This is a genomic window from Streptomyces sp. DH41 (assembly GCF_029813785.1).
Taxonomy (GTDB): domain Bacteria; phylum Actinomycetota; class Actinomycetes; order Streptomycetales; family Streptomycetaceae; genus Streptomyces.
In genome coordinates, this window is record NZ_JARVKY010000019.1 from 55,962 (window position 1) to 111,684 (window position 55,723).

Annotated in this window: 54 protein-coding genes and 1 tRNA gene (2 of these 55 only partly in view); 14 read left to right on the plus strand and 41 right to left on the minus strand. The window is 72.6% G+C overall.

Features of this window, described 5'->3' with window-relative positions:
* Both QC283_RS27335 and QC283_RS27340 read right to left on the minus strand, forming a co-directional pair.
* A protein-coding gene (locus QC283_RS27335) for an MFS transporter (protein WP_279564364.1) crosses the window boundary here: on the minus strand, positions 1 to 56 show its 5' end (the start). 1,273 nt of this gene lie to the left of the window's left edge; 56 of the gene's 1,329 nt are visible here — the first part of the coding sequence; it begins with the start codon at positions 54 to 56; its stop codon lies beyond the left edge, outside the window.
* Complete coding sequence (locus QC283_RS27340) at positions 53 to 703, minus strand: GntR family transcriptional regulator (RefSeq protein WP_279564365.1); 651 nt, start codon at positions 701 to 703, stop codon at positions 53 to 55. The genes QC283_RS27335 and QC283_RS27340 overlap by 4 nt, the downstream gene beginning before the upstream one ends.
* Before the next feature lie 207 nt (positions 704 to 910).
* Between QC283_RS27340 and QC283_RS27345 the strand changes: the two genes are divergently transcribed.
* From QC283_RS27345 to QC283_RS27355, 3 genes are all read left to right on the plus strand, one after another.
* Positions 911 to 1,846 (plus strand): D-alanyl-D-alanine carboxypeptidase family protein, encoded by a 936-nt coding sequence (locus QC283_RS27345; protein ID WP_279564366.1) that lies wholly within the window; start codon positions 911 to 913, stop codon positions 1,844 to 1,846.
* Positions 1,847 to 1,940: 94 nt separating this feature from the next.
* A complete protein-coding gene (locus QC283_RS27350; RefSeq protein ID WP_279564367.1) occupies positions 1,941 to 2,288 on the plus strand; it encodes a GntR family transcriptional regulator in 348 nt (115 codons plus the stop codon).
* On the plus strand, positions 2,285 to 3,271 hold the full coding sequence (locus tag QC283_RS27355) for a DUF1648 domain-containing protein (protein WP_279564368.1): 987 nt from the start codon (positions 2,285 to 2,287) through the stop codon (positions 3,269 to 3,271). The genes QC283_RS27350 and QC283_RS27355 overlap by 4 nt, the downstream gene beginning before the upstream one ends.
* 127 nt (positions 3,272 to 3,398) lie before the next feature.
* Here the strand turns inward: QC283_RS27355 and QC283_RS27360 are convergent, their stop codons facing one another.
* From QC283_RS27360 to pdhA (QC283_RS27370), 3 genes are read right to left on the minus strand one after another with little or no spacing between them, the layout of a single operon-like run.
* The gene (locus QC283_RS27360) at positions 3,399 to 4,850 is read right to left on the minus strand and encodes a dihydrolipoamide acetyltransferase family protein (RefSeq protein WP_279564369.1); all 1,452 of its coding nucleotides are present in this window, start codon (positions 4,848 to 4,850) and stop codon (positions 3,399 to 3,401) included.
* A 10-nt stretch (positions 4,851 to 4,860) separates the two neighbouring features.
* The gene (locus tag QC283_RS27365; RefSeq protein ID WP_279564370.1) at positions 4,861 to 5,841 is read right to left on the minus strand and encodes an alpha-ketoacid dehydrogenase subunit beta; all 981 of its coding nucleotides are present in this window, start codon (positions 5,839 to 5,841) and stop codon (positions 4,861 to 4,863) included.
* 1 nt (position 5,842) lies between these two features.
* Entirely contained in the window at positions 5,843 to 7,150 is a 1,308-nt protein-coding gene (gene pdhA / locus QC283_RS27370; protein WP_279564371.1) for a pyruvate dehydrogenase (acetyl-transferring) E1 component subunit alpha, read from the minus strand.
* A 323-nt stretch (positions 7,151 to 7,473) separates the two neighbouring features.
* On the opposite strand from pdhA (QC283_RS27370), the gene QC283_RS27375 reads away from it, so the two are divergent.
* Both QC283_RS27375 and QC283_RS27380 read left to right on the plus strand, forming a co-directional pair.
* Positions 7,474 to 8,130, plus strand: a complete 657-nt coding sequence (locus QC283_RS27375) for a response regulator transcription factor (protein ID WP_279564372.1) — start codon at positions 7,474 to 7,476, stop codon at positions 8,128 to 8,130.
* Between the two features lie 109 nt (positions 8,131 to 8,239).
* Complete coding sequence (locus QC283_RS27380) at positions 8,240 to 8,647, plus strand: pyridoxamine 5'-phosphate oxidase family protein (RefSeq protein ID WP_279564373.1); 408 nt, start codon at positions 8,240 to 8,242, stop codon at positions 8,645 to 8,647.
* 96 nt (positions 8,648 to 8,743) lie between these two features.
* On the opposite strand, the gene QC283_RS27385 is transcribed toward QC283_RS27380, so the two are convergent.
* Positions 8,744 to 10,369 (minus strand): protein kinase domain-containing protein, encoded by a 1,626-nt coding sequence (locus QC283_RS27385; protein WP_279564374.1) that lies wholly within the window; start codon positions 10,367 to 10,369, stop codon positions 8,744 to 8,746.
* Positions 10,370 to 10,729: 360 nt separating this feature from the next.
* Between QC283_RS27385 and QC283_RS27390 the strand changes: the two genes are divergently transcribed.
* On the plus strand, positions 10,730 to 12,397 hold the full coding sequence (locus QC283_RS27390) for a Stk1 family PASTA domain-containing Ser/Thr kinase (RefSeq protein ID WP_279564375.1): 1,668 nt from the start codon (positions 10,730 to 10,732) through the stop codon (positions 12,395 to 12,397).
* Between the two features lie 93 nt (positions 12,398 to 12,490).
* On the opposite strand, the gene QC283_RS27395 is transcribed toward QC283_RS27390, so the two are convergent.
* Positions 12,491 to 13,030 (minus strand): bacterial proteasome activator family protein, encoded by a 540-nt coding sequence (locus tag QC283_RS27395; RefSeq protein WP_279564376.1) that lies wholly within the window; start codon positions 13,028 to 13,030, stop codon positions 12,491 to 12,493.
* A gap of 331 nt (positions 13,031 to 13,361) precedes the next feature.
* On the opposite strand from QC283_RS27395, the gene QC283_RS27400 reads away from it, so the two are divergent.
* Positions 13,362 to 13,973, plus strand: a complete 612-nt coding sequence (locus tag QC283_RS27400; protein ID WP_279564377.1) for a hypothetical protein — start codon at positions 13,362 to 13,364, stop codon at positions 13,971 to 13,973.
* Between the two features lie 10 nt (positions 13,974 to 13,983).
* Here the strand turns inward: QC283_RS27400 and QC283_RS27405 are convergent, their stop codons facing one another.
* Positions 13,984 to 14,964 (minus strand): NAD(P)H-quinone oxidoreductase, encoded by a 981-nt coding sequence (locus QC283_RS27405; RefSeq protein WP_279564378.1) that lies wholly within the window; start codon positions 14,962 to 14,964, stop codon positions 13,984 to 13,986.
* A 280-nt stretch (positions 14,965 to 15,244) separates the two neighbouring features.
* On the opposite strand from QC283_RS27405, the gene QC283_RS27410 reads away from it, so the two are divergent.
* Both QC283_RS27410 and QC283_RS27415 read left to right on the plus strand, forming a co-directional pair.
* The gene (locus QC283_RS27410) at positions 15,245 to 16,267 is read left to right on the plus strand and encodes an ATP-binding cassette domain-containing protein (RefSeq protein ID WP_279564379.1); all 1,023 of its coding nucleotides are present in this window, start codon (positions 15,245 to 15,247) and stop codon (positions 16,265 to 16,267) included.
* Entirely contained in the window at positions 16,264 to 17,112 is an 849-nt protein-coding gene (locus tag QC283_RS27415) for an ABC transporter permease (protein ID WP_279564380.1), read from the plus strand. The genes QC283_RS27410 and QC283_RS27415 overlap by 4 nt, the downstream gene beginning before the upstream one ends.
* A gap of 48 nt (positions 17,113 to 17,160) precedes the next feature.
* Here the strand turns inward: QC283_RS27415 and QC283_RS27420 are convergent, their stop codons facing one another.
* From QC283_RS27420 to pdhA (QC283_RS27445), 6 genes are all read right to left on the minus strand, one after another.
* Entirely contained in the window at positions 17,161 to 18,258 is a 1,098-nt protein-coding gene (locus QC283_RS27420) for a potassium channel family protein (protein WP_279564381.1), read from the minus strand.
* Entirely contained in the window at positions 18,255 to 19,763 is a 1,509-nt protein-coding gene (locus QC283_RS27425) for a molybdopterin molybdotransferase MoeA (protein ID WP_279564382.1), read from the minus strand. Before QC283_RS27425 ends, QC283_RS27420 begins: the two co-directional genes overlap by 4 nt.
* On the minus strand, positions 19,763 to 20,788 hold the full coding sequence (locus tag QC283_RS27430) for an NTP transferase domain-containing protein (RefSeq protein WP_443032700.1): 1,026 nt from the start codon (positions 20,786 to 20,788) through the stop codon (positions 19,763 to 19,765). Before QC283_RS27430 ends, QC283_RS27425 begins: the two co-directional genes overlap by 1 nt.
* Before the next feature lie 162 nt (positions 20,789 to 20,950).
* A complete protein-coding gene (locus QC283_RS27435; protein ID WP_279564383.1) occupies positions 20,951 to 22,483 on the minus strand; it encodes a dihydrolipoamide acetyltransferase family protein in 1,533 nt (510 codons plus the stop codon).
* Positions 22,483 to 23,487 (minus strand): alpha-ketoacid dehydrogenase subunit beta, encoded by a 1,005-nt coding sequence (locus QC283_RS27440; protein ID WP_279564384.1) that lies wholly within the window; start codon positions 23,485 to 23,487, stop codon positions 22,483 to 22,485. Before QC283_RS27440 ends, QC283_RS27435 begins: the two co-directional genes overlap by 1 nt.
* Complete coding sequence (gene pdhA / locus QC283_RS27445) at positions 23,484 to 24,665, minus strand: pyruvate dehydrogenase (acetyl-transferring) E1 component subunit alpha (RefSeq protein ID WP_279564385.1); 1,182 nt, start codon at positions 24,663 to 24,665, stop codon at positions 23,484 to 23,486. The genes QC283_RS27440 and pdhA (QC283_RS27445) overlap by 4 nt, the downstream gene beginning before the upstream one ends.
* A gap of 174 nt (positions 24,666 to 24,839) precedes the next feature.
* Here pdhA (QC283_RS27445) and QC283_RS27450 point away from each other — a divergent pair, with 174 nt between their 5' ends.
* Positions 24,840 to 25,358, plus strand: coding sequence for an Lrp/AsnC family transcriptional regulator (locus QC283_RS27450; protein ID WP_279564386.1), 519 nt, complete (start codon positions 24,840 to 24,842; stop codon positions 25,356 to 25,358).
* A 122-nt stretch (positions 25,359 to 25,480) separates the two neighbouring features.
* Here QC283_RS27450 and QC283_RS27455 read toward each other — a convergent pair whose 3' ends face one another.
* Both QC283_RS27455 and QC283_RS27460 read right to left on the minus strand, forming a co-directional pair.
* Entirely contained in the window at positions 25,481 to 26,083 is a 603-nt protein-coding gene (locus tag QC283_RS27455; protein WP_279564387.1) for a TetR/AcrR family transcriptional regulator, read from the minus strand.
* On the minus strand, positions 26,080 to 27,594 hold the full coding sequence (locus QC283_RS27460) for a 3-hydroxyacyl-CoA dehydrogenase (RefSeq protein WP_279564388.1): 1,515 nt from the start codon (positions 27,592 to 27,594) through the stop codon (positions 26,080 to 26,082). Before QC283_RS27460 ends, QC283_RS27455 begins: the two co-directional genes overlap by 4 nt.
* A gap of 182 nt (positions 27,595 to 27,776) precedes the next feature.
* On the opposite strand from QC283_RS27460, the gene paaN reads away from it, so the two are divergent.
* On the plus strand, positions 27,777 to 29,468 hold the full coding sequence (paaN, locus tag QC283_RS27465; protein WP_279564389.1) for a phenylacetic acid degradation protein PaaN: 1,692 nt from the start codon (positions 27,777 to 27,779) through the stop codon (positions 29,466 to 29,468).
* On the opposite strand, the gene QC283_RS27470 is transcribed toward paaN, so the two are convergent.
* From QC283_RS27470 to QC283_RS27575, 22 genes are all read right to left on the minus strand, one after another.
* Complete coding sequence (locus tag QC283_RS27470) at positions 29,465 to 30,265, minus strand: TrmH family RNA methyltransferase (protein ID WP_279564390.1); 801 nt, start codon at positions 30,263 to 30,265, stop codon at positions 29,465 to 29,467. The two genes, paaN and QC283_RS27470, sit on opposite strands and share 4 nt — an antisense overlap.
* Entirely contained in the window at positions 30,262 to 31,557 is a 1,296-nt protein-coding gene (locus QC283_RS27475; RefSeq protein ID WP_279564391.1) for an HTTM domain-containing protein, read from the minus strand. The genes QC283_RS27470 and QC283_RS27475 overlap by 4 nt, the downstream gene beginning before the upstream one ends.
* A complete protein-coding gene (locus QC283_RS27480) occupies positions 31,554 to 32,270 on the minus strand; it encodes a DUF5819 family protein (RefSeq protein WP_443032701.1) in 717 nt (238 codons plus the stop codon). The genes QC283_RS27475 and QC283_RS27480 overlap by 4 nt, the downstream gene beginning before the upstream one ends.
* Before the next feature lie 584 nt (positions 32,271 to 32,854).
* Positions 32,855 to 33,184, minus strand: coding sequence for a rhodanese-like domain-containing protein (locus QC283_RS27485; protein ID WP_279564470.1), 330 nt, complete (start codon positions 33,182 to 33,184; stop codon positions 32,855 to 32,857).
* A 95-nt stretch (positions 33,185 to 33,279) separates the two neighbouring features.
* The gene (locus QC283_RS27490; RefSeq protein WP_279564393.1) at positions 33,280 to 33,516 is read right to left on the minus strand and encodes a hypothetical protein; all 237 of its coding nucleotides are present in this window, start codon (positions 33,514 to 33,516) and stop codon (positions 33,280 to 33,282) included.
* 84 nt (positions 33,517 to 33,600) lie between these two features.
* Positions 33,601 to 33,789 (minus strand): hypothetical protein, encoded by a 189-nt coding sequence (locus tag QC283_RS27495; protein WP_279564394.1) that lies wholly within the window; start codon positions 33,787 to 33,789, stop codon positions 33,601 to 33,603.
* 175 nt (positions 33,790 to 33,964) lie between these two features.
* Complete coding sequence (locus QC283_RS27500) at positions 33,965 to 35,275, minus strand: ABC transporter permease (protein ID WP_279564395.1); 1,311 nt, start codon at positions 35,273 to 35,275, stop codon at positions 33,965 to 33,967.
* Complete coding sequence (locus QC283_RS27505) at positions 35,272 to 36,156, minus strand: ABC transporter ATP-binding protein (RefSeq protein ID WP_279564396.1); 885 nt, start codon at positions 36,154 to 36,156, stop codon at positions 35,272 to 35,274. The genes QC283_RS27500 and QC283_RS27505 overlap by 4 nt, the downstream gene beginning before the upstream one ends.
* 55 nt (positions 36,157 to 36,211) lie before the next feature.
* Positions 36,212 to 37,486 carry a YcaO-like family protein gene (locus QC283_RS27510; protein ID WP_279564397.1) on the minus strand — a complete coding sequence of 425 codons (1,275 nt, stop codon included), beginning with the start codon at positions 37,484 to 37,486 and terminating at the stop codon, positions 36,212 to 36,214.
* A complete protein-coding gene (lanKC, locus tag QC283_RS27515; RefSeq protein ID WP_279564398.1) occupies positions 37,486 to 40,011 on the minus strand; it encodes a class III lanthionine synthetase LanKC in 2,526 nt (841 codons plus the stop codon). Before lanKC ends, QC283_RS27510 begins: the two co-directional genes overlap by 1 nt.
* Positions 40,012 to 40,144: 133 nt before the next feature.
* Entirely contained in the window at positions 40,145 to 41,779 is a 1,635-nt protein-coding gene (gene mpaP / locus QC283_RS27520) for a daptide biosynthesis intramembrane metalloprotease (RefSeq protein WP_279564399.1), read from the minus strand.
* A gap of 168 nt (positions 41,780 to 41,947) precedes the next feature.
* Positions 41,948 to 42,112, minus strand: coding sequence for a daptide-type RiPP (locus QC283_RS27525; protein ID WP_279564400.1), 165 nt, complete (start codon positions 42,110 to 42,112; stop codon positions 41,948 to 41,950).
* A 97-nt stretch (positions 42,113 to 42,209) separates the two neighbouring features.
* A complete protein-coding gene (locus QC283_RS27530) occupies positions 42,210 to 42,374 on the minus strand; it encodes a daptide-type RiPP (RefSeq protein ID WP_279564400.1) in 165 nt (54 codons plus the stop codon).
* 97 nt (positions 42,375 to 42,471) lie between these two features.
* On the minus strand, positions 42,472 to 42,633 hold the full coding sequence (locus QC283_RS27535; protein WP_279564401.1) for a daptide-type RiPP: 162 nt from the start codon (positions 42,631 to 42,633) through the stop codon (positions 42,472 to 42,474).
* 82 nt (positions 42,634 to 42,715) lie between these two features.
* Positions 42,716 to 42,874: a daptide-type RiPP gene (locus tag QC283_RS27540; RefSeq protein ID WP_279564402.1), complete on the minus strand. Its 159-nt coding sequence runs from the start codon at positions 42,872 to 42,874 to the stop codon at positions 42,716 to 42,718.
* Positions 42,875 to 42,975: 101 nt separating this feature from the next.
* Entirely contained in the window at positions 42,976 to 44,313 is a 1,338-nt protein-coding gene (gene mpaC / locus QC283_RS27545; RefSeq protein ID WP_279564403.1) for a daptide-type RiPP biosynthesis dehydogenase, read from the minus strand.
* Between the two features lie 189 nt (positions 44,314 to 44,502).
* The gene (locus QC283_RS27550; protein WP_225634761.1) at positions 44,503 to 44,652 is read right to left on the minus strand and encodes a daptide-type RiPP; all 150 of its coding nucleotides are present in this window, start codon (positions 44,650 to 44,652) and stop codon (positions 44,503 to 44,505) included.
* Positions 44,653 to 44,734: 82 nt separating this feature from the next.
* The gene (gene mpaD, locus QC283_RS27555; protein ID WP_279564404.1) at positions 44,735 to 46,000 is read right to left on the minus strand and encodes a daptide-type RiPP biosynthesis aminotransferase; all 1,266 of its coding nucleotides are present in this window, start codon (positions 45,998 to 46,000) and stop codon (positions 44,735 to 44,737) included.
* Positions 45,997 to 46,818 (minus strand): daptide-type RiPP biosynthesis methyltransferase, encoded by an 822-nt coding sequence (mpaM, locus tag QC283_RS27560; RefSeq protein ID WP_279564405.1) that lies wholly within the window; start codon positions 46,816 to 46,818, stop codon positions 45,997 to 45,999. The genes mpaD and mpaM overlap by 4 nt, the downstream gene beginning before the upstream one ends.
* Positions 46,815 to 47,855, minus strand: coding sequence for a daptide biosynthesis RiPP recognition protein (mpaB, locus tag QC283_RS27565; RefSeq protein ID WP_336620668.1), 1,041 nt, complete (start codon positions 47,853 to 47,855; stop codon positions 46,815 to 46,817). Before mpaB ends, mpaM begins: the two co-directional genes overlap by 4 nt.
* A 109-nt stretch (positions 47,856 to 47,964) precedes the next feature.
* The gene (locus tag QC283_RS27570) at positions 47,965 to 48,927 is read right to left on the minus strand and encodes an LLM class flavin-dependent oxidoreductase (RefSeq protein WP_279564407.1); all 963 of its coding nucleotides are present in this window, start codon (positions 48,925 to 48,927) and stop codon (positions 47,965 to 47,967) included.
* A gap of 129 nt (positions 48,928 to 49,056) precedes the next feature.
* Positions 49,057 to 49,446 (minus strand): hypothetical protein, encoded by a 390-nt coding sequence (locus QC283_RS27575; protein WP_279564408.1) that lies wholly within the window; start codon positions 49,444 to 49,446, stop codon positions 49,057 to 49,059.
* Between the two features lie 312 nt (positions 49,447 to 49,758).
* On the opposite strand from QC283_RS27575, the gene QC283_RS27580 reads away from it, so the two are divergent.
* Positions 49,759 to 50,787 (plus strand): LuxR C-terminal-related transcriptional regulator, encoded by a 1,029-nt coding sequence (locus QC283_RS27580; protein ID WP_279564409.1) that lies wholly within the window; start codon positions 49,759 to 49,761, stop codon positions 50,785 to 50,787.
* A gap of 55 nt (positions 50,788 to 50,842) precedes the next feature.
* Here QC283_RS27580 and QC283_RS27585 read toward each other — a convergent pair whose 3' ends face one another.
* On the minus strand, positions 50,843 to 51,655 hold the full coding sequence (locus QC283_RS27585; protein ID WP_279564410.1) for a hypothetical protein: 813 nt from the start codon (positions 51,653 to 51,655) through the stop codon (positions 50,843 to 50,845).
* Between the two features lie 51 nt (positions 51,656 to 51,706).
* Entirely contained in the window at positions 51,707 to 53,149 is a 1,443-nt protein-coding gene (locus tag QC283_RS27590) for a DUF2252 domain-containing protein (RefSeq protein WP_279564471.1), read from the minus strand.
* A gap of 484 nt (positions 53,150 to 53,633) precedes the next feature.
* Here QC283_RS27590 and QC283_RS27595 point away from each other — a divergent pair, with 484 nt between their 5' ends.
* A complete protein-coding gene (locus tag QC283_RS27595; protein ID WP_279564411.1) occupies positions 53,634 to 54,524 on the plus strand; it encodes a dioxygenase family protein in 891 nt (296 codons plus the stop codon).
* Between the two features lie 99 nt (positions 54,525 to 54,623).
* Here the strand turns inward: QC283_RS27595 and QC283_RS27600 are convergent.
* Positions 54,624 to 54,710, minus strand: a tRNA-Leu gene (locus tag QC283_RS27600).
* Positions 54,711 to 55,218: 508 nt separating this feature from the next.
* On the opposite strand from QC283_RS27600, the gene QC283_RS27605 reads away from it, so the two are divergent.
* Positions 55,219 to 55,723, plus strand: the 5' portion of a protein-coding gene (locus QC283_RS27605; RefSeq protein ID WP_279564412.1) for a DUF3662 and FHA domain-containing protein. Its footprint extends 389 nt past the window's final position; the window shows 505 of its 894 coding nt (coding positions 1-505); its start codon is at positions 55,219 to 55,221; the stop codon falls past the right edge of the window.

The following is a 55,723-nucleotide window of genomic DNA, read 5'->3' on the forward strand; positions in this document are numbered from 1 at the left end:
CCCTTGGAGGGAGGATCTCCGGGCAGCGTCTTCCCGGCCGACGTGTCCGAACTCATCGGACCTCCCCCCGGGCCAGGTGCGAGAACCAGCCCACGTGCCGGTGGACCACACCGACGGCCGCCTCCGCGTCCCCGGCGCGCAGCGCTTCGAGGATCTCCTCGTGCTCGGCGAGGGTCTTGGCGATCCGGTCGGGGTGGGAGTGCATGACGGCGACGCCCATGCGCAGCTGGCGGTCGCGGAGCTGGTCGTAGAGGCGGGAGAGGATCTCGTTGCCGCCACTGCGGACGATCTCGGCGTGGAAGCAGCGGTCGGTGACGGAGGCAGCGGCGAAGTCGCCGGCGGCGGCCTGCTCCTTCTGCCGGTCCAGCAGCTCCGCCAGCCGCTCCACGAGAGCGGGCGGGGCGGGTACGGCCTTGCGCGCCGCGTGCTCCTCGACCAGCAGCCGGGTCTCCACCACGTCCGCGATCTCCTGCGCGGAGACGGGCAGGACCAGCGCGCCCTTCTTCGGGTAGAGCCGGATCAGCCCCTCGGCCTCCAGCCGGAGCAGCGCCTCGCGCACCGGTGTGCGGGAGACACCCACGGCCTCGGCGAGCTCGCCCTCGGTGAGCAGCGTCCCGCCCTCGTAGTGGCGCTCGAGGACGCCCTGCTTGACGTGGGTGTAGACGCGGTCCGCCGCTGGGGGTTGCCTCACTGCCGTGGTCATGCCGACAGGATAGATACAACAGGGACGCAAGAAGATCCCGGTCCAGCATGCGGACGTGCCGCCACTCATCAGGGGGACGCGGTGTTCCGCCCCCGGCCACCGTGCCACCGCCCGTGCTATTCACAAGGCGCACGGGCACGGCCGGCCCCGCATCGACCACAAGTCGGCCGCGCCGCAGGGGAATTCACCGAAACCGGGGTACTCGACTTGATAGACGTCATTCAGGGCGCCCGGCTCCGCCGAGCCGTCGTCGCCGCGCTGACCGGCGGCGCCGTACTCGCGACCGGGGCCCTCGCCACCGCACCCGCGCAGGCCGCCGCACCCGTACGGGCCGCCGCTCCCGCGCGGGCCGCCGCACCCTCGATCGTCGCCAAGGGCGGCTTCGTGATGGACAACGCGAACGGCAGGTCGCTCTACACCAAAGCCGCGGACACCAAGCGCGCCACCGGCTCCACCACCAAGATCATGACCGCCAAGGTCGTGCTCTCCCAGCCAAAACTGAACCTGGACGCCAAGGTCACGATCCAGATGGCGTACAGCGACTACATCGTGTCGAAGAACGCCTCCTCCGCGCGCCTGATCGTCGGCGACAAGGTGACGGTCCGCCAACTGCTGTACGGGCTGATGCTCCCGTCGGGCTGCGACGCCGCGTACGCGCTGGCCGACAGGTTCGGCACCGGCAGGACGCGCGCGGCCCGGGTCAAGTCCTTCATCGGCAAGATGAACTCCACCGCCAAGAGCCTCGGCATGAAGAACACGCGCTTCGACTCCTTCGACGGCATCGGCAACGGAAAGAACCACTCCACGCCGCGTGACCTCACGAAACTCGCGAGCAGCGCGATGAAGAGCTCCACCTTCCGCACGATCGTGAAGACGAGGAAGTACACGGCGAGGACGACCACCAAGAAGGGCGGCACCCGCACCATGGCGCCCTGGACCAACACCAACACGCTGCTCGGCAGTTACAGCGGCGCGATCGGCGTGAAGACCGGGTCGGGCCCGGAGGCCAAGTACTGCCTGGTCTTCGCCGCGACCCGAAAGGGCCGGACCGTCATCGGCACCGTGCTGACCTCCTCGTCCTCGGCCCAGCGCGCCAAGGACGCGACGAAGCTCATGAACCACGGCTTCGCCGGGCTGAGCTGAGCCCGCCCCTCCCGCCTCCCCACGGGCCCGTCGCCGCCGCGACGGGCCCGTTCGTTGTTCCGATGAGCCTAATGGTGATAGCTTCATTAGCACCATGCTGCTGAGTCTGGACAAGAACGACACCCGCCCCCTGCACGAGCAGGTCGCCGGCGCCATCCGACGTGCCATCGCCGAGGGGGAGTGCGCCCCCGGGGACCGCCTCCCCTCGGCGCGCGACCTCTCCGAGGCCCTGGACGTCAACGTCAACACCGTGCTGCGCGGCCTGCGCGGCCTGCGGGACGAGGGCCTGCTGGAGTTCCGCCGGGGCCGGGGAGTCACCGTGGCCGAGGGCGCCCGACCGCACTCCGGATTGCAGATCCGCGTACGGGAGCTGGTCGCCGAGGCCGCACGGCTGGGCTACAGCAGGACCGATGTCATCGACATGATCAGGGGGATGCCGTGAAAGACAGGACTGTGGCGGTTCGGACGACGGCCGCGGTGTGGACGGTCGGTGTCACGGCCGTACTCGCCGGGCTGCCGTTCGTGGCGCGGGAGCGGCTGCCCGACCGGCTGGCGACCCACTGGAACCTGGACGGAAGCACCCCGGACGGCTCGATGCCCCTGTGGGCGGCCTCCGTCTTCCCGGCACTGATCTGGCTGGTGACGGCGGTGGCGGTCACCGTCCCGCTGATGCGGGCCGGCCCGGCGGTACGTCCGTGGATCACCGTCACGCTGCTCCCCACCGGCATCGTGCTGGCCGGCGCGCAGGCCGCCGTCGTCCGGGCCAACCTGGACCGCGCGGACTGGCACCAGGCCAGTCAGCCGACCGCGTGGGTCGTCGCGATCCTCGTGCTGGCCGCGGTCGCGGGAGTGGCCGGGTGGCTGGTCGTCACCCGGCGGCCGAGCGCCTCGGCCGACGACACGACGCCCGGCGGCGACACCCCCGCGCTGAACCTCCCGAAGGGCCGGCGACTGGCGTGGTTCTCCCGGACCGCCAATATCTGGCTCCAGCTCCTGGCGGCCGTGACCGGCCTGGTGGCCGTGGCCGCGCTCGTCGCCCTGGTCGTCGGCCTGGCGTCCCCGGGCACGCTGTGGTCGCTGTTCGCCGCCTGCGCCGCCGTCTCCCTCGCCTGCGCCCTGTGCTCCTCGGTGCAGGCGCGCGTCTCGGAGCGGGGCCTGGAGGTGTCCTTCGGCCCCTTCGGCTGGCCCGCTCGGCGCTGGGCACCCGGCGACATCGAGACCGCGCGCGCCGAGGACCGCCTGCCCACCCAGGTCGGCGGCTGGGGCTACCGCGTCAGCGGACTCGGCACGACGGTGATGCTGCGCGCCGGGGAGTGCCTGGTCATACGCGGTCGAGGCAGCCGTACGGACTTCGCGGTGAGCGTCGACGACGCGGAACGCGGCGCGGCCCTGCTCAACGCGCTGCGCACGGACCGGGTTTCCTGATGCCGGGCGGGGAACAGCCCCCGTAGGAGCTGTTCTCCGGGAAGACCGTGCGCCCCGCCCCGGGGAACGACGGAGCCGCGCGTCCCCGGGCGGGACGCGCGGCTCCGTCTCTCGTACTCCCGGTGCCTTACGCCCAGGTGAGCAGTCGCTTCGGCTGCTCCAGGACCGCCGCCACGTCGGCGAGGACCTTGGAGCCCAGCTCGCCGTCGACCAGGCGGTGGTCGAAGCTCAGCGCGAGGGTGGTCACCTGACGCGGCTTCACCTTGCCCTTGTGCACCCACGGCTGGAGCTTGATCGCACCGACCGCGAGGATCGCGGACTCGCCGGGGTTGAGGATCGGCGTGCCGGTGTCGACGCCGAAGACGCCGACGTTGGTGATGGTCACCGTGCCGGCCTGCATCGCGCCCGGGGAGGTCTTGCCCTCCCGGGCCGTCGACACCAGCTCGCCCAGGGACCCCGCCAGCTGCGGCAGCGTCTTGGCGTGGGCGTCCTTGATGTTCGGGACGATCAGGCCTCGCGGGGTCGCCGCGGCGATGCCCAGGTTGACGTAGTGCTTGACCACGATCTCCTGCGCCGCCTCGTCCCAGGACGCGTTGACGTCCGGGTTGCGCTTGATCGCGACCAGCAGGGCCTTGGCGATCAGCAGGAGCGGGTTCACCCGCAGACCCGTGAACTCCTTGTCCTGCTTCAGCTCCTCGACCAGCTTCATCGTGCGCGTCACGTCGACCGTGACGAACTCGGTGACGTGCGGCGCCGTGAACGCCGAGCCGACCATCGCCGCCGCCGTCGCCTTGCGGACGCCCTTGACCGGGATACGGGTCTCACGCGCCGTGTCGTACGCCACCGGGGCGGGGGCCGGGGCCGCGGAGGCCGCGGCGGCGGGTGCCGGCTCGGACTCCGGGGTCTGCCGCGCCGGGGCCACCGCCGCGTGCACGTCCTCGCGCGTGATGATGCCGTCCGGGCCGGTCGGGGTGACCGTGGCCAGGTCGACGCCGAGGTCCTTGGCCAGCTTGCGCACCGGCGGCTTGGCGAGCGGGCGCGACCCCTTCGTCACCGGTGCCGGACCGTGACCGTTCATCTCGGACTGGATCGCGGCCGGGGCCGCCGACGCCTCCTGGGCCGGAACCTGGGTCTCCGCGCCCTTGCGCGGGCGCCGGCGGGTCGCGGAGGTGGACACCCCGTACCCGACCAGGACCGGCTGCCGGGCCTCCGGCTTCTTCTCCTCCGGCGCCTTCTTCGGCGCCTCGGCCACGGCCTGCGCGCCCGCCGTGTCGTCCCCGACGGGTGCCTGCGCCGGTTCCGCGGCGGCGGCCGCCCCGTCGCCGACGGCCACCGCGATGATCGACGTACCCACGTCGACCGTGGCGCCCTCGGGGAAGCGCAGCTCGCGGACCACACCGTCGTAGGGGATGGGCAGTTCGACGGCGGCCTTCGCCGTCTCGACCTCGCACACCACCTGGCCGTCGGTGACCGTGTCACCGGGCTGGACGTACCACTTGAGGATCTCGGCCTCGGTGAGTCCCTCGCCCACGTCGGGCATCTTGAACTCGCGTACGGACCCTTCGGTCATCGTCGTCACGACCCTCTCCTCAGTACGCCAGCGAGCGGTCGACGGCATCCAGCACCCGGTCCAGGTCGGGCAGGTACTCCTCCTCCAGACGCGCCGGCGGGTACGGCGCGTGGTAGCCGCCGACCCTCAGCACCGGGGCCTCCAGGTGGTAGAAGCAGCGCTCCGTGATCCGGGCCGCGATCTCCGCGCCCGAGCCCAGGAACACCGGCGCCTCGTGGACCACGACCAGGCGGCGGGTCTTCTCCACCGACGCCTGGATCGTGTCGAAGTCGACCGGGGAGATGGACCTCAGGTCCACCACCTCCAGCGAGCGGCCCTCCTCGGCCGCCGCGTCGGCGACCTCCTGGCAGAGCTTCACCATCGGGCCGTACGCGGCCAGCGTGAGGTCGCCGCCCTCACGCACCACGCGCGCGGTGTGCAGCGGGCCGGGGATCGCCTCCGTGTTGACCTCGGCCTTGTCCCAGTAGCGCCGCTTGGGCTCGAAGTAGATCACCGGGTCGTCGCTCTGGATGGCCTGCTGCATCATCCAGTACGCGTCCGCCGAATTCGACGGGGAGACCACCTTCAGGCCCGCCACGTGCGCGAACAGCGCCTCGGGGGACTCGGAGTGGTGCTCGACCGCTCCGATGCCGCCGCCGTAGGGGATACGGATGACGACCGGCATCTTGACCTTGCCCAGCGAGCGGGCGTGCATCTTCGCCAGCTGGGTGACGATCTGGTCGTAGGCCGGGAAGACGAAACCGTCGAACTGGATCTCCACCACCGGCCGGTAGCCGCGCAGGGCGAGACCGATGGCGGTGCCGACGATGCCGGACTCGGCCAGCGGGGTGTCGATGACCCGGTCCTCGCCGAAGTCCTTGTGCAGACCGTCGGTGACCCGGAAGACACCGCCCAGCTTGCCTACGTCCTCACCCATGATCAGGACCTTGGGGTCCGACTCCAGCGCGCGGCGCAGCGACTCGTTGATCGCCTTGGCCAGCGCCATCTTCTCCGCAGCCATGTCAGACCCCCTCCGCCTCTGCGAACGACGCCTGGTAGGCGGCGAACTGGGCTCGCTCCTCGTCGACGAGCGCGTGCCCGTCCGCGTACACGTTCTCGAAGATGGCGAAACGGTCCGGGTCCGGCATGGCACGGACCACTTCGCGTACTCGCTTGCCCAACGCCTCGCTCTCCGCCTCCAGTTCCCCGAAGAATCCCTCGTCCGCGTGGTTTGAGGACTCCAGGAAGCGGCGAAGGCGCAGGATCGGGTCCTTCGCCTCCCAGGCGGCGCGCTCGTCGTCGTGCCGGTAACGGGAGGGATCGTCCGAGGTGGTGTGGGCGCCCATGCGGTACGTGTACGCCTCGATCAGCGCCGGGCCCTCGCCGCGCCGCGCCCGCTCCAGCGCCCACCGGGTGACCGCGAGGCAGGCCAGCGCGTCGTTGCCGTCGACGCGGACGCCGGGGAAGCCGAAGCCCTGGGCGCGCTGGTAGAGCGGCACCCGGGTCTGCTTCTCGTTGGACTCGGAGATCGCCCACTGGTTGTTCTGGCAGAAGAACACCACAGGGGCGTTGTAGACGGCGGCGAAGTTGAACGCCTCGCTGACGTCGCCCTGGCTGGAGGCGCCGTCGCCGAAGTAGGCGATCACGGCGGAGTCCGCGCCGTCCTTGGTCACGCCCATCGCGTAGCCCGTGGCGTGCAGCGCCTGCGAGCCGATGACGATCGTGTACAGGTGGAAGTTGTTGCTGTTGGGGTCCCAGCCACCGTTGTTCACGCCGCGGAACATGCCGAGGAGGTTGGTCGGGTCCACCCCGCGGCACCAGGCGACGCCGTGCTCGCGGTAGGTCGGGAAGACGTAGTCGTCCTCGCGGGTGGCCCGGCCGGAGCCGATCTGGGCGGCCTCCTGCCCCAGCAGCGAGGCCCACAGGCCCAGCTCGCCCTGGCGCTGCAGGGCGGTGGCCTCGGCGTCGAAGCGCCGGGTGAGCACCATGTCGCGGTACAGGCCGCGCAGCTCGTCGGGGGTGATGTCGGCGACGTACGCGGCGTACTCCGCGTAGGCCGAGTTCTTGGCGGTCCCGACGCGTTCGCCCTCGGGCGTCAGCAGCTGCACGAGCTCCGTCTCGGAGCCCTTCCCGGCAGCGGCGGTGCGGGTGGTGTGCTTGGCGCCGGTGCTGCCGGACTTGGCCGCGGTCCTGGCGCCGGTGGCGCCGGACTTGGCGGCGGTCTTGGCGGCGGTCTTGGCGGCTGTGGTGCCGGTTTTGGTGCCGGTGGTACCGGTCGCCTTGCTTCCGGCGCTGCGTCGCGGCTTGCGCGCGGCAGTGCTCTCGGTCACGTGTGCTCCTCCGTCGGTCCGGCCCCCGGGTTCGCCGGAAGCCAGTGCGGCTCACCTGCGGCCCGGCGGTCGCACAAGGGTGGGTGCGGCCCGGTCGGGAACAGGCGTGACAGGTGCCCCGGCGAGCGCCCTGCGAACAGCACGTTACCCAGTGCCCCACATTTCTGTGAAACCCCTCCTGACCTGCGTTTTTACTCGGATTTCCAAGTAAATCGGCAAAGTGTGGAAGTTTTACTGGTCACAGCCTCGCAGGGGGCCGGAACAACGGCACGTTATCCCGGCCACCCCGGGCACGGGAAGAGCTGGTGTGTGACACTGAGCGCGTGCGCGAAGACGGAAAAATCCGGGTATTCCTCCTCGACGACCACGAGGTCGTCCGCCGGGGGGTGCACGATCTGCTCGCGGGCGAGGCCGACATCGAGGTGGTGGGCGAGGCCGGCACGGCGGCCGACGCGCTGGCCCGGATCCCGGCCACCCGTCCGGACGTGGCGGTGCTCGACGTCCGGCTGCCGGACGGCAGCGGCGTCGAGGTGTGCCGCGAGATCCGCTCCCGGGACGAGTCCGTCCGCTGCCTCATGCTGACCTCCTTCGCCGACGACGAGGCCCTCTTCGACGCGATCATGGCGGGCGCCTCGGGCTACGTCCTCAAGGACATCCGGGGCGCCGAGCTGCTGAGTGCCGTACGGGAGGTGGCCGAGGGGAAGTCCCTGCTCGATCCGGCGGCCACCACGCGCGTTCTGGAACGGCTGCGGGACGGCGGCACGCGGTCCGACGACCGGCTCGCCCGGCTGACCGAGCAGGAGCGGCGCATCCTCGACCTGATCGGCGAGGGACTGACCAACCGCGCGATCGGCGAGCGGCTGCACCTGGCCGAGAAAACGATCAAGAATTACGTGTCGAGTCTGCTGGCCAAACTCGGTATGCAGCGGCGCTCGCAGGCGGCCGCCTTCGTGGCACGGCTGCAGGCCGGGAACCGCTGAGGAACGAGGAGCGGGCCGGGAGCGGGCTCACTTATTCGGGACTTACGTCCCCTCATGCCGGGGCGGGCGACTCTGTCTCCGTCGCCTTCCGCTCCCGCACAGTGAGGCCATGCCCTCCGACGAACAGCTCGCCGTCGGCCTGCTCGGCCGCACCGCCTACGGCCGGGCGGCCACCAGCATGCGCGCCCTGCCCTTCCTCGCCTTCGCGCGGCACATCGTGGCCGACGGCCGGGTGCTGCTGCGCATGCCCAGGAGCTGCGGGTACCACCAGGTGTGCGCCGGGAGCGTCCTCGCGTACGGCGCGGACAACCTGGGCTCCGCCCGGCCCGGGGAGCGCCTGTGGACCGTGCAGGTCGTCGGCCGGTGCGAGGCCCACGTACCGAGCGCCGACGAGATCGAGCGGTTCGGCCCCGTGCCGCGCCAGGTGGACGGCGAGCCGTTCGAGCCGGTCTACCTGCGGATCGAGCCGCGGTTCGGCACCGTGCACTTCACGGACGGCCCCGCCGGCCCGCTGTGACGTCCGGAAACGACGTCCGGAAGCAGCGGCCGGAAACGTGACGCGCGCGTGGACCCGTTTCCGGGTCACACGCGCGCGTGCGAAGCACGATTCGGGTCAGCCCACGACGCCGCCCGTCGGCTCACCACCGCCCGGCGGGGTCTCACCACCGCCCGTCGGCTCACCACCGCCCGGCGGAGTCTCACCACCGCCCGTCGGCTCACCACCGTCCGTCGGCTCTCCCCCATCCGGCGGCGTGGACGGTTCCGTCTCGCCGTCGGTCGGCTCGTTGGACGGCTGCTCGTCCGTCGCGGTCTCCGACGGCGTGTACGACGGCGTGTAGGGCCGCTCCCAGTCCCCGCCGCCCGTGCCTCCGCCACCGTTGCCCTGCTCCGTGCCCGGGTCGGTGGTCTCCTGCGTCGTCTCGTCGCTGGGCGAGGGGCTGGGCGACGCGTCGTCCGTGCTCTGCGAGGTGGTCGGCGACGGGCTGGTCGTCGGGCCGCCACCGCCCTTCTCACCGTCGCCGCCGTTCATGGCCAGCGCGACGCCCGCGGCGATGGCGATCACCGCGAGAACGGCCAGGATCCACAGCTTGCCGCGCCCGCTGCCCTTGTTGCCGTTGCCCTCGAAACCGCCGTCGTCGCCGTAGCCCCCGCCGTACCCGTTCGGCAGGATCGGCTGGGGAATCTGCGCGGTGCCCGAGCCGTGGTCCGGGTGCGGCAGCACCGTGGTGCCCCCGAGGCCGGCCGCGGGAGTGTGCCGGCCGTCGTGCGCGGCGACCGGGCCGGTGTTCCAGGTGCCGGTGTGGCCGCCCTGCTCGTACAGCATCTGCAGCCCGTACTGGACCAGCCCGCGCATCTCCTCGGCGGTCTGGAAACGGTCGTCGGGCTCCTTGGCCAGCGAGCGCATCACCAGGCCGTCGAGCTCCGGCGGGGTGGCGTCGGAGACCTCGGACGGCGGCGTCGGGATGTCCTGTACGTGCTGGTAGACCACCGACAGCGGGGTCTCGCCGGTGAACGGCGGGCGCAGCGCGAGGAGTTCGTAGAGCAGGCAGCCCGTCGCGTACAGGTCGGAGCGGTGGTCGACGGCCTTGCCGAGCGCCTGCTCCGGGGAGAGGTACTGCGGGGTGCCCATGACCATGCCGGTCTGCGTCATCGTCGACTGGGCGCCGTGCAGGGCGCGGGCGATGCCGAAGTCCATCACCTTCACCGCGCCGTTGTCCGTGATGATGACGTTGGCGGGCTTGATGTCGCGGTGGACGATGCCGTGCTGGTGGGAGTAGGCGAGGGCCTCCAGGACACCGGAGACGATGATCAGCGCCTGCTCGGGGCCGGGCGCCTCGGCGTTGAGGAGGAGGTCGCGGATGGTGCGGCCCTCGACGATCTCCATCACGATGTACGGCACGGACTGGCCGCCGACGAAGTCCTCGCCCGAGTCGTACACGGCCACGATGGCGTGGTGGTTGAGGCCGGCCACCGACTGCGCCTCACGCGTGAAGCGCGCCTTGGAGACCGGGTCCTCGGCGAGGTCGGCGCGCAGCAGCTTGACCGCCACGGTGCGTCCCAGGCGGACGTCCTCGGCGGCGAACACCTCGGCCATGCCGCCCCGCCCGAGCCTGCGGGTCAGCCGGTACCGGCCGTCGCCGACCAAGCCTCCGTTGCCCCAGACCTCCGGCGCGTCAGACATACCGCCGCCAGTCGCCTCGGGGTCGGACGGGCCCTGGGCGCGCTGCTGCTGTGCCATCAGTCCTCGCCGTCGTTTCTGCCCGCGGTGCGCGCGGTGTTGTCACGGTCTCCGTCGGCCACGCTACAGCCTCCGCGCCGGCCTCCGGTCCGAGATGAGCGCCGGGACCGGCATCGAGACGGGACCGGTCATGAAACCCTGGTTCCGTACTGTCGTGCAAATTCCGTGAACCGGCGGTACGCCCGCTGTAACGCTTCCGCGACGCTTCCTTCGCGTACGGTCACGGAACGGGCACCACGCTTGACGTGTCAGTGCCCTGGGGCAGACTTGGCCGGGAATAGCACTTTCGATCACGATCACAGACGCGAGCGTGCGTGCCGCCGCCACCGGCGTCGCGGCGCCTACGGGGGACAAAAAGACATGAGCCAGGACGCCGGACAGGGCCGGTACGCGGGGCGGGCGCTCGCCGGCGGCCGCTACCAGCTGCGCGACTTGCTCGGCGAGGGCGGCATGGCCTCCGTGCACCTGGCGTACGACTCGGTGCTGGACCGCCAGGTCGCGGTCAAGACTCTGCACACCGAGCTGGGCCGGGAGCAGGCCTTCCGTGAGCGCTTCCGCCGCGAGGCCCAGGCAGTGGCCAAACTCACGCACACCAACATCGTCTCGGTCTTCGACACCGGCGAGGACGATGTCGGCGGCGTGACGACGCCGTACATCGTCATGGAGTACGTGGAGGGCCGGCCGCTCGGCTCCGTGCTCGACGACGACGTCCGGCAGCAGGGCGCGATGCCCGCCGACAAGGCGCTGAAGATCACCGCGGACGTGCTGGCCGCCCTGGAGATCAGCCACGAGATGGGCCTGGTCCACCGGGACATCAAGCCGGGCAACGTGATGATGACCAAGCGTGGCGTGGTCAAGGTGATGGACTTCGGCATCGCCCGCGCCATGCAGTCCGGCGTGACCTCGATGACGCAGACCGGCATGGTCGTCGGCACCCCGCAGTACCTCTCGCCGGAACAGGCCCTCGGCCGCGGTGTGGACGCCCGCTCCGACCTGTACTCGGTCGGCATCATGCTGTTCCAACTGGTCACCGGACGCCTGCCGTTCGAGGCGGACTCGCCGCTGGCCATCGCGTACGCGCACGTGCAGGAGGAGCCGGTGGCTCCCTCCTCCGTCAACCGCGCCCTGCCGCCGGCCGTGGATGCGCTCGTGGCCCGCGCGCTGAAGAAGAACCCGAACGAGCGTTTCCCCAGCTCCGAGGCGATGCGGGACGAGTGCCTGCGCGTGGCGGCCTCCTTCCGGCCGGCCCCGCCGAGCATCGTGCCCGGCGCGCACACGTCGAGCGGCGCGGGCGTCGGCTCAGCGGTGTTCCCGCCGGTCGACCAGAGCACACCGGCGCCGACGGGCCCCGTCCAGACGCCGTACCAGCCGACGCCGAACCAGGGCCCGAACCCCTACGGCACCCCGGCCCCCGCCGCGCACTCGCCCGCGTACGGATACCCGCAGCAGGGCGCCTACCAGACTCCGGCCCCGTCGCCGTACGCCCCGCAGCAGCCGCAGTACCAGGGCGCGTCCACACCGCCGCCGTACCACCTGTCGCCCGGCACCACGGGGTCCGGCTCACCGGGCGGCGGCAAGAGCAACAAGATGGTGGTCATCGGCTCGATCGTGGTCTCCGTCCTGGTCGTCGGCGGCCTGATCGGCGCGCTGGCGATGAACAACGGCGATGACGATCCCAAGGGCGGGGAGAGCACCGCCAGTGCCTCGGCGTCGGACTCGAAGGTCGCGGGCTACCGCGGACCGGACAAGACGAAGACGATCGAGAAGGACAAGTGCACGGAGCCGACGGAGTCGTACAACGACCCCGACAAGATCCAGGTGCCGGACTTCACGTTCAAGTACATCGGCTCGGTCAAGGAGTGCTTCCAGGCCGCCGGCTGGTCGATGGAGGTCGTGGAGGTCGACGAGAACACGTACGGCGAAGGCTCGATCCGGGACCAGTTCCCGACGGCCGGCACGGACGTCGACCCGGAGAACATGCCGAAGATCCAGCTCAAGGTCTCGACGGGCAACCCACCGTCGGCCTGATCCCCCTCACGTACGACGCATGACGTCGGGCCCGGCAGCAGGTGCTGCCGGGCCCAACGTGCTGTCGGTGGGTGGTCACCCCTGGGTGGGGGCCTACAGGTAGGGACCGCCGGAGCGGCCGCCCAGGTGGGGCGGCTCCTCGTCGTCCGGGCCGGCACCCGGCGGGAGCGCGCGGCGCATCTGCTCCAGCTGGGCCCGCGCGGCCATCTGCTGGGCGAACAGCGTGGTCTGGATGCCGTGGAACAGGCCCTCCAGCCAGCCGACCAGCTGGGCCTGCGCGATCCGCAGTTCGGCGTCGGTCGGGGTGACGTCGTCCGTGAAGGGCAGGGAGAGCCGCTCCAGCTCCTCGACCAGCTCCGGGGCCAGGCCGTCCTCCAACTCCTTCACCGAGCTGGAGTGGATCTCCTTGAGCCGGGCCCGGCTCGCCTCGTCCAGGGGCGCGACGCGTACCTCCTCCAGCAGCTGCTTGATCATGCTGCCGATCCGCATGACCTTGGCGGGCTGTTCCACCTGTTCGGTCACCGGGGTCTCCCGGGAGTCGTCGTCTCCGCCGCCGGTGAGCGCCATTCCGTCCTGGCCGACGACCAGGATCTGGGGGTTCTCCGGCGACCTGTCGTTCCTCGGCATCTCCATGCGGCCATTCTCTCGTACGCCTGCGCCCCGACAGGGCGGTGCCCCCGAGAAACATGATCCAGCACGTTCGGCCGAGTCCGGAATGCCGGTATGACGGTCAGGTGTGAGGCTTGTTCCGTCGATTTCCGCGACTGGTTACCACCGGGAGGGGGTCACGGCCGTGACTCCATGGCTGCGCACACTGCGAGCGACGGGACTGGTGGGGGTTCTGGGGGTGGGCGCGCTGCTGTCGCCGTGCGGGGTGGCGGTGGCGCACAGCACCGGGCCCGCGATGTCGCGGGCCGCCACGAGCCCATCCTCTTCCGCACCGGTGCCCGCTCCGGTGCACAGGGTGTTCGCCGACCCGGGCGGCTTCGGCGGCCGCGACGGGCGGGGCGGTCACGAGCGCCCCCGGCTCGAGGACGGTCACGACGGCCCCGGCATCCCCGACAGCCCGGATGCCGGCCCGGCCGCCCCGACGGCCACCAAGGAACCCGGCCCGGCGGGCAGCCCGCCGCGCGACTCCGCGACGCCCTCCCCACCCTCCCCCTCCGCTTCTTCCTCTTCCGTCTCCTCCACTGCCTCGGCTTCGGCGTCCGGCGCCCCGGAGGCCGACCCGGAGCCCTCCCGGGCCGGGAGCCGGCCCGGCGAGGGGCGGCAGCGGCCCGGGCGGCCCGAGGAACGGAAGCCCGCGGAGGGAGGCACAGAAGAGAACGCCGGTCACAGGACGGGCCGTGACGGCGGTGAGGACACCCTCCGCGATCCGGACGCCGCCGTGTCGTCCGAGAAGGCCGCCCTGGTGCCCTCTCCCTCCCTGTCCCGCGCCCAGCCGCAGGCCGCCGGCACGCACGCCGAGGACGCCACCGGGCCCGTACTGCGGGTCCTGCCCCTGGGCAGCGGGCTGGTCCTGATCGGTCTCGGCCTGGCGCTGGCCTTCGTAGGCCTCCGCCTGCGAAGGGGCTGACACACCTCCGCTACGAGGTGACCAGCAGCACCTTGCCGATGTGCCCGCTCTCCTCCACGACCCGGTGGGCGGCGCCGGCATCGCTCATCGGGAGTTCGCGGTCGACGACCGGACGGATGTGGCCCGCGGCGAGCAGCGGCCAGACGTGCTCGCGCACCGCCGCCACGATGGCCGCCTTCTCCGTCGACGGGCGGGCACGCAGCGACGTCGCGCTGACGGCCGCGCGCTTGGCCAGAAGCCTGCCGATGTCCAGCTCGCCCTTCCGGCCGCCCTGCATGCCGATGATCGCGAGCCGGCCGTTGACGGCGAGGGCCTGGACGTTGCGGTCCAGGTACTTGGCGCCCATGTTGTCGAGGATGACGTCGGCGCCCGCGCCGCCCGTCGCTTCCTTCACCTCGGCGACGAAGTCCTGCTCGCGGTAGTTGATCAGGATGTCGGCGCCCAGTTCGGCGCAGCGCTCCAGCTTCTCCTTGGTGCCCGCCGTCACGGCGACCTTCGCTCCGACGGCCTTGGCGAGCTGGATCGCCATGGTGCCGATGCCGCTGGAACCGCCGTGCACGAGCAGCGTCTCGCCGGGGCGCAGGTGGGCGACCATGAAGACGTTCGACCAGACGGTGCAGACCACCTCGGGCAGTGCCGCCGCCCGCTTGACGTCGATGCCGTCCGGAAGCGGCAGCAGCTGACCGGCCGGAACGGTGACCTTCTCGGCGTAACCGCCGCCTCCGAGCAGCGCGCACACCTCGTCGCCGACGGACCAGCCGGACACGCCCGGACCGAGTTCGGCGACGCGCCCCGAGCACTCCAGGCCGGGGTAGGGGGAGGCGCCGGGCGGGGGATCGTAGAAGCCCTGGCGCTGCATGATGTCGGCGCGGTTGACGGCGCTGGCCGTCACCTCGACCAGGACCTCGCCCTCGCCGGGCACCGGGTCGGGGACCTCGGCCCAGACCAGCGCCTCGGGGCCTCCGGGTTCGGGAATCGTGATCGCATGCATGAAGGCGACGCTACTCCTCCACCCCTGGTCGGGCCCCTCCACCCGGGTCGCCGGTCGTAACTCCCTCCGCCTCCCGGGCGGACCGTCCTCCGTCCCCGGTCCGGGGGTACTCCGTCCCGGGCCATGAGGTACTCCGTCCCCGGTCCTGAGGTCTCCGTCCCCGGTCCTGGGGTACTCCGTCTTTTGGACCGTCCGCCGGAAAACCCTGTGCGCGACCGATGAGTTTGCGCGACGGTAAAGGTCTTCCCATGCGTAGCCCAAGAACGCGGAAGGACCACCGATGAGCACGCACACGTCCGGACTCGCGATCGAGACCGCGGGGCTGGTGAAGACGTTCGGCGAGACACGGGCCGTGGACGGGGTGGACCTCGCGGTGCCCGCCGGCACGGTCTACGGCGTCCTCGGCCCGAACGGCGCCGGCAAGACCACCACGGTGAAGATGCTCGCCACCCTGCTTCGGCCGGACGGCGGCCAGGCCCACGTCTTCGGCCACGACGTCGTACATGAGGCGGACGAGGTACGCGGCCGGGTGAGCCTCACCGGGCAGTACGCGTCCGTGGACGAGGACCTCACCGGCACCGAGAACCTGATACTGCTGGGCCGCCTCCTGGGCCACGGCAAGACGGCCGCGCGGGAGCGGGGGGACCAGTTGCTGGCGGCGTTCGGACTGACGGACGCGGCGGCGAAGCAGGTCAAGCACTACTCCGGCGGAATGCGCCGGCGCATCGACATCGCCGCCTCCATCCTCAACACCCCCGATCTGCTCTTCCTCGACGAGCCGACGACCGGCCTCGACCCACGCAGCCGCAACCAGGTGTGGGACATCGTGCGCGCGGTCGTCGCCCAGGGCACGACCGTGCTGCTGACCACGCAGTACCTGGACGAGGCCGACCAGCTGGCGTCCCGGATCGCGGTGATCGACAAGGGCAGGGTGATCGCCGAGGGCACCAAGGGCGAGCTGAAGGCGTCCGTCGGCGCCGGCTCCGTCCATCTGCGGCTGCGCGACGCCGACCAGCGGCCGGAGGCCGAGCGGGTGCTGCGGGACCTGCTGGTCGCCGAGGTCCAGCTGGAGCCCGACCCGGTGGCGCTGACCGCCCGCCTGGGGGCCGCGGCCGACGACACCGCCGCCGACCAGGCCGCCAAGGCACTCGGCGAGCTGGCCCGGGCCGGCGTCGTCGTCGACAACTTCTCCCTGGGACAGCCCAGCCTAGACGAGGTCTTCCTGGCGCTGACCGGGCACGACACCGGCCAGAGCACCGGCGACGACACCGGCCCCGACGCGAAGGACGAGGTGGCGGCATGAGCACGGCCACGAGTACCGAGGGCAAGGAACTCTCCCCGGTCAGCACCGAGTCGCTGGCGGCCCTGCTGGTCGCCAAGGAACGCCCGCCGCGGCCCAGCGCCCTGTCCGCGTCCCTGACGTTCGGATGGCGCGCGATCCTCAAGATCAAGCACGTGCCGGAACAGCTCTTCGACGTCACCGCCTTCCCAATCATGAACCTGCTGATGTTCACGTACCTCTTCGGCGGTGCGCTGGCGGGTTCACCGAGCGACTACATCCAGTTCGTGCTGCCCGGCATCCTCGTGATGTCGGTCGTGATGATCACGATGTACACCGGGGTGTCGGTGAACGTCGACATCGAGAAGGGCGTCTTCGACCGCTTCCGTACGCTGCCGATCTGGCGGCCCTCCGCGATGGTCGGCTATCTGCTCGGCGACGCGTTGCGCTACACCATCGCGTCCGTCGTGATGCTCGCCGTGGGGCTCCTGCTCGGATACCGGCCGGACGGCGGCTTCGGCGGTGTGATCGCCGGGATCGCACTGCTGCTGGTGTTCTCGTTCGCCTTCTCGTGGATCTGGACGATGTTCGGGCTGATGCTGCGCACCGAGAAGTCGGTCATGAGCATCAGCATGATGGTGATCTTCCCGCTCACCTTCCTGTCCAACGTCTTCGTCGACCCGAAGACGATGCCGGGCTGGCTGCAGGTGTTCGTCAACAACAGCCCGATCACCCACCTGGCGTCCGCGGTGCGCGGGCTGATGGCGGGCGACTGGCCCGGCGCCGAGATCGGCTGGACGCTGGGCTGGGCGGGCCTGTTCCTCCTGGTCTTCGGCCCGGTCACGATGCGCCTCTACAACCGCAAGTAGCACGCGACCAGGCACGAATTCTTCGCACGTACGGGGCCCGCGACCCCGTCAGTCGCGGGGCAGCGGGCGGGCGTCGGGGGCCACGTGGGTGGCCGGCGTCGCCCGTACGATCGTGATCAGGCGGTCCGCCAGTTCCAGCCCGCCGACGGCCGGATCGTCGTAGCCGAGCACCCGGTGCCCGCGCAGGACACTCACCACCAGGTCGTCCGTCTCACGCGGGTTCTTGCCCACCTCGGCCTTTATGACCGGCCGCTCCACGAGGTCGAGCCCGCTGCCCTGGCTGATGAGGTCCTCCATGACCATGCCGGCGGCGGGGCTGAGCACGGAGAGCCCGAGGAGACGGCCCGCGGCGCTGGCGCTGGTGATGACGGCGTCGGCGCCGGACTGCTTCAGCAGCGGCGCGTTCTCCTCCTCGCGGACCGCGACCACGATCTTCGCGCCGCGGTTGAGCTGCCGGGCCGTCAGCGTCACCAGTACGGCCGTGTCGTCGCGCTGGGTGGCGATGATGATCTGCTTCGCCCGGTACACCTCGGCACGGTTCAGCACATCGCTGCGCGTCGCGTCACCGATCACACCCGCGTAGCCGTGGGCCGTCGCGGCCTCGATGGCCTTCCCGCTCGGGTCGACCACGACGACCTGCTCCTTGCGCAGCCCGGTCGCGCAGACGGTCTGGATCGCCGACCGTCCCTTGGTACCGAAACCGACGACGACGGTGTGATCGCGCAAGGTGGACCTCCAGCGGTTCAGGCGCCACTCCTCCCGAGTGCGCTCGGTGAGGGCTTCCAGCGTGGTGCCGACCAGGATGATCAGGAACAGCACGCGCAGGGGCGTGATGACGAAGATGTTGGTCAGCCGGGCGGCGTCGCTGACGGGTGTGATGTCGCCGTACCCGGTGGTGGAGAGGGTGACGGTGGCGTAGTAGAAGGCGTCGAGGAGATCGACGGCGCCGTCGGAGTTGTCGGTGTAGCCGTCGTGGTCGGCAAACACGATGACGGCGGTCACCAAGAGGACCAGAAGGGCCGTGGAGAGCCGTTTGCCGACCTGGCGGATCGGATGCTCCACCAGCTTCCTCGGGAGTTTCACCCGATGGGTCACGAGATGCTCGTCCGCCTGACGGGCGATCGCGTCCTGGCCCGGAAGTTTCACGTGAAACACACTCCGATCCCGTCGGCGGCCCAGGGCAGGTCGAGCAGTTCGGCCTCCTGTCCCGACCGCGCACCGCCCGGGGGTACGACGGCCAGGGCGTCGGCGGCCGCGATGCCGCGCAGCATGGCGGGGCCGTTGTAGCGCAGCGGCACGGCACCGTCGCCGCGCAGGACGACGGGGACGAGCCGGGTGTCGTACGGGTGCCCGTGCACCGCGTCCCGCAGTGGCAGCGCGTACGGCTCGGGCGCCGGGCGGGCGGCGAGGGTGCGCAGCAGCGGCTCGGCGAGCGTGAGCAGGCCGGAGACGGCGGCGAGGGGGTTGCCGGGGAGACCGACGAGGTGCCGGTCGTCCTTGAGGCGGGCAAGCAGCATGGGGTGACCGGGGCGTACCTTGACGCCGTCCACGAGGAGTTCGGCGTCGATCCGGCGCAGGACCGGGTGGACGTGGTCGACGGGACCCGCGGCGGTGCCGCCGGTCGTGACGATCAGGTCGGCGGCAGAGGTCGTGATGGCGCGGTGCAGGGCCTTGGCGTCGTCGCCGATCCGGCGGACCGCGCGGACCTCGGCGCCCAGGGCCCGCAGCCAGGGCGGCAGCATCGGGCCGAGCGCGTCCCGGATGAGGCCGTCGTGCGGGAGGCCCTCGGTGAGCAGTTCGTCGCCGAGGACGAGCACGTCGACGCGGGGGCGGGGGACCGCGGTGAGGGTGTCGTATCCGGCGGCTGCCGCCAGGCCCAGTACGGCCGGGGTCGCCAGGGTGCCGACGGGCAACAGCTGGTCGCCGCTGCGGCACTCCTGGCCGCGCGGGCGGATGTCCTGGCCGTGCACGACCCCACGGGTCGCCTGCAGCCGGTCCTTGCCGTCGGTGCGGCCGTGCTCCGTGCGCAGCACGACGGTGGCACCCACGGGGATGCGGGCGCCGGTGGCGATCCGGACGGCTTCGCCGTCGGTGAGGGGAGCGGGTTCCGCGTGTCCGGCCAGAACGCCCTTGTCACGCACCGTCCAGGGGCCCGGCCCGGCGACGGCCCAGCCGTCCATCGCGGAGGTGTCGAAGGGGGGCAGGTCGGTGAGTGCGGTGAGGGGCGCGGCGAGGGCGAGGCCGAGGGCCGCGTCGAGGGGCACGGAGACCGGGGCGCGGCGGTCGGCACGGGCGGCGGTGCGGGCGGCGCGCTCGGCGGTCGCCCGGGCTTCGGGCCAGGGGGTCGCGCGGTGGTGGGACTCGGACGGCCCGTGGGGCGCGCCGCGCTGACCGTGACGGTCGGGTCGTCCGTGGCTGTCCTGGGGTCCGTGACGGTCGTGGTGCGACTGGCCGTCCTGGTTCCCGTGGCGGTCGTGGTGCGACTGGCTGTCGGACCGGCCATGGCTGTGGGGGTGTTCGGCCTGCGTGGGTGGCACCGCGTGGTCGTGGTCGCCGTGGGGAGGGCCGGGGGCCTCGTTCACGAGGGCGAGCGCCTCCTCGACGTCGAGGTCGTCCGCTTCCTCGTCGGCCCGTGTGCCGGGGGAGGTCATCACGCGTCCGGGCGGGTGTCGGGGGTGGCGTCGGGAGCCACGTCGGGTTTGCCCGCCGCGGGGGCCGGCCCGGAGTCGGCGGCCTCCTGAGCCCAGCGCTGGGCGAGGGCCGTGGCCTTGCGGGCGGCCTCGGCGACTGCCTCGCGGCCTCCCCCGGCCCGTCCGGCCGCGTAGCCGACGAGGAAGGTGGTCAGCGGGGCCGCCGGCCTGGCCACCCCGTGGGCGGCGTCCCGGGCGAGGTCGAGCAGGACGCCGGTGTCGACGTCGAGGTCGATGCCCAACTCATCCTTGGCTGCGGTAATCCATTCATCCAACACGTGACCATGCTCCCTGATGCGTGCCCTTGCGGTGGCGATGTCGTCCCAGGTGTCGCAGTCGAAGGACGCGACGGCGTCGGGGACGCGGATGAGGCGGAGGGCGCCGGTCAGGCGGCGCAGGGGCAGCCCGGTGAGGTCTGCCCGGCCACCCCGCTCTCCCCGGTCCCCGGTGAGCGCGGCCAACTCGCGGCGCAGCGCGGGGGCGCGGTAGGCGGCGACGAGGGGCTGGTCGCGGCCGTCGGTGTCGGTGAGCAGCACGCCGTCGGCATCGCTCGCGGCGAGGACCGACACAAGTCGTCCGACGGTGGACCCGGCGAGGAACGGCAGGTCGGCGGAGACCACCACGACGTGCTCTTCCGTGGTGAGCCCGAGGCCTGCGGCGAGGGCGGCGAGCGGTCCGCCGCCGGGCGGGTCCTCCCGGGCCCAGGTCACCGGGCGTGCGGTGGGCCGGTGGTCGGCGACGACCACGGTGGTCCGCGCTCCGACGCAGGCGGCGAGCACCCGGTCCAGCAGCGCGCGCCCGCCCACGCGGAGACCGGGTTTGTCCGCGCCGCCGAGCCGCCGGGCGCCCCCGCCCGCGAGCACGACGGCGTCGTACCCGGCAGGGTCCGGCCCCGGCGCGGGGTCGGCGGCGGTCCCGGGGCCGGCGGCGGGGCCGGGTCCGTCGGCTGGGCCGGTGCCGGGGCCGGGGGGCTCGTACGCGGTCACCCCCCGAGTATGCGTCCCGGCGCGATCACAGGGAACGCGGGGGAGGCCACGCGATCAGAGTGTGCGCACCGGCGCCGGGGTCGGCACTGACGTCAACCCTGCCGTCGGCGTCGACGACGCGGCTGACGGCGCCTGTGACAGAGGCGGCTGACGACGCCTCTGTCACAGCGTGCGCAGCAGCACCGCCGGCTGTTCCACGCAGTCCGCGACGTACCGCAGGAAGCCGCCCGCCGTGCCGCCGTCGCACACACGGTGATCGAAGGTGAGCGACAGCTGCACGACCTGACGCACCGCCAACTCCCCCTCGTGCACCCAGGGCTTGGGGACGATGCGGCCGACGCCGAGCATGGCCGCTTCGGGGTGGTTGAGGATCGGCGTGGAACCGTCCACGCCGAACACGCCGTAGTTGTTCAGCGTGAAGGTGCCGCCGGTCACTTCACCGGGCGTCAGCCGGCCGGCCCGGGCCGCCTCCGTCAGCCTGGCGAACTCCGCGGTGAGCGCCTCGGCGTCCCGCGCGTGTGCGTCCCGGACCACCGGCACGACCAGCCCCCGGTCCGTCTGGGCGGCGAAGCCGAGGTGGACCTGGTCGAGCTGGACGACTTCCCGGGCCTCCGTGTCGACGGTGGAATTCAGCTCGGGGAAGCGGGCCAGAGCGGCCGTACAGATCCGGGCCAGCAGAGCGACAAGGGAGATCTTCGGGCCACCGGCGGCGTTCATCGCGGTGCGCGCCCGCATCAGCTCGGTCGCGTCGGCGTCCACCCAGCAGGTCGCGTCGGGAATCTCGCGGCGGCTGCGGGAGAGCTTGTCGGCGACGGCGCCGCGGACGCCCTTGAGAGGGGTGCGGATGCCGCCGGACCGGGTCGCCGGCGCCGCGGCTTCCGGTGCCCGGCCGCTCGCTGCCGACTGCGGCCCACCCTCCGGAGCCGTCGTACGGCCGCCCTGGGTGGCGGCGGCACGCAACGCGTACTCCACGTCCGCGCGCAGGATCAGCCCCTCCGGGCCGGAGCCGGTCAGCTCGCGCAGGTCCAGGTCGTTGTGCCGGGCGAGCCTGCGGACCAGCGGGGAGATGACGGGGACCGGGCCGTCCACCGCGCCGTCCACCGGGTCGGCGGCACGGACCTGGCCGTTCGCCCGCCCGGACGGCGCCGTGGCGGACGCCGACGGCACCGGCCGCACCCTGCGCCGCCGCGCGGGTGCCTCGGAGGTGCCGTACCCGACCAGGACGTTTCCCGAGCCCTCGGCCTTCACCTGCCGCGCCCCGGCCCCCTCGGCCCCGGCACTCTCGGCTGGGGCACTCTCGGCTGGGGCCTGATCGATCCGGGCGCCCTCGGCCCGGGCCTTGCCAGCCTGCGGCTCCCCGGTGTCCTCGCCGGGCGGCTCACCGACCGCCTCGCCGCCGCTGCCCGGCCCCCCGGCCGGGCGGTCTCCGGCGGTCTCGCCCACCGCCACCGTCAGCAGCGGCGCCCCGACGGGCAGCTCCGTGCCCTCCTCGCCGAAGCGGGCGGTGACCACACCGCCGTAGGGGCAGGGCACCTCCACCATCGCCTTGGCCGTCTCGACCTCGACGACCGGCTGGTCCACGGCGACGACGTCGCCGACCTCGACCATCCAGCGCACGATCTCCGCCTCGGTGAGCCCCTCACCGAGGTCGGGGAGCTTGAACTCCAGGCCGTGCCCATCAGAAGCGTGTGCCATCAGCTTTCGGCCTCCCACTGCAGGCGCCCCACGGCGTCCAGGATCCGGTCCACACCGGGCAGGTGGTGGCGCTCCAGCATCGGTGGCGGATACGGGATGTCGAACCCGGCCACACGCAGCACCGGCGCCTCCAGGTGGTGGAAGCAGCGCTCCGTGACCCGGGCCGCGATCTCCCCGCCCGGGCCCCCGAAGGAACCCGACTCGTGGACGACGACCGCGCGTCCCGTCCGCCGCACCGAAGCGCACACCGTCTCGTCGTCGAACGGCACCAGGGAGCGCAGATCGACGACTTCGAGGTCCCAGCCCTCGGCCCGGGCCGCTTCGGCCGCCTCCATGCAGGCGACCAGCGACGGCCCGTACGTGATGAGTGTGGCGCTCCGGCCCGAGCGCCGCACCACCGCGCGGCCTGTCGGTTCAACGGGTGTGGGCTCCTCGGGGTTCCAGGAGTCCTTCGACCAGTACAGACGCTTGGGTTCGAGGAAGACCACCGGGTCGTCGGAGGCGATGGACTCGCGCAGCAGCCCATAGGCGTCGGCGACGGTCGCGGGCGTGACGACATGGAGCCCCGGAGTCGCCATGTAGTACGCCTCGGACGAGTCGCTGTGGTGCTCGACGCCGCCGATGCCCCCGCCGTAGGGCACGCGGATGGTGAGCGGCAGGGGCATCTTCCCTCGGGTGCGGTTGCGCATCTTGGTGACATGGCTGACGACCTGCTCGAACGCCGGGTAGGCGAAGGCGTCGAACTGCATCTCCACGACCGGGCGCAGCCCGTACATCGCCATGCCCACGGCCGTGCCCAGGATGCCCGCCTCGGCGAGCGGCGTGTCCGTGCACCGGTTGTCGCCGAACTCCTCGGCCAGTCCGTCGGTGACGCGGAAGACGCCGCCGAGGGTGCCCACGTCCTCACCCATCACGTGCACGCCCGGGTCGGCGGCCATGGCGTCGCGCAGCGCGCGCGTGAGGGCCTGCGCCATGGTGGCCGGCCTGACGGCGACGGTGGTCATCGGTGTCCCCCTTCGGACGCCTCGGTCCCGGAGCCCGTCCCGGCCCCGGCGCCCGCCTCCGCCTCGGCCGCCAGCTCCGCGCGCAGCAGGTCCCGCTGCTCGCGCAGCTGCGGCGTGGGCTCGGCGTAGACGTGGGCGAACAGGTCCATGGGGTCGAGTCCGACGTCCTGGTTCATGCGCGCGCGCAGGTCGGCGGCCATGGTCTCGGCGTCCTCGCGGGCGGCCCGGACGGCCGCCTCGTCGAGCAGGCCGCGCTCGGTCAGCTCCCGCTCCAGCAGCTCGATCGGGTCGTGCCGCCGCCAGGCCGCCACCTCGGAGTCGCCCCGGTAGCGGGTCGCGTCGTCGGCGTTGGTGTGCGCCTCGACGCGGTACGTCACCGCCTCCACCAGCGTGGGACCGCCCCCCGCGCGCGCGTGCCGTACGGCGTCGGACAGGACCTCGTGCACGGCCGCGGCGTCGTTGCCGTCGACCAGGCGGCCGGGCATCCCGTAGCCGACGGCCTTGTGGGCCAGCGACGGGGCCGCGGTCTGCTTGGCGAGCGGGACGGAGATCGCGAAGCCGTTGTTCTGCACGAAGAAGACGACCGGCACCTGCCAGACGGCGGCGAAGTTCAGCGCCTCGTGGAAGTCGCCCTCGCTGGTGCCGCCGTCGCCGACCATCGCCAGCGCGACCACGTCGTCGCCCTTGAGCCGCGCGGCGTGCGCGAGACCGACGGCGTGCGGCAGCTGGGTGGCGAGCGGCGTGGACAGCGGGGCGACCCGGTGCTCGTAGGGGTCGTAGCCGGTGTGCCAGTCACCGCGCAGCAGGGTGAGCGCTTCCACCGGGTCGACGCCGCGGGCGACGACGGCGAGCGTGTCGCGGTAGCTGGGGAAGAGCCAGTCCCGCTCCTCGAGGGCCAGCGCGGCGGCGACCTCGCAGGCCTCCTGGCCGGTGCTGGAGGGGTAGACGGCCAGCCGCCCCTGCTTGGTCAGCGCCGTGGCCTGCGCGTTGTAGCGCCGGCCGGCGACCAGCCGGGTGTACAGCGCGCGCAGCAGGCCGGGATCGGCGTGCTCGGCGGCCTTGGTGCCGAGGACGCGGTACGGCTCCGCGTCGGGCAGCAGCGGCGCGGGGTCGGTACGGGGCTGCCAGGCGGGCGGCGGTGTGGGCCGGTAAGCGCCCCGCTGCTCCATGACCGTCATGACGGCACCTCCTCGTGGGAGCGGCTCCGGGCTCGCCACGGGTGTGACGGGCCTCACCTACCGATTGTTCGGTCGTCGGCACATTTTGGCTACAGGCGGCCCCAGGCTGTGGACAAACGGTTCTCCACAGCCTGAGATGGACGCAGTACGTCCATGGTAGGGAGGCGGGGGGACATGGCATCTGAACAAATGGCCGAACGCCCGGAGGAAGCCGGCGGCCAGGAGGAGGCCGGCGCCCAACCGCCCCCGCGCCCGCTGGACGCCGTCGACCAGGACATCCTGCGCATGCTCCAGGCGGACGGCCGCGCCTCCATACGCTCGGTCGCCGAGCGGGTGCACGTCTCACGCGCCAACGCGTACGCGCGCATCAACCGACTCGTCGAGGACGGCGTCATCCGGGGCTTCGGCGCCCGTGTCGACCACGAACGCGCGGGGCACGGCACCTCGGCGTACATCACCCTGAAGATCGTCCAGAACTCCTGGCGCACGGTCCGGTCCCAGCTCCGACAGCTCCCCGGGGCCTCGCACATCGCCCTGGTGGGCGGCGACTTCGATGTCCTGCTGCTGGTGCACACCCCCGACAACCGCGCCCTGCGCGAGCTGGTGCTCACCCGCCTCCAGGCCATCCCGGAGGTGCTCAGCACGCGCACCCTGCTGGTCTTCGAGACGGAGGGCCTGGAACCGCAGAGCTGACCGCCGGTCCGGAGACCGAGCGGCCGCCCAGGACACCATCCTCGCGCGGCCCCGAGAGCCGCCCAGGACACCTTGCGCGGCCCCAAGGCCGCCCCCGGGCCGCCTCGCGCGGCCCAGGCCGTTCAGGACGCCTTGCGCAGCCCTCCGAAGACCAACCGCGCCACCGCGTCGACCACTTCGCGCTCGCCCGCGCCGCTGCGGCCGTCGGGCCCCTCGGGCCGGTACCACTCGACGATCGAGTTGATCATGCCGAAGACCAGGCGCGTCGCGAGCCGCACCTCCACGTCCGTGCGCACGTCCCCCTCGGCCGCCGCCGCCCTCAGCAGATCCGCGACCCGGTGGTCGAACTCGCGCCGCCGCTCCAGCGCCCACCGCTCGGTGCCCGTGTTGCCGCGCACCCTCAGCAGCAGTGTCACGTAGGGCAGTTCGGCCATGAGCACCTCGACCATGCGCCGCACGACGTACTCCAGCCGCTCGGCGGCGGTCCCCACGCGCGCGTGCTCCTCGTCGAGGATCCCGAACAGCTCGTCCAGGGCCCGGCTCACGGCCCGGCGCAGAAGTTCCTCCTTGCCGGTGACGTGGTGGTAGATCGACGACTTGGAGATGCCGGCCGCCTTGGAGAGGTGCTCCATGGAGGTGCCGTCGTAGCCGCGCTCGATGAAGACCTGCACGGCGACGGACAGCAGCGTCTCGGGCGTGTACGTGTCGCGCCTGGCGGTGCTCATGGGGTGTCCTCCCGCTTCACGGTGGCGCACGCGTACCGGTAGAGGGCGAGGGACGGCGCGTAGCGGCCGGACTGGTCGATGGAGTGCAGGTCGTCGAGGAGAGACCCGGCCCAGCCCCGGCCGACGCGGCGGCACCACTCGAAGGGCCCCAGCGGGTAGTTGACGCCGAGCCGCATCGCGGTGTCGACGTCCTCCTCGGTGGCCACGCCCTTGGCGACCGCCTCGACGGCCAGGTCGATGATCCGCGCCACCGTGCGCGCGACGATCATGCCGGGGACGTCCCCGATGACGCTGACCTTCTTGCCCAGCGCCTGGAACAGGCCGGTGGCCTCGGCGACGGTGCGCCGGTTTGTGTCCTGGGAGTGGGACAGGGCGACGCGCGTGGCCGTGCGGTAGTCGAGCGCCAGGTCGAAGTAGACGACGTCGCGGAACTCGACGGAGGTCTGGCCGTCGGCGAGCACGAGCTGACCGCCACCGGGCAGCACCAGCCGAGTACCTTCGTCCTCGGCCTCCTCCCGCACCTCGATGCCCGCCTCGCGGACCAACGCGACCAGCTCGGCAGCCGGTCCGAGGTCGCCCTCGACCACGACGTACGCGGGCGGGTCGGCCGGTTCGGCGGTGTGCGGCTCGGGGCGCACGGCCCCCTCACGGTAGTCGTACCAGCCCTGCCCGCTCTTGCGGCCGAGCCTGCCGGACTCGACCAGGCGGCGCTGGGCGAGCGAGGGCGTGAACCGCACGTCCTGGAAGAACGCCTCCCACACGGAGTGCGTGACGGACTCGTTGACGTCCTGCCCGATGAGGTCGGTCAGCTCGAAGGCGCCCATCCGGAAGCCGCCCGACTCGCGCAGCACGGCGTCGATGGTGGCCGGGTCGGCGCCCTGGTCCTCGTAGACGGCGAAGGCCTCGGCGTAGAAGGGGCGGGCGATGCGGTTGACGATGAAGCCGGGGGTGTCGGCGCAGGCGACCGGGGTCTTGCCCCAGGCGCGGGCCGTCTCGTACGCGCGCGTGGCCGACGTGACGTCGGTGGCGAACCCGGAGACCACCTCCACCAGCGGGAGCAGCGGCGCGGGGTTGAAGAAGTGCAGACCGACGAAGCGGCCGGGGACGCGGAGCGCGCCGCCGACGGCGGTGACGGACAGGGAGGAGGTGTTGGTGGCGAGCAGGCAGTCGTCGCCGACGACGTCCTCCAGCGCGCGGAACAGTTCCCGCTTGACGTCCAGCCGCTCCAGGACCGCCTCGACGACCAGCGCGCAGTCGGCGAGGTCGGCGAGGGTCTCGGCGGGCTTCAGCCTGGCGCGGGCCGCGTCGCGGTCGGCGCCGGTGAGCCGTTCCTTCTCGACGAGCCGGTCGAGCCGGGCGCCGATCGTGGCGGCCGCTTCCCGGGCCCGCCCGGGGACGGCGTCGTACAGCCGTACGGGATGGCCCGCGACCAGCGCCACCTGGGCGATGCCCTGGCCCATGGTGCCGGTGCCGACGACGGCCACGGGGCTGCTGAGGTCGAGTGCTGTCATGTGCGCGATCCTCCCGCACGGGGTTTTCCACAGATGCGGCGGTCCCCCTTGTCCCGACCGATCGTTCGGTTACTCTAGCCGTGTCCACCTGTTTCCGCCCAGGTTTCCCCCAGGTCGCGAACTCGACGCGGACTCCACGGAGAGTCGACGGCGGTTCGTGAGAGACGAGGAGTTGGTCCCGCATGGCCGCCGAACTCACCCCACAGCAGATGACCGACCGGCACCGGCCGACCCTGGATCTGGCGCTGGAGACGATCCGCACGCGCGCGTACTGGTCCCCCCACCCCGAGCACCCGAAGGCCTACGGGGAGAACGGCAGCCTGGACACGGCCGCCGGCAAGGCCGCCTTCGACGCCCTGCTCGGCACCCGCCTCGACCTCGGCCAGCCCGGCACCGACGACTGGGTGGGCGGCGAGGTCTCCCCGTACGGCGTCGAGCTGGGCGTGGAGTACCCGCACGCCGACCTCGACGTGCTGCTGCCCGCCATGAAGGCCGGGCAGAAGGCGTGGCGGGACGCGGGCGCGGAGCTGCGCGCGATGGTCTGCCTGGAGATCCTGGGGCGGATCGCCGACCGGACGACGGAGTTCGCCCAGGCGGTCATGCACACCTCCGGACAGGCCTTCATGATGGCCTTCCAGGCCGGCGGCCCGCACGCGCAGGACCGCGGCATGGAGGCCGTGGCCTACGCGTACGCGGAGCAGGCACGCACCCCCGACACGGCGGAGTGGACCAAGCCGCAGGGCAAGCGCGACCCGCTCGCGCTGACCAAGTACTTCACGCCGGTCCCGCGCGGCATCGGCCTGGTCATCGGCTGCAACACCTTCCCCACGTGGAACGGCTACCCGGGCCTCTTCGCCTCCCTCGCCACCGGCAACGCGGTCCTCGTCAAGCCCCACCCGCGCGCGGTGCTGCCGCTCGCGCTCACCGTCCAGGTGGCCCGCGACGTCCTCACCGAGGCCGGCTTCGACCCGAACCTGGTCGCGCTGGCCGCCGAGCGCCCCGGCGAGGGCATCGCCAAGACCCTGGCGACCCGTCCCGAGATCAGGATCATCGACTACACCGGCTCCACCTCCTTCGGCGACTGGCTGGAGGCCAACGCCCGACAGGCCCAGGTCTTCACCGAGAAGGCCGGCGTCAACACGGTGATCGTCGACTCCACCGACGACTACAAGGGCATGCTCGCCAACCTGGCCTTCTCCCTCTCCCTCTACAGCGGCCAGATGTGCACCACCCCGCAGAACCTGCTGATCCCCCGCGACGGCATCCGCACCGACCAGGGCGCCAAGTCCTACGACGAGGTGACCGCCGACCTGGCGCGGGCCGTAGACGGCCTCCTCGGCGACGACGCCCGCGCGAACGCCCTGCTCGGCGCGATCGTCAACCCGGACGTCAAGGCACGTCTGGAGGCCGCCGCCGGCCTCGGCGAGGTCGCCCTGGCCTCCCGCGAGGTGACCAACCCGGACTTCCCCGACGCCGTCGTGCGCACCCCGGTGATCGTCAAGCTGGACGGCGCCAAGCCCGACGACGAGGCCGCCTACACCAGCGAGTGCTTCGGCCCCGTCTCCTTCGCCGTCGCCGTCGACTCCGCCACCCACGCCGTGGACCTGCTGCGTCACAGCATCCGCGAGAAGGGCGCGATGACCGTCGGCGCGTACACGACCGACGCGGAGGTGGAGGAGGCCGTGCGGGAGGCCTGCCTTCAGGAAGCGGCCCAGCTGTCCCTCAACCTCACCGGCGGGGTGTACGTCAACCAGACGGCCGCCTTCTCCGACTTCCACGGCTCGGGCGGCAACCCGGCTGCCAACGCCGCCCTGTGCGACGGCGCGTTCGTGGCCAACCGGTTCCGGGTGGTGGAGGTCCGCCGGCAGGCCTAGGAACCCCGGGAGCCCTGGATCGCGCCCCCGGTGGCGCTCCAGTGGTACAGCGTCATGGCCACACTGGTCGCGAGGTTGTAGCTGGAGACCTGGGGGCGCATCGGCAGCGCCACCAGGTGGTCGGCACGCGCGCGCAGTTCCCGCGACAGCCCGCTGCGCTCCGAGCCGAACGCGAGCAGCGCGTCGTCCGGCAGCTTCAGTTTGCGGATGTCCTCGCCCTCCGGGTCCAGCGCGAACACCGGCCCCGGTGGCAGTTCCCCCACGTCCAGCCGTTCCACGGCGGTCGCGAAGTGGAGCCCCGCCCCGCCGCGCACCACCGTCGGGTGCCACGGGTCGAGCGTGCCCGTGGTGACCACGCCGGCCGCCCCGAAACCGGCGGCCAGCCGGATCACCGCCCCCGCGTTGCCGAGGTTGCGCGGCTGGTCGAGGACCACGACCGGCGTACGGCGGGGCAGGTGCGCCAGGGCCCGCAGGTTGGCCGTACGGGAGGGGCGTACGGCCAGGGCGGCCACGGCGGTGGGGTGCGGGCGCGGCACGAGGGACGCGTACGTCTCGTGCGCCACCTCGGCCAGCAGACCGTCCAGCGCGTCCCGTACGTCGGGCGCCAGCTCGTCGGCGAGAGCCAGGGCGGCCGCGCGGTCACCGGTCACGGCCACCGGGACCTCGGCACCGAAACGCAGCGCGTGCTTGAGGGCGTGGAAGCCGTCGAGCAGCACACACGGGCCGGCGTACCGGCGCCAGGCGGCGAGCGGATCGAGGTCGGGGCCGGGGTCGGGGCCGGGGACGGGGACGGTCATGCTCCGAAGCCTACGTGCGTGTGCTCGGGGCCCTTCCTGTCCGCAGGGTGCTCCGCGCCTTCCCGAGCCTCCCCGCCTTCCGCTCCCTCCCCGGCCGCGTGGGCGCGGGGGCCGGGCACCGCCGCCTTACGACCGCTCCCGCGCCCGGCCGGCCGCCGGCCCCGCAGCCCGTCGCGCGCGCGTGCCGTCCAGTCGCCCACGCGGCGCAGGAACGAGGTCGGCAGGAAGACCGCGTCCGCGGCGATCATCGCCAGCGAGAAGAACGGCAGCCCGAGCACCACGGCGATCACCGCGTGCTCGGTCATCATGGCGGCCAGCAGCACGTTCTTGACCCGCCGGTTGAACAGCGTGAACGGGAAAGCGACCTGCACGGCGACCGTGCCGTAGGTGACGAGCATGACCATCGTGCCGTTGGCGGCCAACGCGTCGGAGAGGGCGGGCCAGGGCGAGAAGTAGTCCAGGTTGAGCGGGTAGTAGACGGCGGTGCCGTCCTGCCAGCGCGAGCCCTGGATCTTGTACCAGCCCGCGGTCGCGTAGATCAGACAGGCCTCGGCCATGATCACGACCAGGGCGCCGTTGTGCACGATGTTGGCGACCACGTCGAGCAGGATCCGCGGCTCGCCGCTCCCGGCCCAGCGTCCCACGGCCCACCACAGGCCCTGCGCGGCCCACACCGCCCACAGCAGCGCCGGAACGAACCAGTCGCCCTCCAGCCCGCCCGCCCACGTCATGGTGAGCAGCAGGAACCCGAACACCCACCACAGGGCCGGCCCGGCCCGGTCCACGACACGCTCCCCACGCGCGCGTGCCTCACCCGCCCGCCGCGCCCGGCGCGCGTCCAGCGACCACACCTGGCCGCAGCGCGTGAGGACCAGGTAGATGCTCATCAGGTGGAGGACGTTGTCACCGCCGTCTCCCATGAAGACGCTGCGGTTCTGCAGCGAGAGCACCCCGACCATGAAGAGCACGGACATGGTCCGGGTGCGCCAGCCCAGCAGGAGCAGCACGCCGCTGAGGACGGCCAGCGCGTAGACGATCTCGAACCAGGTCCGCCCGTCCGACCACATCAGCACCGTGAAGGCGCCGTTGTCCGCGATCAGCTGCTCGGCGAGGTCGTGGCTCCATGGCCCGTCGGGGCCGTACAGCTCGTGGCGGTGAGGCAGTTCGCGCAGCAGGAAGAGCAGCCAGGTCGCGCTGAAGCCGATGCGGATCACCGCGGTCTGGTACGGACCGAGCGCGGCGCCGGTGACGCGGGCGATGCCGCGGGAGACCGAGAGGGCGATGCCGTTCACGCGGCGCCCCCTTCCTTCGCGGTGCCGTCCTCCGCGTCGCCGTCCTCCGCGTCGACCGACACCGGCCACCAGGGCAGCTCCCGGTAGACCGGCCGGTCGGAGACCTTCTCACCGCTCCACGGGGGCGGCTCCACGTTGGTGGTCCGGGAACGGTACTGGACGCGCTCGACGACACCGCCCGGTCCGGCGGCCTCGTTGCGGTCCAGGCGCAGGGCCGCTATGCGCCGCAGATAGGCCTCGGCCAGTGTGCCCCGCGGGCCCACGGGGCGGTCGTCGGAGTCGTGGGTGGCGACGAAGAAGTCCCAGGCCCGGCGGAGTTCGTTCTGCTGGGTGTGGCTCGGCAGCGGATTGCCCTCGATGCTCCGGCCGTCCTCGGCGGACAGGTCGTACCAGCCGGTCGTCCGTATCGCGCCCTCCGCCGTGGTCACCTCGGCGCGGACCTGGACGGAGATGTTCTGCTGGAGCGGGTTGGGCGCGAAGAGCTTCCAGTTCTGTTCGAACTCCGGGTAGACCCACTCGTCGACCGCGGCGCCGTGCTGCTTGGTGAGGGTGTTCGACGGGGCGACGTGCAGGAACACCAGGCCTATGTGGGCGCAGACGGCGACGGCGACGACCGCGAGGGCGACCACCGCACCGACCTGGTAGCGGGGGGAGAGCGCGGCGACACCGGTACGGAGCTCCGCGGACGCCTGGCCCGGCTCTGCGGGCGTCACTCGGGGGCCGGCTCCGATACCGGCCGCGGCCCCGGTCCCGGTCTCGGCCTCATCCTCGGCCTCGACGGGGCCGCCGGTCTCCGCCGGACCGCCACCTGTCCCGACTGGGCCTTCCGAGGGCTCCGACGGCTCCGACGGCTCCGAGGGCTCCGAGGGCTCCGAGGGCTCCGAGGGCTCCGAGGGCTCCGAGGGCTCCGAGGGAGCCTGCCCGTCCGGGCCGTCCGGCCGGTCCGGTCTGCCCCGGCCTCCCTGCTCGTCCCGCCCCTGCCGGGCGTTCGAGCCTGCGTCGTACGCGTCCATTGCGCCCCGTTCCGGTCCCGACCGTCGTTCCGCCCGCCGCGCCCCGCCGCGACGCGCCCGCGCGCCTCTCGAGCGGTTGCCCGGCGGCGTTCGAACCGGAACGGTACTCAGGACCGCCCGCCCGCACAGCCCCCGGCGGACCGGCCGCACCGTGGCCGTCACCACATCCGTCACCGTGCGCCGGCCCCCGCGGTGACACGGAAGGCCGCTCCGGAGACGACGCGGAGGCGGCCCGGAGACGGCCCCGAACGGATCGAACCGCCCGGTCGACGCCCCGGGCGGCTCTAGAGAACGTGCCCCGGCTCGCCCTTCCCGTCCACCACGGGACGGCCGGCCGCGGCCCACACCTGCATGCCGCCGTCGACGTTCACGGCGTCGATGCCCTGCTGGACCAGGTACATGGTGACCTGGGCCGAGCGCCCGCCGGAACGGCAGATCACGTGGACCCGGCCGTCCTGCGGCGCGGCCTCGGTCAGCTCGCCGTACCGGCCCACGAAGTCACTGATGGGAATGTGCAGCGCCCCGGCGGCGTGACCCGCCTGCCACTCGTCGTCCTCGCGGACGTCCAGCAGGAAGTCGCCGTCCTTGAGGTCCGTGACCTCGACCGTGGGCACACCAGCTCCGAAACTCATGCCCCCGACGCTACCCGACGCGGCGGGGCGGGCGGCCTGCTCGCCGTCCCCGCGGGGCTCCGACGCGTCGTCGCACGTCAGGACCGGGACCAGCCACGCAGCGCGGGGTGGGCGAGGACGCCGTCGACGGCCAGGCCGACCGCCGGCGGCGTCAGGCCGTCCGGTGCGGAGACGGCCAGCTCCGCGGTCGTGCCGTGGCAGCCGACCAGCCGTGCCCGCCAGCCCGTCGGCAGCAGGGCGATCAGCCGGATCGCCGCGGTTTCCGGAGGAGCGTCGGCCGGGCCGCTGATGCGGACGGAGTGCTCGGTGGGCATGGAGGTCTCCAGGAGGGTTTGGTGCCGGCCGGGGCCGCTGGGGGGCGGGAACGGCCCCGGCCGGGACGAGCGCGTGCCGAGAGGTCAGCGGGAACGGCGGGCCCGGCTCAGCTGGAAGACGCTCGCCAGGAGGGCGACCAGGATGACGGCTCCCAGGCCGTAGCGGGCGCCGTTGGCCATGTCGCTGGTGATCACGGCGACTTCGGCGCCGCAGAGGATGGCGACGAGGGCGGCGGTCAGGACGGTGTTGTTCGTGCGGTTGTTGTCGCTCATGGTGCTCTCTCCTTGGTGGGGGGCCCGGTCCGAGGACCGGCCGGATGGGTGGTGTCGACCGGTCGGTCCGATGGCTTCGGCCGAGGTCGAGTGGATCGTAGGGAGGCGCACCCACCCGGCGGGAACCGTACGAGCGGTTCCCGGCCAGGACGGGTGGGCTTCGACCGGCGCTGGATCAGTCCTCGAGCCTCAGCGCCTGACGGAAGGACAGCTTGCGGCCGGTCTGCATCAGTGCCCTGCGGTAGACCCGCTCGCTGGCCAGGACGATCAGGGCGGCGGCGGCCAGGGAGACGATCAGGGAGGCCGCGGGCTCCCACCAGGCCGTGTCGCCCGCGATGATGCGGGCCGGCATGGTGATGGTCGAGGTGAGGGGGACGAAGGACAGGACGCTCTGGACCGTTCCGGTGACCGTGATGCCGACGACGAAGACGACGGCGACCAGGGCGTTCACCGGGGTGGTGGTGGACTGGATGTCCTCGGTCCGGGTGGCGATGGCGCCGGCGGCGGCGAACACGCAGGCGAGGACGGCGATTCCGACGACGTAGTAGACCAGGAACCAGCCGAGACCCGCCGTGACCTGCCCCAGCGTGCCGGTCTCACCGGTGGCGACCAGACCGATCGCCGCGGCCGCCGTGAACGCCACCATCTGGGCCAGGGCCAGCGTCGTACTGCCGACGATCTTGCCCACGAGCAGGTCCCGCAAACGGATCGAGCTGGCGATGATCTCCACGATCCGGTTCTGCTTCTCCTCCACGATGCTGGTCGCCAGCGAGACGCCCAGCAGCACGGCCGCCAGGTAGAACAGGAAGCCGAAGAAGTAGGTGGCCATCCGCACCACGGACTCGGGCGTCTCGTCCGGCGACAGCAGGGTGTGCTGGAGCGTGGCGCCCTTGGTCAGGGCTTCCATGTCGGTGCCCGCGGAGGTGGCGTTGGCCTCCATCGCGCTGCTCTGCACGGCGGCACCGAGCCAGGTGGCGGCGGTGGAGTCGTTGCCGGTGTCGCCGAGCAGGGCCCAGCCCTCGGGCGTGCGCAGCAGTCCGGCGTCGACGTCACCGGCCCGGACCGCCTCGCGCACCGCGTCCGCCGAGGCCTCCTCGCGCACACTGATCTCGACGTCCTGGTCGGCCTGGTCGGCCAGCGCCTCCGCCTGCCGCACCAGCACGTCGCCCTCTGAGGCGACCGCCGCGACCGTGATCTTGCCGGCCGTGGAGGCGAGGTAGACCTGGAGGCCGACCGCGCCGAGGATGACGGCGAGGGTGGCGACCGTGGAGAGCAGGAAGCCCCGGTCCCGTATCTTCACCGCGATCTCGCGGGCGGCGACGATCAGCCAGGCGGCCTCGCGCTTCGCCGGTTCCTCCCGCCGCCCGGCTCCCGCGGAGCGGGCGGACCCGGTGGAGCCGGACGCGGCGGGGGCGTTCGGGCCGCCGGTGGCGGTGGCCTCCCGCTCCTCGGTGCGCGGTGTCTTCTCGCTCGTGAGCGTGGTCATGCTGCCGTCATCTCCCTGAACACGTCGGCGACACTGGGGACGATCTCGGCGAATTCCCGTACCGGGCCCCGGCGCAGTGCCTCCGCCAGAAGCCGGTCGGCCACCTCGTCGGTGGCCAGTTCGAGCAGGGCGGTGCCCTCCCGCTGCTCGATGACGTCGACGCCCTTGACGTCGCGCAGCCAGCCGGTGGGGCCGGCGGTCACCAGACGGTGCCTGACCCGGCCACGGCGGCGCAGGTCGGCCGCGGTGCCCTGGGCCAGGACGCGGCCGGCGGACTGGACGACGACGTCGTCACAGAGCTGCTCGACCAGTTCCAGCTGGTGGGAGGAGAACAGCACCGGGACGCCGCGCTCGGTGTGCTCGCGCAGCAGCTCGGCCATGGAGTCCACGGCGTGCGGGTCCAGGCCGGAGAACGGCTCGTCCAGCACCAGCAGATGCGGTTCGCCGATCAGCGCGGCGGCGATCTGCACGCGCTGCTGGTTGCCCAGCGACAGTGACTCCAGCCGGTCGTCCCGCTTTTCGGCGAGCGCCAGCCGCTCGATCAGCCCGGAGGCCGAGTCCTGGGCGGCGCGGGCGCTCAGGCCGCGCAGCCGGCCCAGGTAGACCAGCTGGCTGAGGACGGTCTGCTTGGGGTAGAGGCCGCGCTCCTCGGGCATGTAGCCGAAGCCTCGGCGGTCGACGGCGGTGACCGGCGCGCCGTTCCAGCGGATCTCGCCGCCGTTCAGCGCCAGCACACCCATGATCATGCGCATCGTCGTGGTCTTCCCCGCGCCGTTCCCGCCGACGAAGCCGGTCATCCGGCCGTCGTCGACGCGGAACGACACCTGGTCGACCGCGCAGCGGTCGCCGAAGCGCCGTACGACGTTGTCCAGTTCCAGCATCGTGTGCGTTCCTCCCGTTTCGAGGGGGTCGGGCGTGCCCTGGTGGGCCGCTTCGTCAGGGCAGGGGGTGGGGGGCCGCGGCCCGGTGATCGGTCAGGCGCGCCGGGCAGCCGGTGCGCCGGGGTGCGGAGTCCAGACGGGACCGGTTCCAGCTCCACCGGTGGGTCTCGTCCATCCGCAGATGCTGGTAGCCGGCCGGTACGGCCTTCACCGCGTGCCAGCCCATGGCGGTCGCGGTGGCGGGCAGCCGGGGCGTGAGGTCGACGACCAGCGGGTCGGCGCCGTCGGCGAGCAGCGCGGCGACGATCGCGTCGGTGCTCACCGCGGCCGGGAACATCGGTTCCCCGGCCGGGACGAATCCGGCGACCCAGTCGCGTACGGCCCGGCGGGCGCGGCCGGTGAGCATGTACCGGATCCGGTCGTGCTCGGTGACCAACGGGTCCGGCACGTCCGTGACCGGGCCGTCCTGCGCGGTGACCTCCAGCGCGGCCCGGACCTGCCAGGCCTCCTGGAGGGCACCCAGCAGGGCGTCGTGCGGGCGGTCGGAGGCCTTCATGCCCACGGTCGTCAGGGCGCCGGGGCGCTCCGGTTCCAGCAGGCAGGCCACCACGCACCACAGGCCGTCGACGGCGGTCGGAATACGTGCGAACACCGTCTGCACACCGCGGTCCAGCGCCCGCCGCCACAGGACGCGCAGCGCCTCGCCGGTGGGCCGGTCGGGTTCGCCGGCCACCGCCGCGAAGGGGTCGCTCCAGCAGGGCAGCCCCAGCTGGCGGCCCCAGGCGACGGTGAACGCGTCCCGCTCGACGATCTCGACGAGCGCCGAGCGCAGTGCCATGTCCGCGCTGCCGCCGGACGCCGCGCCGGAGGGCCCCGGGTCGAACAGCGAGGTCGGCCCGGTGGTCGGCCAGTCGACGAGGTGGGCCGGGACCAGCACCTCGGCCCTGTCGCTCAGCCGCACCGCCGGGTACCAGGCGAGTTCGGCGCGGGCCGCGTCCGGGTGGGCCAGGGCGTGGCGCGGGTCGTGCGCGGCGAGGGCCGGACGGCCCAGACCGGACGCGGTGCCGTGTACGGTGCCCAGCCGGTCGTCGGGGTGCAGCGCGCGGCGCTCGACGGCCTCGCCGGCACCGCGCAGCAGCGCGTCGGCGCGGGAGTGACCGTTGGCGCCCGCGACCAGCGCGGACAGCGGCACCTCGGCCTCGTCCGCCCCGGCGACCGGGGCGAGCGCCACGGCGGTGCTCCACAGCGGGTTGTCGCCCCGCGGGGGCAGCAGCGAATAGCGGGAGGCGATGCCGGTGGCCGGGGCGAGGGTGCGCGGGACGTCGATCATCAGGCCGCCTCCGCGTAATCCCGCGCCGGCGTGCCGCCCAGGAAGGGCAGCGCGGCCGCGTCGTCGTCGGCGAGCGCGGCCAGCGCCAGCAGCACGCCGGCCGATCCGGTCGCCAGGTCGGTGGAGAGCCGGTAGCCGTGGTCGCCGAGGAAGTCCACACGGCCCGGCTCGGCGGCCATGGCCTCCCAGCCCAGCGCGTCCAGGTGGGTGCGGATCAGCTCGGGGGCGCGGTCCTCGCCGGTCAGCGCGAGCAGCGCGCCGGCCCGGCCGGTGAACAGGCCGCAGGATATGGCGAAGTGGGTGTGCACGGTCTCCAGCAGCCGTTCCCGGGCCGCCGCCAGGTCGGCGCTCGGCCGGTGCCGCCGCAGGGCCCGGATCACCAGGGCGATTCCCGCGCCGCCGATGAGGCCGGGACCGAGCCGGAGCCGGCTGTCCTCCTGGTCGAGGTCGATGGTCTCCAGGTCGGCCCGCAGTTCGGCCTCGGCGGCGTCCAGGTGGCGGATGTCGCCGCTCTGCTCGAACAGCCGCAGCAGGAACAGCGCGTGACCGGTGCGCCCGTGCACCAGACCGACCCGCTTGGGACCGGCCGGCGCGCTCTCCGGGCCGCCCAGCCGGCCGGCGAGGGTACGGGCCATGTCCAGGTACGCCGGGTCGCCGCGGCGCTCGGCCAGGTGCAGAGCCACCAGACCGAGGCCGGCCCAGCCGTTGCACAGCGAGTCGCTGACGTTCGCGGCCGGGGTGTCGAAGGCCCGCCGCATCAGCGCGTCGGCCTCGTCCCGGTGGCCCAGGTGATCGAGGGTGAACGCCGGTCCGGCCAGGCCCGTGAAGAAGCCGGGGCCGTCCGTCTCGGCGTCGCGGGCGTGCTCGGCGAGCCACCGCACGTGCTCGGCCGGCGGCCGGTGACCCGCGCGGGACAGGGCCCACAGCACGCCCGCCGCGCCGTACGCGAAGGTGGTGCCGCCGTCCGGGATGAGGAACTGCATGGCGTCGCCGGGGTAGAGACGGTCGTCGCGGTCGGGTGAGGCGCCCTCGACGATGGAGCGGGCGATCCTGGCGCGCAGCTCGGCGTCGGGAACGGCGGGCCACTCGGCCCGGAAGTCCCGGTCCGCGGTGAGCACGTCCGGACCCAGACCGTCGGTGATGGCGCGGGTCAGGGACTCCGGCAGGTCGAAGTTGTCGGTGGCGGCCTTGAGCAGCGTGCGCACCTTGGCGACGCCCCACGGCACCACCTGCGGCAGCGGCATGAACATCGTCAGCCGCAGCACGTTGAGGGCGAACAGGTCGACCGCCGGCCCGGTGAGGTGGTGCGGCGCGTGGAAGCCGAGAGCGCCCATCGCCTGCTGGTAGCCGGCCTCGACGGGGGTGGAGGTCTCCATGTCGATGAACGCGACCGAGTCGTCGGCCTTGAGCAGGATGTTGCCCGGGTGCAGGTCGCCGAAGACCACCCCGCGCTCGTGCATGTCGGCCACGCCACGGGAGACCTGGTCGAGGATGCCCAGCGCCCACTCGGTGTAGGCGGCGCGGGCCTCGGGGGTGTTGTCGCCCGAGGTGAAGGGGTGCCGGCGGCGCAGCACGTCGATGAGGGCCTCGCCCTCGACGAACTCACGGGCGAGGAAGCGGTGCTCGTGGCCGTCCCGGTAGTCGACCAGGGCCGGCACCGTGGGCAGACCGGCCAGCGTCGTCAGCGCCCAGTGCTCGCGCTCCATGCGGGCGATCGCGTCCGCCCCACTGGCGTCCAGGCCGGCCAGCGGACGGGCCTCCTTCAGCAGCACCTCGCCACCGGTGCGCTGGTCGACGGCGCGGTAGACGCCGCCGCCGTTGGAGAAGTGCAGCGCCTTGTAGACCCGGAACGGGAAGTTCTTCAGAGTGCCCTGCCTGCGCTTGGCGTGCGCCTCGGCGAGGAACGCCGGCAGGGTCACCCACTCCGGCGGCCGGAACGCGGGGCGCCGTACGTCGGGCACCATCTCGCCCTGCGGGTTGCGGATGCCGGGGACCATGGCGCCGTTCTCGGCACGCGCCATCTTCAGCACGAAACCGCCGTAGCGCACGAACAGCGGTCCCTGGTTCCAGCGCAGGTCGCTGAGGATGTACGGGGCGGGCGTGCCGCCGATCAGCTCGTCCAGCTCGCGCAGCGTGCGCTCGAGGGCCTCCTCGTCGGACGGGTAGATGGTGACGAACTTGCCGCTGGCGCTGCGGTCGCCGTACTTGCTGCCGCGTCGGCCGAGGATCTCCCGGTTGGAGATGTACTTGTACATCAGCCCGTTCTCCACGCAGTACGGGGCGACGATGTCGAGGAGTTCGGCGGCGTTGTCCGGCGAGGCGGAGACGTGGATCTTCCAGCCCTGGTCCGGGACGTCCAGGTCCGGCGGAGTGCAGAACGTCCACTCTCTGCCCCGGCTCACCGTCCAGCCGGTGCCGGGGACGCGGCCCGCGTGGAAGTCCTGGTCCGTGGCGCCGTCGTGATCGGGGGCGTCGTAGAAGAGGGAGTCCTCGCGGCAGAAGTCGAGGAAGCGGAAGTCGAGCACGATACGTCTCCTGACCGTGGGTTCGGTGGGCGCGGCGTGGCCGCGCCGAGGGTGCGTGGCGGGTCGGGCGGAAGGGCTGTGAAGCCGGGCCGGGGCCGGGCGGCGGGGCCGCGGGGGGGCCGGGCGGTGGGGGCTACGGGAGGAAGGGGCTGATGTAGGTGCGGTAGCCGACCTCCCACAGCGGCAGCCGGCCGGTGTCCACCCGGGCGGCCCCGGCGGATTCTTCGGGGGTGCCGTCGAGGTCCAGCCGGTAGGTGGTGACCGGCATCTTCAGGGCGCCGTCCAGGTCGATCGGGAAGAAGGAGTCCAGCGGGGCCTCACCGGTCCCGGCGGGCGCGGCGCCGATGGTCGCGGTGCCCGTGGCGGAGTTCAGCACAGGGCCGTTGGTGGTGAGGCTGACCTTCTGGCCGGGCCCGATGCGGTCGGTGTCGGCGCCTTCGAGCAGCACCAGGTCGACTCCGCCGGGCCGGCTCACGTACGCGGCGGACACCGTGTGCGGGACGGGCAGGAACATCACCGCGCCGACGGCGGCGGCGACCGCGGTGGTGACCAGGGCGATACGGGGCCGCCCGGCACCGGCCGCGCGCACCTCCCCCGCCAGCCTGCGGACCCCGCGCCCCAGGAAGTACAGCCCGTACGACACTCCGCAGGCGGCCAGGCAGATGCCGATGACGCCACCGCGGCGCAGCAGGTCGATCCAGAGCTGAAGGGCGGTGGAGAGCAGGTACAGCGGGAAGGCCATGCAGGCCAGCCCGTACACGGTGGTCCAGCGGTGCTTCAGCTCGCGCTCGTAGGTGCCGCCGAACAGCAGGCGGGCCAGGAAGCGGCGGGCGTCGGTGATGGCCCGGTCGCGCAGGTAGGGGATGTCGACGTGGCTCATCAGGGCGATGTAGCCGTCGAGCTTGATGAAGGGCAGCAGATTCAGCAGGCCGGTGATGTAGCTGCCGAGGGCGAAGAAGACCAGGGCGGTCTTGGCTCCGGAGTCGGCCAGTGGCCAGGCGGCGAGCGCGGCGGAACCGGCGAGGAAGGTCTGCACCGCGGGGCCGGCGAGCGCGACGTGGACGCGCTGGCGGCGTCGCGGCAGGCGCCAGGCGTCGGACACGTCGCAGAAGAACGCCGGCATCAGGTAGAAGAGCATGATCCCGATGCGCGAGGGCTTGCCGCCGTAGCGGATGAGCGTGGCGGCGTGGCCGAGCTCGTGGATCGAGGTGCCGATGATGAGTCCGGCGAGGATGCCCAGGTAGGTCAGGGGCGACAGCGGACCGGACAGCGAAGCGGTGACGTAGGTGTTCTGGACGGCGAGTGCGAGCAGGCCGGCCAGGGCGGTCAGCAGCGCGCCACCGACGAGGTAGCGGTTGCCCAGGCGGGCGAAGAGGGGCTGCATGGACTGCATGGTGCGGCCGGGCCGCAGCAGGGTGAACTGGAAGGTGAACGGCGGGACCATCTTGAAGCGGCCCTGGCGGCGGGGCGCCTTCATCTCGCCGGTGTCGACCAGGGCGAGGTCGTCCAGGCGCCGGACGGCGAAGCCGACCATCTCGGCGTTCCAGCCACCGCCCATCAGGCGGGCCAGTTCCTCGTGGTCGCGGCTGCCGTCGAAGTGGCCGGCGAGGACGGCGACTTCGGGGCTCACCCGGATGTAACGCGGGCCACGCTGCAGCACCCACGTGCCGCCGTCGCCCATGGGCGGGTGGATCTCGGTGCCCGGTGCGCGGTCCGGTCGCTGCGTGTGCGCGGCGGGCGCAGCGGGTGAAGCGGTGGTGGCGCTCACGGTGGTGTCCTTACGGCGGAGAGGATCGGTCGGTGGGTGGGGCGCCCCCCGCCTCGGCCCAGCTCATTCGTTTGCCGGAAGCAGGGCCGAGGCAGGATCTGCGGTTGGTGCCGAAGACCTAGTGAGGGCTACTCACTGGGGGTCGCGTCCCTCGTCGCGGTTCCTCGGTCAGGTGAGGGCGATCGAGGTGGCGACGGCCGACGAGACCGTGGCGCCGATGGAGACACCGGTCCAGAAACCGGGGGCCTCCAGCGCCTCCAGCTCCTGCATCTCCAGCTCCACGTTCTCCGGGGTGGCGGCGGCGACAGCGACGTCGTTCTTGATCTCGGCCATGACATTTCCCTTTCGTAGGACCCGGTGAGCCCTTCTCACCAGGAGCGGCTGTTTCACGTGAAACAGCGCGCGGATCGGACGATGGACGCGGGATGGATCAGGTGAGGGCGATCGAGGTGGCGACGGCCGACGAGACCGTGGCGCCGATGGAGACACCGGTCCAGAAACCGGGGGCCTCCAGCGCCTCCAGCTCCTGCATCTCCAGCTCCACGTTCTCCGGGGTGGCGGCGGCGACAGCGACGTCGTTCTTGATCTCGGCCATGACATTTCCCTTTCGTAGGACCCGGTGAGTCCCTCTCACCAGGAGCGGCTGTTTCACGTGAAACGCCGCGTGGATCGGACGATGGACGCGGGATGGATCAGGTGAGGCTGAAGGCGACGGAGACCAGGGAGATGCCGACGCTGACGCCCGCGGAGGTCGCCCAGCCCGGGGCCTCCAGCGCCTCCAGCTCCTGCATCTCCAGCTCGGTGGCGGCCAGGTCCTGCAGCTCGGTCTCGACGATGTTGTTGTTCTCGCTCACGGTGTGCTCCCTCGGTTCGTTGCTGATGAGTTGCCGTTCGGGTGGTGCACTGCCGGCCCGGAGAGGTCCGGCCGGTGGTCGCTCAGGTGAGGCTCCAGGCGACGGAGACCAGCGAGATGCCGACGCTGACGCCCGCGGAGGTCGCCCAGCCCGGGGCCTCCAGCGCCTCCAGCTCCTGCATCTCCAGCTCGGAGACGGCCAGGTCCTGCAGCTCGGTCTCGACGATGTTGTTTTCGCTCACGGTGTGCTCCTTCTGTCGTGTGCCGGAGGCTTCCGGCTGTCGTGCCCCGGGGGATTCCGGCTGTCGTGCACCGGGGGTCCCGGGACGGATCGGTGGTTCCATCACGGTCGTCCGGCCGTCGGCCGGGTGCCGTGGTGGCTCTGTGAGCCCCGGGCGGCGGGGGATCCGCCCGGGGCCGGCTCGGTGGCCTCGGCCAGGAGCGCGCGCACGTCGGCGGCGCTCAACTCGTCGAGGATGGGAAGGCCGGCGCCCCAGCCGCGCATGATGCGCGTGGTGGCGCGGGCGAGTTGGCCGGTGTCGGCGCGCACGGTGCGGTCGATGTGCCAGTCGCTCATCAGCCGGAGCAGACCGGCGGCCGGGTCGTCGGGCAGCCAGGGGGCGCCGGCGCGCAGCACCCGCCACAGTCGGTGGATGCGGTCCGGGCTGCCCAGACGGGTGTCCCCGTCGAGGGTGTGCCGCCACAGCACCGGCCACAGGGCGGCGACCGTACGCATCTTGGCCAGGTCCAGCGTGGTGGAGAGTTCGTTGGCCATCGCCCAGCACTTCACGGCGTACGGGCTGCGGCCGATGTTGATCCGGCCGATCTGGCTCTCCCCGCTCGACTCGGCGATGCGCAGCCGCAGTTCGGCCGGCAGGGCACGTCCCTCGGCCCGGAGCGCGGCGACCTCGTAGCCCGCCACCAGGATCCGGGCGGCCAGTGCCTCCACGGCGGCGTCCTGCTCGGGCAGTTCGGTGGCGTCCCCGGTGTAGGGGCTGACCGTGCGGAACAGCGCTTCCAGGGCCCCGTCGGCGACGAGCCCGGGAGGCAGGGTGTCGGTGGCCTCGGCCGACCAGAGGGCGGCGACGGGCCTCAGACAGGATCCGGTGGCCAGGAACTTGCCCCCGTCGCGGGAGAAGCAGGCCACGGTGCCCAGTTCGCTGCCGGTGCCCAGAGTGGTGGGCACCGCGAGCACCCGGACGTGCGGCCCGAGGGCGGGCGGCAGCACCAGGAAGCCGCTGCGCTGCGGGGCGGTGAGGTACCGGTGGAAGTGGGGGTGGCGGGCGGACAGGGCGGCGAGCTTGGCGAAGTCGAGGGTGGTGCCGCCGCCGACGGCGATGACGATCCCCTCCGGGTCGAGTCCGGCGGCCGTCTCCGCGACGGCGTCGAGGCCGGTGGGGCCGTCCAGGACGATCAGGCGTGGTGTCCGTCCCGCCCGCTCCACCTGGTCCAGCACGCCGGTGGTGACGGGCCGGCCGGCGACCGCGGGGTCCGCGATGACGGTGACGGTCCGCGCACCGTCCCGGCGCAGCCAGTCGGCGAGCCGGTCGATGCCGCGCAGGGGAGGTGCGGGCGGGATGAACTCGGGCCGGACGGCCCCCTTGCGGACCTTCACCGGCCGCCGGACGCGGTGCCCGGCGCCGCCGGCGGCGGCGGTGTCGGTATTCACAGCGGTTGTCACAGCGGGCTCCTGACCACGTCAATTCGTGCTCTGTGTCGGACTCGTCGGATCGGATACGGTGGGGAACCTGCCTCGGCCCAGCTCATTCCTTTGCCGGAAGCGGGGCCGAGGCAGGTCCTGCGGCCGGTGTTCGTCCCCCGGGTCGCCGGGGGCGGTTCGTGCCGCGGGGCCTTTCGGCTCGTGCGGCGGTCAGGTAGCGACCACGACCGAGACGCTGACGGCGGTACCGATCGACACGCCGGTCCAGAAGCCCGGGGACTCCAGGGCCTCGAGTTCCTGCATCTCCAGCTCGGTGACCTCGGTCGTGAACTCCTCGGCCTGGGGCGTCTGCTCGTTCATGGGTGTCATTCCTTCGGGTCGCGGGAGCGGGCTGGTCGGGGTGGTGCGGGCGGTACGGGTGGCCGGGGCCGTCGGCCGGTGGTCAGCCGCGTGCGGCGGGCCGGGCCGCGGGCAGCAGGGCGTCGATCCCCGCCTCGACGCAGGCCATCAACTCGTCGACCTCGGCGTCGGTGTAGGTCAGGGACGGCACCAGCTGGATGCCGGCGGGGCCCGGGTGGACGATGGCGCCGGCCGCGCGCACCGCGCCGACCAGATGGGCCACGCCCGGCGGAGACAGGCGGTGCCCGCCGGGCCCTCCGATGAGCAGGGTGCGGAAGCAGCCCCGGCCGGTGGCACCGGTCACCAGCGGATGCCGGTCGACCAGGTCGGTGATGGCGGCGTCCAGGCGGGCGGCCACCCGGCGGCCGGAGACCACCGCGTCCAGGCGGTGCATCTCGGCGATGGCCGCGCTGACCGCCGCGCAGGGCACGGAACTGCCGCCCTGGGTCTCGGCGTGGGTGAGGATCGCGTCCTGCCCGGTGAAGGCGTCGGCGATCTCGTGCGAGAAGACGACCGCCGAGGCGGGACAGACACCGTTGGTCAGGCCCTTGGAGGACAGCAGTACGTCGGGCTGGCCCGGCCAGGTCTGCGAGGCGAAGAAGGTGCCGGTGCGGCCGAAGCCGGTGGCGACCTCGTCGGCGACCAGCAGATAGCCGCTCTCGTCACGTAGCCGTACGAGCTCGGCGAGGTACTCGTCGGTGAGCGGCACGGTCCCGGTGCCGAGCACCGGCTCCACCACCATCGCGGCGATCTGCCGGCCGCTGCGGGCGACCAGCGTCCGCAGCTCCTCGACGTCGTTGGGGGTGACGTGCCGGATCAGCCGCTGGTCGACGCCGTAGGCGCGCTGGCCCAGGTCCTCGCCGGTCAGGGCGAAACCGCCGAAGGTCAGTCCGTGGAAGCTGCCGCGCAGGGCGACGACCAGGTTGCGCTCGGGCCTGCCGCGCAGGGCGTGGTAGTGGCGTACGAGCTTCATCGCGGCGTCGTTGGCCACACCGCCGCCGGAGGAGAACAGGACCCGGGCGTAGTGCTCGGTGCCGCACACCGCGAGCAGGTCGTCGGCGGCCTTGCGGGCGTAGGTGTTCTCGAAGCGGAAGGAGTGCAGGTAGGAACCGTTGGCGGCGGCCTCGGCGACGGCGGCGGCGATGGCCTCGTTGCCGTAGCCGAGGTTGGCGTTCCACAGACCGCTGTCGGCGTCCAGGACCTCGCTGCCGTCGGCGAAGGTGACGCGGTGTCCGCGTGCGCTCACCGCGCACTGGGCGTCGGCGCCGTGGGTGCTCGGGGCGATCAGGTAGGGCCACAGGGCGCTCATCGGGCGGCCACCGCCTTCAGCAGCGACACCCGGTGACGGTCGCCGGGCCCGCTCAGCGGCCGGCGCCCGGCGATCACGAGCCCCGCCTCGGCGAGTTCGGCCTCGATCGCGGCGATGCTCATCGTGCCGACCTCGTCCACGCACACCGTGACCGGGCCCTCGGCGGGCGCGGACGGCGCGATGGTGACGTAGCGGAAGGCGGCACCGGCCGGCCAGTACTCGTACAGGTCGTACATCGTCCCGCCGGCGCCCTTGACCTGGGCGTGCACCTCGGTGGGCGCCTCGTCGTCGGCGCGTTCCATCACGGAGAGCAGGAACTGTCCGCCGGGCGCGAGATGCGCGGCCACCGACCGGTAGAGCCCGGCCCGGCCGGCCTCGTCGAGCAGGGAGAGGGAGGTGGTGCCGAGGACGATGTGCGCGTACTCCCGGCGCAGGTCGAAGGCCGCCATGTCGCCCTGGACCACCGTGCACCGCTCACGCAGCGCCTTCGGGGCACGGGCCAGACGGGACCTGAGCAGCTCGAGCATGTGGTCCGACAGGTCGAGCGCGGTGACCTCGCGTCCGGTGGCCAGCAGCGGGAGGGTGAAGCGGCCCGCTCCGGCGGCCAGGTCCAGGACCGGGCCGTCACCGGCGGCGCGCACGGCGCCCACGATGTCCCTGATCTCGAAGCCGTCGGCAGCGGCGAGGTCGTCGTAGAGGGGCGCGCCCTGCTGGTCGTAGAGGCCGCAGAGGCGGGCGCGGTCGCCGAGCCGGGCGATCCGCTCGCCGCCGAGGCCGGGCGGGCGGACAAGGGTGGTCGTCGGGGCGAGTGCGGTCATCGGGCACCTACCGGGGTACGGGTCTGGAGGGAGGGGCCGCGCTCGGTGAAGAAGGCGCGGACCTGGTCGAGGACGTGGCCGGGGGTGAGGCCCTCGGCGACGGGGCCGGCGAGCAGGCACTCCACGGCTCCGGCGAAGGCACGGTCGACGGCGAAGACCCGGCCGCCGGCCACGACGTAGGACTGCTCGGCGTTCCACAGCACCAGCGGCACGCCGGGGCCGGTCAGGTCGTCACCGGCGTCCGCGGCGAGGCCGGGGGTGACGCGGTGGCCGAAGCCGGAGACCTTCAGGCCGCCGATGTCCTGGGCGGTGAGGGCCCGCAGCGCCTTGACGGCGGCGTGGTAGCGGCCGAGGAAGGGACGCACCTGGAGCGCGGCGGTCCGCGCCTCCTCGGGTACCGCGGCTCCCAGGCTCACCGCGCAGGGCGCCTCACTGGCCGCGTTGACGTGCTCGTAACGGGCGAGGAGGGCCGGCAGGTCGTCGCCGACCGTGCCCAGCGGGGAGCCGGTGGGCGAGAGGGAGATCCGTCCCTCGGTGTCGACGTACAGGCGCAGGGCGGGGCCGTCGTTGCCGCGCGGTCCGCCGAGGGCGGCGGTGTCGGCGAGCAGTACGGCGGGCGTGATCAGGTATTCGGGGAAGACGCCCTCGGTGAACGCCCGGTCGGCGTCGGCGAGGAAGGCGGAGAAGTCGGACGGGCCGAAGACACGGAGCACGGTCGGGCCGAGCACCGACATGAAGGCGCTGGAGGCGTAGTCCTGGGTCTGCAGGTAGAAGTCCTCGCCGAGGGCGAAGTCCTCACCCGGCTCGCTCAGCGAACCGCCGTACGGCACGATGCCGGCCGCGAGGTCACCCGGACCCGGCGTGAAGACGAGTGTGCCGGGGCCGGTGAGGCCGGAGGCGAGCACGGCGTCGAGGTGGCGGGCGTCGGCGAGGACGACGGTGGCGACCGTGGTTCCGGTGGCGCCGGACGGCCGACGGCCGCCCGATCCCCACGACATGATGTGTTCCTTCGCGCGTCTGCGCGCTTCCGTGTCCATGGCAGTCTGGTCCTTCGTTGCCTGATTGCTGGTGGCTGGGCCTGCTGTCCTGCTGGGTCTGCTGAGCTGCTGGGTGGGCCTGCTGTGCAGTCGATTGCCGAGGCGGGGACTAGACGGCGGTACGGAGGATCTCCGTGAGGTCGCCGATCGCCTCCGGGGTGCCGAACATCTTGTTGACACCGGTGGTGTTGAGGACGATCTCGTCGACGCCCGCCTGCCGGTACTCGTCGAGCCGTTTGACGACCGTGGCCGAATCGCCCGTGACGAAGGCGCCCACGTCGACCGCCCCCCGGGCCACCTCGTGCACGTCCTTGTCCTCGGTGTCGACGCCGGCCCGCCGGAGCATGTCCAGGTAGTGCGGTGCCTGAAAATGGGCGATGTTGCTGGCCAGGGCGAGCCGTTCGGGCGCGGTGCCCTGCCGTTCCAGGCCCACGGGCACCATGGCGACGATGCGGGGCCGTTCGGTACGGCCGGCCCGCGCCATGCCCTCCTCGACCGCGGGCACGATCACCTCGCGCAGGTAGGAGGGGGGCGTCAGCCAGGTGATGACCGTGTCGGCGACCTCACCGGCGAGCCGCGCCATCCCCGGGCGCAGGACTCCCAGCCCCACGTCGACGCGGGGTGCGGCGGCCGGCGCGAGCTGGGCCCGGAAGGTGTACTCGGGACCGTCCGTCTCCACGACGTCCCCGTCGAGCAGCCGGCGCACGGCCGTCAGGTACTGGCGGGCGACCGCGAGCGGCTTGGCGTACGGGGCTCCGAGGAGGTTCTGCTGGAAGGCCGGCGCGCCGGGTCCGAAGCCCGCGATCACCGGGTGGCCGGTGGCCAGGGCCACCGAACGCGCCTGGTTGGCGGCCTCGAAGGGATGCCGCAGCGGCATCAGCGTCACCCCGAACCCGACCGGGATCCGGAACCCCGCCCCGGCCGCCCCCACGAACGTCTGGTGGGGCTCCAGGATCATCGACTGCCCCTGCCACAACCGCACGGCGGGCGTCCAGTTCACCAGGCCCGCGAACTGCAGCGTCTGTTCCAGCCGACGCGGCACGAACGGGATCAGAACCGAATAATCCGTCATGACGACACATTTCTCTCTGATAGAGGCAAGGGGGGATCGGCCGTTGCCCCATGCGCTGTGCAGGACGGCGGGGAACGGAAGGGAGGGAGGGGCGAAGGAGAAGGGTGCGCCTGGAGGGCGCGAGGAGTTCTAGCCCCAGTCGTGGTTGCCGTTGACCGAGTCCATCGGCGGCACGCCCCAGTCGTGGTTGCCGTTGACCGAGTCCATCGGCGGCACACCCCAGTCGTGGTTGTCGTTCACCGAGTCCATCGGCGGCACACCCCAGTCGTGGTTGTCGTTGACCGAGTCCATCGGCGGCACACCCCAGTCGTGGTTGCCGTTCACGACCGCCCCGGCCAGGCCGACCGACACCGTGACAGCCTGCGCCCCGGCGGCCCTCGCCGCGGAGGCCGGCGCCTCGGCGGCCTGTGCCGTGCCCTGGGCCCCGAGTACCAGCAGTCCGCCACCCAGCAGGGTCGCGGCGGCGCGGATGCCGTTGCGCACGAAGCCGGTCCGGGTGTCTGCGACAGAGCGGTTCACGAGGGTCCCCCAGTGGTCTCGGTGGTGCTGTCTCTTGCGGTGCGGTGCTTCCTTCTGACGAGGACAACTCTGCCGTTCGGGCCACCCTCGAACGAGATGATCGGCGTGCAACTTGCTGCGCCACCCCGGTGCCGTTTCCTGCACCAGCCACCCCACGCGCACCGCACCACGCACCGCACCACGCACCCCGCCCGAGGAGTCGGCGGACATTCGTGGGGGTGTCCTGCGGATAGCGCCGCGGGTGGCACCCGAGGTATGTCTTGGGGAAAGATCACAAAGATCGACACAGGTCATGCACACATGGGGGGAACCGTGTCGCAACCATGTTTGGAGTTCCTCGGAGTCACCGGCGACGAGGAGGCTCTCTACCGCCGGCTGCTGCGCCAGGGCGTGAGCGACGACCATGACCAGGTCGCCGACGAAGACGCCGACACCGCCGACACCACCGACGGGGCCGCCGACGGACCCGAAGCCAAGACCGACGACGGGACCGCCGACCGCCTGGTCGAACTGGGCCTGGCCACCCGCAACCACACCGGCGTCCTGCGCCCGGTCGCCCCCGCCCGGGCGGTCGAGCACCTCATCGACAACCGGCTCGACGCCCTGCAGGAGGAGCTGGAGCAGGCCGTCCGCACGAGCGGCGTGGTCGAGTCGCTCCAGCAGGAACGCAAGACCGCCCCGGCACGGCGCCCGCCGGAGGAAGCCCCCGTCATCCAGCAGATCGAGGGCATGGACGCCGTACGCGCCGTCATCGACGAACTGACCTTCTTCGCCCGCAGCGAGAGCCTCACCACCAACCCCACGGGCATCATCAGCCGCGAGTCGGCCGACTTCTCACGCCCCATCGATCTGCGCATCCTGCGCCGCGGCGTGCGCATGCGCACCCTGATGGCCGCCCCGGCCCTCGACGACCGGGCCACCATGTCGTACCTGCACGAACTGGCGGGCAAGGGAGCGGAGATACGGATCTCGCACCAGCCCCTGGAACGCATGATCATCTGTGACAGGTCCGCGGCGCTCACACCGCTCGATCCGGCGCACACCGCCAGGGGCGCCCTGCTGATCCGGGAACCCGGCCTCGTGGCCACCCTGGTCGCCCTGTTCGACCGCATGTGGGCCATGGCGCAGGAACTGCCCACCCCGGACGACGAGCCGCCCACGGAGATCGAGCGCAGGATCCTCAAGACGCTCTACACCGCCGACAAGGACGAGAGCGGCGCCCGGGACCTGGGCATCTCGGTGCGGACCTACCGCAAGCACGTGGCGTCCCTCATGGCCCGTCTGCAGGCCACCAACCGTTTCCAGGCCGCCCTGCTCGCCCAGGAACGCGGCTGGCTCTGAAGCGGACGGGGACAGCCGCGGGCCACCGGGGCGAAGAGCGCGCCGACGGCGGGGACTACTGCGCCAGCAGCCCCGCCAGCTCGGCCTCCCGCTCGCCCACCTGGGCCGCCAGCTGCTCGGCGATCTCCTCCAGCAGGCGGTCGGGGTCGTCCGGGGCCAGCCGGAGCATGGCGCCGATCGCGCTCTCCTCCAGCTCCTTGGCGAGCAGCGTGAGCATCTCCTTGCGCCGGTCGAGCCACTCGAGGCGGACGTACAGCTCCTCACCACGGCTCGGGCGACGCTGGGGCGCCGGGCCGGCGGCCCACTCCTCGGCCAGCTCCCGCAGCAGGCCGGCGTCGCCACGGGCGTAGGCGGCGTTGACCCGGGTGACGAACTCCTCACGCCGGGACCGCTCCGCGTCCTCCTGCGCCAGGTCGGGGTGGGCCTTGCGGACCAGCTCGCGGTAGAGCTTGCGGGCCTCCTCGCCGGGCCGCACCCGCTGCGGAGGGCGTACCGCCTGGTCCGTGAGCATCGCCGTGGCCTCCGGGAACAGCCCGTCCCCGTCCATCCAGCCGTGCAGCAGCTCCTCGACCCCGGGGATCGGCATCAGCCGGGCCCGCGCCTCGTCGGCCCGGCTCCGGTCCCCGGCGTCGCCCGTGCGGGCCGCCCTGGCCTCCAGGATCTGCGCCTCCAGCTCCTCGAGCCGCGCGTACACCGGGCCGAGCCGCTGTTCGTGCAGGCGGGAGAAGTTCTCGACCTCCACGCGGAAGGTCTCCAACGCGATCTCGTACTCGATGAGTGCCTGCTCGGCGGCCCGTACGGCCTGTTCCAGCCGTTCCTCGGGACGCGGCGCACCCCCCTGCTCGGGCTCAGCTTCCGGCGTCGTCACCCGTCCAGCCTAGGCCACGATTCCGCTCGCCCCGCCGGATCCCCGGAGCCGTCACACGCCCAGCTCCGCCGCGACCCGCCCCGCCCGCACCGCGGCCAGCAGCCCCGCGTGATCGGCCTCCGTGCGGTCGGCGTAGGCCACGGCGAAGGCGGCCACCGCCTCGTCCAGCTCGTCGTTCTTGCCGCAGTAGCCGGCGATGAGGCGCGGGTCGGCGCTGTGCGCGTGGGCGCGGGCCAGCAGGGCGCCGGTCATGCGGCCGTAGTCGTCCATCTGGTCGGCGGCCAGGGCCGCCGGGTCGACGCTGCCCTTGCGGTTGCGGAACTGCCGCACCTGGAACGGCCGCCCGTCGACCGAGGTCCAGCCCAGCAGGATGTCGCTGACCACCTGCATCCGCTTCTGCCCCATGACCACCCGGCGGCCCTCGTGCGCGACGTCGGGGGCGTCGAAGCCGGCGGTCGCCAGGTGCGGCAGGAGCGCGGAGGGGCGGGCCTCCTTCACCTGGAGCACGAGCGGCTCGCCGCGGTGGTCCAGGAGCAGCACGACGTACGACCGCGTGCCCACGCTGCCGGTGCCCACGACCCGGAAGGCGACGTCGTGCACCGCGTACCGGGCCAGCAGCGGCAGCCGGTCCTCGGAGAGTGTGGCCAGGTACGGCTCCAGGGCGCCCGCGACCGCCGCCGCCTCCCCGGCCGGTACGCGCCGCAGCACCGGCGGTGCGTCGACGAAGCGCCGTCCACCGTCCTCGGTGGGCTCGGTCGACCTGGCGGCGAACCGCCCGCTGGTGTTGGCCCGCGCCTTCTCGGAGACCCGCTCCAGCGTGCCGAGCAGGTCGTGGGCGTCGGTGTGGGAGACGAGTTCCTCGTCCGCGATGGCGTTCCAGGCGTCCAGCGCGGGGAGCCTGGCCAGCAGCCGCATGGTGCGCCGGTAGGCGCCCGCCGCGTCGTGGGCCGCCTCGCGGCAGGTTTCCTCGTCCGCGCCGGCCTCCCGGCCCGCGAGGACGAGCGAGGCGGTGAGCCGCTTGAGGTCCCACTCCCAGGGGCCGTGGACCGTCTCGTCGAAGTCGTTGAGGTCGATGACCAGGCCGCCGCGTGCGTCGCCGTAGAGGCCGAAGTTGGCGGCGTGCGCGTCGCCGCAGATCTGGGCGCCGATCCCCGTCGTCGGCGTACGCGCCAGGTCGTACGCCATCAGGCCCGCCGATCCGCGCAGGAAGGCGAACGGCGTGGCCGCCATCCGCCCGGCCCGTATCGGGGTGAGCCCGGATATCCGGCCGCGGTTGGACTCCTCGACCGCGCTCACCGCGTCCGGCCGGGAGGGGTCCGGGTCGAGGGCGGCGTGCGCGGACCTCGGAACGCTCGTGCGCAGCGCCTTGCCCTCCGCCTTCGGCGAGCCACCGACGGGCCACCGGGCGAACCCCGGCACGACCGGCACCCGCGCCCCGTCCACCGTGCCCTCCGCGTACGTACCCGCGTCCGTACCTCCACGCGCCCCCGCCATCGCCTCGCCCATACCGGCCGCCCTCCCCGTTCCCGTCACTCGTACTCGTACCTGCCTGTGCCGCGCCCGTCCCTGAGCCGTGCCCGCGTACGCACCGCACCCGTCCGTCGTCATCGTCGGCGGCGGCGCGCCACGACCGTACCCCCGGGCGAACCGCCCGTACACGGGCCCCGTCCGGCCCCGCCCGGCCCGCCCCACCCCGCCCTCATAACGCCGGGCAGGGGGCGAAACAGGAGGTGCCCGGGCCCCCGCCGGCGGGCCTACGGTTTCCAGCGATCACCACGGAACGCGCCCGCCGAAGCAACGACAGCAGCCTGCCCCGCGCCGGCGGGCGCGTCCCCTGTCCTCCACGTCGCCCCCCGTCCCGAATGCCGTGCGTCCCGCCCACCTCCCCAGGGACCACCCCCGAAGAGCCCGAAGAGCCCGAAGAACCCGACGAGACCGGACGAAGAGCCCGCAGAGCCCGAAGAGACCGAGGAACCCCATGACCTCCGACACCCCCACCACCCCCGACGAACCCGGCCCCGGCCTGAGCCCCGGCCCCCGCACCGGTACCGACCGAGGCATCAGCCGCAAGGCGCTGCTCAGAGCGGCCGTCGCCGCCGGGGCCGCCGTTCCGCTGCTCGCCACCGGCTCCATCGCGCTCGCCCGGGACACCGCCCGCTCCTCCACCGGACGGGCCCTGTCGCCGACCCCCTTCTGCGACGACGGCGACGACCCGACGCCCGACCAGATGGAGGGCCCCTACTTCAAGCCGAACTCCCCGCTGCGCACCGACCTGGTCACACCCGGCACCGCCGGCACCCGGCTGACCGTCACCGGCTACGTCTTCGGCCGGAACTGCGTCCCGCTGTCCGGCGTACTCCTCGACTTCTGGCAGGCCGACAACGCCGGCGCCTACGACATGGCCGGGTACACCTTCCGCGGCCACCAGTTCACCGACGCCACCGGCGCCTTCACGCTGCGGACGATCGTCCCCGGCCTCTACCCGGGCCGTACCCGGCACATCCACGTCAAGGCGCAGGCCCCCGGCGAACCCGTCCTGACCACCCAGCTCTACTTCCCCGGCGAACCCCGCAACAGCACGGACGCCCTCTTCGACCCGGCGCTGCTGATGAACGTCCGCGACGCCGGCGGCGGCAGGGAGGGGAGCTTCGACTTCGTGCTGAACGTGGACGGTGACGAGGGCCCCACGGACCCGCCCACCGACCCGCCCACCGATCCGCCGGGCGGCACCTGGGCGGCGGGCCGTTCCTACGCGGCCGGTGACCGGGTGACGTACGGCGGCGGCGCCTACCGCTGCCTCCAGGCGCACACCTCGATGACGGGCTGGGAGCCGCCCCACGTGCCCGCCCTGTGGCGCGCCGGGGCCTGAGACCTTCCTCACAGCACACCGCACCCCCGGGCACCGCACCTGACACGGTGTCCGGGCATGCGAAAGCCCCCCAGGTCCGAGACCTGGGGGGCTTTCGACTGGTGCGCGAGGGGGGAGTTGAACCCCCACGCCCTTTCGGGCACTGGAACCTGAATCCAGCGCGTCTGCCTATTCCGCCACCCGCGCATTGGGTGTGTCCTCGGGCTCCGTCCCTTGCGGTGCGGCGCCTTCCGACACGAGAACATTAGCACGCTGGAACGGGTGGATTCACATCCCTTATCGACGGGCGGACCAGGCCTCCCGCCGCCTTCGGGCACTCGTCCCGGCCCGTGTCCGTTCACGTATCAACCTCGTACCGGTCCGGGCCGTCTCACGAGGAGCAGGTAGGGGTCCACAGTCAGGTGCGGGACACTGGTCTGCGGCCGGCTCTACGATCCTGGGCATGAGTACCCGCGGGAGCGCATCCCGAAGGGCCCCGAGCGTTCGAAGGGGAGCTCCGGCGGGAACTCCGAGAGACGTCGACACCTGTCGACCGGGCCGACAGGGGGAACCAGCCGATCGACCGGCGCGTGGATACGATCAGTAAGCAGTACCAGGTAGGCAGTGCACGGGTGAGCGGTTCGCTCGTAAGCAGTACGCAAGGCGGCAGTACGCAAGGCAGTGGACAGGACGGCAGCGACGGAGGAGGTGCCCCATGGGAGTCCTGAAGAAGTTCGAGCAGCGCCTCGAAGGTCTGGTCAACGGCACCTTCGCGAAGGTGTTCAAGTCCGAGGTGCAGCCCGTGGAGATCGCGGGAGCGCTCCAGCGCGAATGCGACAACAACGCGACCATCTGGAACCGCGACCGCACCGTCGTACCCAATGACTTCATCGTGGAACTGAGCACGCCCGACTTCGAGCGTCTCAGCCCCTACTCCGGCCAGCTCGGCGACGAGCTCGCCGGCATGGTCCGCGACTACGCCAAGCAGCAGCGCTACACCTTCATGGGACCGATCAAGGTCCACCTGGAGAAGGCGGACGACCTCGACACCGGCCTGTACCGGGTGCGCAGCCGTACGCTCGCCTCCTCCAGCAGCCACCAGGGCGGCCCGGCACCCGCGGGCGGCCCCGCCGCACCCGCCGCCCCCACCGGACGGCCCGGCACACCCGGCGGCCCGGGCGGCGGCTACGGCTACCCGCCGGCCGCCCCTCCCGCCGGCG

Excerpts from the sequence above, each read along its gene's own strand:
- mpaD (WP_279564404.1), bottom strand. The coding sequence starts at position 46,000 with ATGAGCGCCCTGTGGCCCTACCTGATCGCCCCGAGCACCCACGGCGCC.
- QC283_RS27495 (WP_279564394.1), bottom strand. The coding sequence starts at position 33,789 with ATGAGCGACAACAACCGCACGAACAACACCGTCCTGACCGCCGCCCTC.
- QC283_RS27500 (WP_279564395.1), bottom strand. The coding sequence starts at position 35,275 with ATGACCACGCTCACGAGCGAGAAGACACCGCGCACCGAGGAGCGGGAG.
- QC283_RS27550 (WP_225634761.1), bottom strand. The coding sequence starts at position 44,652 with ATGAACGAGCAGACGCCCCAGGCCGAGGAGTTCACGACCGAGGTCACC.
- QC283_RS27390 (WP_279564375.1), top strand. The coding sequence starts at position 10,730 with ATGAGCCAGGACGCCGGACAGGGCCGGTACGCGGGGCGGGCGCTCGCC.
- QC283_RS27490 (WP_279564393.1), bottom strand. The coding sequence starts at position 33,516 with ATGCCCACCGAGCACTCCGTCCGCATCAGCGGCCCGGCCGACGCTCCT.
- QC283_RS27425 (WP_279564382.1), bottom strand. The coding sequence starts at position 19,763 with ATGACCTCCCCCGGCACACGGGCCGACGAGGAAGCGGACGACCTCGAC.
- QC283_RS27435 (WP_279564383.1), bottom strand. The coding sequence starts at position 22,483 with ATGGCACACGCTTCTGATGGGCACGGCCTGGAGTTCAAGCTCCCCGAC.
- mpaB (WP_336620668.1), bottom strand. The coding sequence starts at position 47,855 with ATGGACACGGAAGCGCGCAGACGCGCGAAGGAACACATCATGTCGTGG.
- QC283_RS27410 (WP_279564379.1), top strand. The coding sequence starts at position 15,245 with ATGAGCACGCACACGTCCGGACTCGCGATCGAGACCGCGGGGCTGGTG.
- QC283_RS27510 (WP_279564397.1), bottom strand. The coding sequence starts at position 37,486 with ATGATCGACGTCCCGCGCACCCTCGCCCCGGCCACCGGCATCGCCTCC.
- QC283_RS27350 (WP_279564367.1), top strand. The coding sequence starts at position 1,941 with ATGCTGCTGAGTCTGGACAAGAACGACACCCGCCCCCTGCACGAGCAG.
- QC283_RS27340 (WP_279564365.1), bottom strand. The coding sequence starts at position 703 with ATGACCACGGCAGTGAGGCAACCCCCAGCGGCGGACCGCGTCTACACC.
- QC283_RS27530 (WP_279564400.1), bottom strand. The coding sequence starts at position 42,374 with ATGGCCGAGATCAAGAACGACGTCGCTGTCGCCGCCGCCACCCCGGAG.
- QC283_RS27385 (WP_279564374.1), bottom strand. The coding sequence starts at position 10,369 with ATGGCACAGCAGCAGCGCGCCCAGGGCCCGTCCGACCCCGAGGCGACT.
- QC283_RS27595 (WP_279564411.1), top strand. The coding sequence starts at position 53,634 with ATGACCTCCGACACCCCCACCACCCCCGACGAACCCGGCCCCGGCCTG.
- QC283_RS27395 (WP_279564376.1), bottom strand. The coding sequence starts at position 13,030 with ATGGAGATGCCGAGGAACGACAGGTCGCCGGAGAACCCCCAGATCCTG.
- QC283_RS27460 (WP_279564388.1), bottom strand. The coding sequence starts at position 27,594 with ATGACAGCACTCGACCTCAGCAGCCCCGTGGCCGTCGTCGGCACCGGC.
- QC283_RS27455 (WP_279564387.1), bottom strand. The coding sequence starts at position 26,083 with ATGAGCACCGCCAGGCGCGACACGTACACGCCCGAGACGCTGCTGTCC.
- QC283_RS27380 (WP_279564373.1), top strand. The coding sequence starts at position 8,240 with ATGCCCTCCGACGAACAGCTCGCCGTCGGCCTGCTCGGCCGCACCGCC.
- mpaM (WP_279564405.1), bottom strand. The coding sequence starts at position 46,818 with ATGACCGCACTCGCCCCGACGACCACCCTTGTCCGCCCGCCCGGCCTC.
- pdhA (WP_279564385.1), bottom strand. The coding sequence starts at position 24,665 with ATGACGGTCATGGAGCAGCGGGGCGCTTACCGGCCCACACCGCCGCCC.
- QC283_RS27505 (WP_279564396.1), bottom strand. The coding sequence starts at position 36,156 with ATGCTGGAACTGGACAACGTCGTACGGCGCTTCGGCGACCGCTGCGCG.
- QC283_RS27415 (WP_279564380.1), top strand. The coding sequence starts at position 16,264 with ATGAGCACGGCCACGAGTACCGAGGGCAAGGAACTCTCCCCGGTCAGC.
- QC283_RS27590 (WP_279564471.1), bottom strand. The coding sequence starts at position 53,149 with ATGGCGGGGGCGCGTGGAGGTACGGACGCGGGTACGTACGCGGAGGGC.
- QC283_RS27405 (WP_279564378.1), bottom strand. The coding sequence starts at position 14,964 with ATGCATGCGATCACGATTCCCGAACCCGGAGGCCCCGAGGCGCTGGTC.
- QC283_RS27440 (WP_279564384.1), bottom strand. The coding sequence starts at position 23,487 with ATGACCACCGTCGCCGTCAGGCCGGCCACCATGGCGCAGGCCCTCACG.
- QC283_RS27525 (WP_279564400.1), bottom strand. The coding sequence starts at position 42,112 with ATGGCCGAGATCAAGAACGACGTCGCTGTCGCCGCCGCCACCCCGGAG.
- QC283_RS27450 (WP_279564386.1), top strand. The coding sequence starts at position 24,840 with ATGGCATCTGAACAAATGGCCGAACGCCCGGAGGAAGCCGGCGGCCAG.
- QC283_RS27570 (WP_279564407.1), bottom strand. The coding sequence starts at position 48,927 with ATGACGGATTATTCGGTTCTGATCCCGTTCGTGCCGCGTCGGCTGGAA.
- paaN (WP_279564389.1), top strand. The coding sequence starts at position 27,777 with ATGGCCGCCGAACTCACCCCACAGCAGATGACCGACCGGCACCGGCCG.
- QC283_RS27365 (WP_279564370.1), bottom strand. The coding sequence starts at position 5,841 with ATGGCTGCGGAGAAGATGGCGCTGGCCAAGGCGATCAACGAGTCGCTG.
- QC283_RS27470 (WP_279564390.1), bottom strand. The coding sequence starts at position 30,265 with ATGACCGTCCCCGTCCCCGGCCCCGACCCCGGCCCCGACCTCGATCCG.